50 protein-coding genes, 2 tRNA genes and 2 rRNA genes (1 of these 54 running past the window's edge) are annotated in these 57,671 nt (G+C 49.4%); 42 read left to right on the forward strand and 12 right to left on the reverse strand.

The features are described from left to right. From AC6R0L_RS11125 to AC6R0L_RS11140, 4 genes are all read left to right on the forward strand, one after another. Nucleotides 1-1,142, forward strand: a 23S ribosomal RNA gene (locus tag AC6R0L_RS11125); the annotation flags it as partial. 164 nt (nt 1,143-1,306) lie between these two features. Beyond that, nucleotides 1,307-1,422: ribosomal RNA gene (rrf, locus tag AC6R0L_RS11130) — 5S ribosomal RNA — on the forward strand. A 41-nt stretch (nt 1,423-1,463) separates the two neighbouring features. Next, nucleotides 1,464-1,540: transfer RNA gene (locus tag AC6R0L_RS11135), tRNA-Asp, on the forward strand. Between the two features lie 139 nt (nt 1,541-1,679). Then, nucleotides 1,680-1,756, forward strand: a tRNA-Trp gene (locus tag AC6R0L_RS11140). 494 nt (nt 1,757-2,250) lie between these two features. Here the strand turns inward: AC6R0L_RS11140 and suhB are convergent. Further along, nucleotides 2,251-3,054: an inositol-1-monophosphatase gene (gene suhB / locus AC6R0L_RS11145; protein ID WP_500629191.1), complete on the reverse strand. Its 804-nt coding sequence runs from the start codon at nt 3,052-3,054 to the stop codon at nt 2,251-2,253. Between the two features lie 175 nt (nt 3,055-3,229). On the opposite strand from suhB, the gene trmJ reads away from it, so the two are divergent. From trmJ to AC6R0L_RS11210, 13 genes are all read left to right on the forward strand, one after another. Then, nucleotides 3,230-3,955, forward strand: a complete 726-nt coding sequence (gene trmJ / locus AC6R0L_RS11150) for a tRNA (cytosine(32)/uridine(32)-2'-O)-methyltransferase TrmJ (RefSeq protein ID WP_487901746.1) — start codon at nt 3,230-3,232, stop codon at nt 3,953-3,955. Nucleotides 3,956-4,069: 114 nt separating this feature from the next. After that, nucleotides 4,070-4,576 carry a Fe-S cluster assembly transcriptional regulator IscR gene (iscR, locus tag AC6R0L_RS11155; RefSeq protein WP_334551450.1) on the forward strand — a complete coding sequence of 169 codons (507 nt, stop codon included), beginning with the start codon at nt 4,070-4,072 and terminating at the stop codon, nt 4,574-4,576. 29 nt (nt 4,577-4,605) lie between these two features. Then, a complete protein-coding gene (locus AC6R0L_RS11160) occupies nt 4,606-5,820 on the forward strand; it encodes an IscS subfamily cysteine desulfurase (protein WP_487901745.1) in 1,215 nt (404 codons plus the stop codon). A gap of 48 nt (nt 5,821-5,868) precedes the next feature. After that, on the forward strand, nt 5,869-6,252 hold the full coding sequence (gene iscU, locus AC6R0L_RS11165; protein ID WP_138970401.1) for a Fe-S cluster assembly scaffold IscU: 384 nt from the start codon (nt 5,869-5,871) through the stop codon (nt 6,250-6,252). 60 nt (nt 6,253-6,312) lie between these two features. Further along, complete coding sequence (gene iscA / locus AC6R0L_RS11170; RefSeq protein ID WP_334551446.1) at nt 6,313-6,636, forward strand: iron-sulfur cluster assembly protein IscA; 324 nt, start codon at nt 6,313-6,315, stop codon at nt 6,634-6,636. Between the two features lie 57 nt (nt 6,637-6,693). Continuing rightward, complete coding sequence (gene hscB, locus AC6R0L_RS11175; RefSeq protein WP_334551445.1) at nt 6,694-7,209, forward strand: co-chaperone HscB; 516 nt, start codon at nt 6,694-6,696, stop codon at nt 7,207-7,209. Between the two features lie 19 nt (nt 7,210-7,228). Then, nucleotides 7,229-9,082: a Fe-S protein assembly chaperone HscA gene (hscA, locus tag AC6R0L_RS11180; RefSeq protein WP_487901744.1), complete on the forward strand. Its 1,854-nt coding sequence runs from the start codon at nt 7,229-7,231 to the stop codon at nt 9,080-9,082. 12 nt (nt 9,083-9,094) lie between these two features. Further along, nucleotides 9,095-9,433, forward strand: a complete 339-nt coding sequence (gene fdx / locus AC6R0L_RS11185) for an ISC system 2Fe-2S type ferredoxin (RefSeq protein ID WP_334551442.1) — start codon at nt 9,095-9,097, stop codon at nt 9,431-9,433. A gap of 39 nt (nt 9,434-9,472) precedes the next feature. Continuing rightward, on the forward strand, nt 9,473-9,667 hold the full coding sequence (iscX, locus tag AC6R0L_RS11190) for a Fe-S cluster assembly protein IscX (protein WP_334551440.1): 195 nt from the start codon (nt 9,473-9,475) through the stop codon (nt 9,665-9,667). A 166-nt stretch (nt 9,668-9,833) separates the two neighbouring features. Continuing rightward, nucleotides 9,834-11,132: an aminopeptidase PepB gene (gene pepB, locus AC6R0L_RS11195; RefSeq protein WP_500629192.1), complete on the forward strand. Its 1,299-nt coding sequence runs from the start codon at nt 9,834-9,836 to the stop codon at nt 11,130-11,132. A gap of 86 nt (nt 11,133-11,218) precedes the next feature. Beyond that, a complete protein-coding gene (gene ndk, locus AC6R0L_RS11200; RefSeq protein WP_334551437.1) occupies nt 11,219-11,644 on the forward strand; it encodes a nucleoside-diphosphate kinase in 426 nt (141 codons plus the stop codon). Nucleotides 11,645-11,869: 225 nt separating this feature from the next. Then, a complete protein-coding gene (gene fusA, locus AC6R0L_RS11205; protein WP_487901741.1) occupies nt 11,870-13,957 on the forward strand; it encodes an elongation factor G in 2,088 nt (695 codons plus the stop codon). A gap of 237 nt (nt 13,958-14,194) precedes the next feature. After that, entirely contained in the window at nt 14,195-15,229 is a 1,035-nt protein-coding gene (locus tag AC6R0L_RS11210; RefSeq protein ID WP_500629193.1) for an ABC transporter substrate-binding protein, read from the forward strand. A gap of 60 nt (nt 15,230-15,289) precedes the next feature. Here AC6R0L_RS11210 and AC6R0L_RS11215 read toward each other — a convergent pair whose 3' ends face one another. The 4 genes from AC6R0L_RS11215 to AC6R0L_RS11230 all read right to left on the reverse strand — a co-directional run bounded on the left by AC6R0L_RS11215 (nt 15,290) and on the right by AC6R0L_RS11230 (nt 20,684). After that, nucleotides 15,290-16,195: a LysR substrate-binding domain-containing protein gene (locus AC6R0L_RS11215; protein WP_487901739.1), complete on the reverse strand. Its 906-nt coding sequence runs from the start codon at nt 16,193-16,195 to the stop codon at nt 15,290-15,292. A gap of 100 nt (nt 16,196-16,295) precedes the next feature. Then, nucleotides 16,296-17,981, reverse strand: coding sequence for an AMP-binding protein (locus tag AC6R0L_RS11220; RefSeq protein ID WP_487901738.1), 1,686 nt, complete (start codon nt 17,979-17,981; stop codon nt 16,296-16,298). 239 nt (nt 17,982-18,220) lie between these two features. Continuing rightward, entirely contained in the window at nt 18,221-19,369 is a 1,149-nt protein-coding gene (gene chrA, locus AC6R0L_RS11225) for a chromate efflux transporter (protein ID WP_500629194.1), read from the reverse strand. Between the two features lie 232 nt (nt 19,370-19,601). Beyond that, nucleotides 19,602-20,684 (reverse strand): ABC transporter ATP-binding protein, encoded by a 1,083-nt coding sequence (locus AC6R0L_RS11230; RefSeq protein WP_487901736.1) that lies wholly within the window; start codon nt 20,682-20,684, stop codon nt 19,602-19,604. A gap of 344 nt (nt 20,685-21,028) precedes the next feature. Between AC6R0L_RS11230 and AC6R0L_RS11235 the strand changes: the two genes are divergently transcribed. The 4 genes from AC6R0L_RS11235 (at nt 21,029) to AC6R0L_RS11250 (ending at nt 27,430) form a co-directional block, all read left to right on the forward strand. Next, entirely contained in the window at nt 21,029-21,949 is a 921-nt protein-coding gene (locus tag AC6R0L_RS11235; protein WP_487901735.1) for a carbohydrate ABC transporter permease, read from the forward strand. After that, nucleotides 21,949-22,800, forward strand: a complete 852-nt coding sequence (locus AC6R0L_RS11240; RefSeq protein WP_500629195.1) for a carbohydrate ABC transporter permease — start codon at nt 21,949-21,951, stop codon at nt 22,798-22,800. Before AC6R0L_RS11235 ends, AC6R0L_RS11240 begins: the two co-directional genes overlap by 1 nt. A gap of 133 nt (nt 22,801-22,933) precedes the next feature. Next, nucleotides 22,934-24,160, forward strand: coding sequence for an ABC transporter substrate-binding protein (locus AC6R0L_RS11245; protein WP_487901734.1), 1,227 nt, complete (start codon nt 22,934-22,936; stop codon nt 24,158-24,160). 135 nt (nt 24,161-24,295) lie between these two features. Further along, entirely contained in the window at nt 24,296-27,430 is a 3,135-nt protein-coding gene (locus AC6R0L_RS11250) for a beta-galactosidase (RefSeq protein ID WP_500629196.1), read from the forward strand. A gap of 78 nt (nt 27,431-27,508) precedes the next feature. Here AC6R0L_RS11250 and AC6R0L_RS11255 read toward each other — a convergent pair whose 3' ends face one another. Further along, the gene (locus tag AC6R0L_RS11255; RefSeq protein ID WP_500629197.1) at nt 27,509-28,843 is read right to left on the reverse strand and encodes an MATE family efflux transporter; all 1,335 of its coding nucleotides are present in this window, start codon (nt 28,841-28,843) and stop codon (nt 27,509-27,511) included. Nucleotides 28,844-29,264: 421 nt separating this feature from the next. Between AC6R0L_RS11255 and galE the strand changes: the two genes are divergently transcribed. From galE to galM, 4 genes are all read left to right on the forward strand, one after another. Beyond that, nucleotides 29,265-30,284: a UDP-glucose 4-epimerase GalE gene (gene galE / locus AC6R0L_RS11260; RefSeq protein WP_487901731.1), complete on the forward strand. Its 1,020-nt coding sequence runs from the start codon at nt 29,265-29,267 to the stop codon at nt 30,282-30,284. A gap of 85 nt (nt 30,285-30,369) precedes the next feature. Further along, nucleotides 30,370-31,422, forward strand: coding sequence for a UDP-glucose--hexose-1-phosphate uridylyltransferase (locus AC6R0L_RS11265; RefSeq protein ID WP_487901730.1), 1,053 nt, complete (start codon nt 30,370-30,372; stop codon nt 31,420-31,422). Nucleotides 31,423-31,495: 73 nt separating this feature from the next. Continuing rightward, nucleotides 31,496-32,656, forward strand: coding sequence for a galactokinase (galK, locus tag AC6R0L_RS11270; protein WP_487901729.1), 1,161 nt, complete (start codon nt 31,496-31,498; stop codon nt 32,654-32,656). 9 nt (nt 32,657-32,665) lie between these two features. Next, entirely contained in the window at nt 32,666-33,727 is a 1,062-nt protein-coding gene (gene galM, locus AC6R0L_RS11275; protein WP_500629198.1) for a galactose-1-epimerase, read from the forward strand. Between the two features lie 58 nt (nt 33,728-33,785). On the opposite strand, the gene AC6R0L_RS11280 is transcribed toward galM, so the two are convergent. Together AC6R0L_RS11280 and AC6R0L_RS11285 are read right to left on the reverse strand one after the other, a co-directional pair. Then, complete coding sequence (locus tag AC6R0L_RS11280; protein ID WP_334551418.1) at nt 33,786-34,787, reverse strand: substrate-binding domain-containing protein; 1,002 nt, start codon at nt 34,785-34,787, stop codon at nt 33,786-33,788. Nucleotides 34,788-34,937: 150 nt separating this feature from the next. Next, entirely contained in the window at nt 34,938-35,495 is a 558-nt protein-coding gene (locus AC6R0L_RS11285; RefSeq protein ID WP_500629199.1) for a gamma-glutamylcyclotransferase family protein, read from the reverse strand. 236 nt (nt 35,496-35,731) lie between these two features. Here AC6R0L_RS11285 and AC6R0L_RS11290 point away from each other — a divergent pair, with 236 nt between their 5' ends. Continuing rightward, on the forward strand, nt 35,732-36,916 hold the full coding sequence (locus AC6R0L_RS11290; protein ID WP_500629200.1) for an NnrS family protein: 1,185 nt from the start codon (nt 35,732-35,734) through the stop codon (nt 36,914-36,916). 101 nt (nt 36,917-37,017) lie between these two features. Here the strand turns inward: AC6R0L_RS11290 and dapD are convergent, their stop codons facing one another. Next, nucleotides 37,018-38,049, reverse strand: a complete 1,032-nt coding sequence (gene dapD, locus AC6R0L_RS11295; protein WP_334551414.1) for a 2,3,4,5-tetrahydropyridine-2,6-dicarboxylate N-succinyltransferase — start codon at nt 38,047-38,049, stop codon at nt 37,018-37,020. Between the two features lie 333 nt (nt 38,050-38,382). Continuing rightward, nucleotides 38,383-38,994, reverse strand: coding sequence for a peroxiredoxin C (locus tag AC6R0L_RS11300; RefSeq protein WP_487901725.1), 612 nt, complete (start codon nt 38,992-38,994; stop codon nt 38,383-38,385). Nucleotides 38,995-39,194: 200 nt separating this feature from the next. Between AC6R0L_RS11300 and AC6R0L_RS11305 the strand changes: the two genes are divergently transcribed. The 4 genes from AC6R0L_RS11305 to AC6R0L_RS11320 all read left to right on the forward strand — a co-directional run bounded on the left by AC6R0L_RS11305 (nt 39,195) and on the right by AC6R0L_RS11320 (nt 44,866). Further along, nucleotides 39,195-40,100 carry a hydrogen peroxide-inducible genes activator gene (locus AC6R0L_RS11305; protein WP_334551412.1) on the forward strand — a complete coding sequence of 302 codons (906 nt, stop codon included), beginning with the start codon at nt 39,195-39,197 and terminating at the stop codon, nt 40,098-40,100. Nucleotides 40,101-40,739: 639 nt separating this feature from the next. Continuing rightward, on the forward strand, nt 40,740-42,404 hold the full coding sequence (aceB, locus tag AC6R0L_RS11310; protein ID WP_500629201.1) for a malate synthase A: 1,665 nt from the start codon (nt 40,740-40,742) through the stop codon (nt 42,402-42,404). A 186-nt stretch (nt 42,405-42,590) separates the two neighbouring features. After that, nucleotides 42,591-43,904 (forward strand): isocitrate lyase, encoded by a 1,314-nt coding sequence (aceA, locus tag AC6R0L_RS11315; protein WP_487901723.1) that lies wholly within the window; start codon nt 42,591-42,593, stop codon nt 43,902-43,904. A 182-nt stretch (nt 43,905-44,086) separates the two neighbouring features. Then, nucleotides 44,087-44,866 carry a TSUP family transporter gene (locus AC6R0L_RS11320; protein WP_500629202.1) on the forward strand — a complete coding sequence of 260 codons (780 nt, stop codon included), beginning with the start codon at nt 44,087-44,089 and terminating at the stop codon, nt 44,864-44,866. Between the two features lie 104 nt (nt 44,867-44,970). On the opposite strand, the gene grcA is transcribed toward AC6R0L_RS11320, so the two are convergent. Continuing rightward, nucleotides 44,971-45,348 carry an autonomous glycyl radical cofactor GrcA gene (gene grcA / locus AC6R0L_RS11325; RefSeq protein WP_334551405.1) on the reverse strand — a complete coding sequence of 126 codons (378 nt, stop codon included), beginning with the start codon at nt 45,346-45,348 and terminating at the stop codon, nt 44,971-44,973. A 324-nt stretch (nt 45,349-45,672) separates the two neighbouring features. On the opposite strand from grcA, the gene nfo reads away from it, so the two are divergent. The 3 genes from nfo (at nt 45,673) to AC6R0L_RS11340 (ending at nt 48,168) form a co-directional block, all read left to right on the forward strand. Then, nucleotides 45,673-46,566 carry a deoxyribonuclease IV gene (gene nfo / locus AC6R0L_RS11330; RefSeq protein WP_500629203.1) on the forward strand — a complete coding sequence of 298 codons (894 nt, stop codon included), beginning with the start codon at nt 45,673-45,675 and terminating at the stop codon, nt 46,564-46,566. Between the two features lie 256 nt (nt 46,567-46,822). After that, on the forward strand, nt 46,823-47,509 hold the full coding sequence (gene ung, locus AC6R0L_RS11335) for a uracil-DNA glycosylase (RefSeq protein ID WP_500629204.1): 687 nt from the start codon (nt 46,823-46,825) through the stop codon (nt 47,507-47,509). 107 nt (nt 47,510-47,616) lie between these two features. Further along, the gene (locus AC6R0L_RS11340) at nt 47,617-48,168 is read left to right on the forward strand and encodes a hemerythrin domain-containing protein (RefSeq protein WP_334551402.1); all 552 of its coding nucleotides are present in this window, start codon (nt 47,617-47,619) and stop codon (nt 48,166-48,168) included. A gap of 64 nt (nt 48,169-48,232) precedes the next feature. On the opposite strand, the gene AC6R0L_RS11345 is transcribed toward AC6R0L_RS11340, so the two are convergent. Further along, on the reverse strand, nt 48,233-48,415 hold the full coding sequence (locus AC6R0L_RS11345) for a DUF3545 family protein (RefSeq protein ID WP_334551401.1): 183 nt from the start codon (nt 48,413-48,415) through the stop codon (nt 48,233-48,235). Nucleotides 48,416-49,122: 707 nt separating this feature from the next. Between AC6R0L_RS11345 and AC6R0L_RS11350 the strand changes: the two genes are divergently transcribed. The 9 genes from AC6R0L_RS11350 to AC6R0L_RS11390 form a co-directional block, all read left to right on the forward strand. Beyond that, nucleotides 49,123-50,556 carry an alanine/glycine:cation symporter family protein gene (locus tag AC6R0L_RS11350; RefSeq protein WP_487901719.1) on the forward strand — a complete coding sequence of 478 codons (1,434 nt, stop codon included), beginning with the start codon at nt 49,123-49,125 and terminating at the stop codon, nt 50,554-50,556. A gap of 93 nt (nt 50,557-50,649) precedes the next feature. Continuing rightward, complete coding sequence (gene yaaA / locus AC6R0L_RS11355; protein ID WP_500629205.1) at nt 50,650-51,423, forward strand: peroxide stress protein YaaA; 774 nt, start codon at nt 50,650-50,652, stop codon at nt 51,421-51,423. A 49-nt stretch (nt 51,424-51,472) separates the two neighbouring features. Then, nucleotides 51,473-51,640, forward strand: coding sequence for a DUF5363 family protein (locus tag AC6R0L_RS11360; RefSeq protein WP_334568323.1), 168 nt, complete (start codon nt 51,473-51,475; stop codon nt 51,638-51,640). Then, nucleotides 51,640-52,413 carry a TatD family hydrolase gene (locus tag AC6R0L_RS11365; protein ID WP_500629206.1) on the forward strand — a complete coding sequence of 258 codons (774 nt, stop codon included), beginning with the start codon at nt 51,640-51,642 and terminating at the stop codon, nt 52,411-52,413. Before AC6R0L_RS11360 ends, AC6R0L_RS11365 begins: the two co-directional genes overlap by 1 nt. Nucleotides 52,414-52,618: 205 nt before the next feature. Then, the gene (locus AC6R0L_RS11370) at nt 52,619-53,881 is read left to right on the forward strand and encodes a NupC/NupG family nucleoside CNT transporter (protein ID WP_334551393.1); all 1,263 of its coding nucleotides are present in this window, start codon (nt 52,619-52,621) and stop codon (nt 53,879-53,881) included. Between the two features lie 265 nt (nt 53,882-54,146). Next, nucleotides 54,147-54,317 carry a XapX domain-containing protein gene (locus AC6R0L_RS11375; protein ID WP_334551391.1) on the forward strand — a complete coding sequence of 57 codons (171 nt, stop codon included), beginning with the start codon at nt 54,147-54,149 and terminating at the stop codon, nt 54,315-54,317. 262 nt (nt 54,318-54,579) lie between these two features. Beyond that, nucleotides 54,580-55,356 (forward strand): deoxyribose-phosphate aldolase, encoded by a 777-nt coding sequence (gene deoC, locus AC6R0L_RS11380; RefSeq protein ID WP_500626996.1) that lies wholly within the window; start codon nt 54,580-54,582, stop codon nt 55,354-55,356. 87 nt (nt 55,357-55,443) lie between these two features. Continuing rightward, on the forward strand, nt 55,444-56,772 hold the full coding sequence (gene deoA, locus AC6R0L_RS11385; RefSeq protein ID WP_500629207.1) for a thymidine phosphorylase: 1,329 nt from the start codon (nt 55,444-55,446) through the stop codon (nt 56,770-56,772). A gap of 66 nt (nt 56,773-56,838) precedes the next feature. Then, on the forward strand, nt 56,839-57,671 hold the 5' portion of the coding sequence (locus AC6R0L_RS11390; RefSeq protein ID WP_500629208.1) for a phosphopentomutase. It continues 388 nt past the right edge of the window; only the first 833 of its 1,221 coding nucleotides appear in the window; the start codon lies at nt 56,839-56,841; its stop codon lies beyond the right edge, outside the window.

Raw genomic sequence — 57,671 nt, forward strand, 5'->3', positions numbered from 1 at the left:
TGGCTGCAACTGTTTATTAAAAACACAGCACTGTGCAAAATCGTAAGATGACGTATACGGTGTGACGCCTGCCCGGTGCCGGAAGGTTAATTGATGGGGTTAGACTTCGGTCGAAGCTCTTGATCGAAGCCCCGGTAAACGGCGGCCGTAACTATAACGGTCCTAAGGTAGCGAAATTCCTTGTCGGGTAAGTTCCGACCTGCACGAATGGCGTAATGATGGCCACGCTGTCTCCACCCGAGACTCAGTGAAATTGAAATCGCTGTGAAGATGCAGTGTACCCGCGGCTAGACGGAAAGACCCCGTGAACCTTTACTACAGCTTGGCACTGAACATTGAGCCTACATGTGTAGGATAGGTGGGAGGCTTTGAAGCAGGTACGCCAGTATCTGTGGAGCCGACCTTGAAATACCACCCTTGTATGTTTGATGTTCTAACTTAGCCCCGTTATCCGGGGTGAGGACAGTGCCTGGTGGGTAGTTTGACTGGGGCGGTCTCCTCCCAAAGAGTAACGGAGGAGCACGAAGGTGGGCTAATCACGGTTGGACATCGTGAGGTTAGTGCAATGGCATAAGCCCGCTTGACTGCGAGAATGACAATTCGAGCAGGTGCGAAAGCAGGTCATAGTGATCCGGTGGTTCTGAATGGAAGGGCCATCGCTCAACGGATAAAAGGTACTCCGGGGATAACAGGCTGATACCGCCCAAGAGTTCATATCGACGGCGGTGTTTGGCACCTCGATGTCGGCTCATCACATCCTGGGGCTGAAGTCGGTCCCAAGGGTATGGCTGTTCGCCATTTAAAGTGGTACGCGAGCTGGGTTTAGAACGTCGTGAGACAGTTCGGTCCCTATCTGCCGTGGGCGTTGGAAGATTGAAGGGGGCTGCTCCTAGTACGAGAGGACCGGAGTGGACGAACCTCTGGTGTTCGGGTTGTGATGCCAATCGCATTGCCCGGTAGCTAAGTTCGGAATCGATAACCGCTGAAAGCATCTAAGCGGGAAGCGAGCCCTGAGATGAGTCTTCCCTGATACTTTAAGTATCCTTAAGGGTTGTTCGAGACTAGAACGTTGATAGGCAGGGTGTGTAAGCGCTGTGAGGCGTTGAGCTAACCTGTACTAATTGCCCGTGAGGCTTAACCATACAACACCCAAAGGGTTTTGATGGACTCAATGAAAGAACATTGAATGTGTATAAAAAGAGACGAGTTTCTAGTTCCTAGTAGCTAGAAACGATAAACGACAGCTTTCCGAATTATTAAGTTCTAGGAACTAGGCACTAGCTTCTAGAAACTTAAACAGAATTTGCTTGGCGACCATAGCGATTTGGACCCACCTGATTCCATGCCGAACTCAGAAGTGAAACGAATTAGCGCCGATGGTAGTGTGGGGCTTCCCCATGTGAGAGTAGGACATCGCCAGGCTTCAAATTATGGACACTTGCTTAGGCGAGTGATACCACTGCGGAGTGGTAGTTCAGTTGGTTAGAATACCGGCCTGTCACGCCGGGGGTCGCGGGTTCGAGTCCCGTCCACTCCGCCACTTATATGAGAGTCGTCTCGATAAACACGAAGATAGGGGTACAGCTCCAATTGGCAGAGCAGCGGATTCCCCAAAGTCCTCGAGAAGGCGCGTGTTGGGAGTTCGAATCTCTCTTCCACGAACAATTTGAACCTATTTTAGGGGTGTAGCTCCAATTGGCAGAGCAGCGGATTCCAAATCCGCGTGTTGGGAGTTCGAATCTCTCCACCCCTGCCATATCTAAGGCTCTAGTCGAAAGACTAGAGCCTTTTTACTTTTTGATATTGAAGTGTTCAATTGATAGAGCAGCGGACTCCCCTAGTTACCAAAAACAGCGCGTGTTGGGAGCTGGAATGCCTGCCCACTCTTATCTCTCCATCCCTGCCATATTCAAGGCTAGAGCCTTTTGGTATCTATAAAACCCCGTGGTTGTGGCTGTCAACCAATGCTCAGAGCAGCGGATTACCCCTATTCCAAATCGTCGCGTATCGGGTGCTCGAGCCTATAGAGCACCAGCCCCGTCTCTCTAGTATCTCTATTAGGGGCTCTCGTTTTCGAACTTTTCATTAGCCAACACGTCACGAAATATCGATAACTAGCGACCGGAAAGCAAAGCTTGCTAAAAGCGATATTAGCGATATTGCCTTTAACCAGCATGCCGAAGGGGATATCTATCGTTAGATACAAAAAAGCCCACTCGGGAGTGGGCTAGAAATAGGGTGAAGCTTCGGTTACTTCAGGATAGCTTCGTTACCATTTTCACGGATGTGCTTAAGCATACCTTTCACGCCACGTGCGCTTGATGCCACAACGTTGCCTGACTTCATGTACTCCGTGCCGCCTGCAAAGTCTGTCACGATTGCGCCAGCTTCACGAGCAATCAGTTCACCTGCAGCGATGTCCCAAGGTTTCAGTCCTAGCTCGAAGTAACCGTCTACGCGGCCGGCAGCCATGTAGCATAGGTCCAACGCAGCTGAGCCAGTGCGACGGAAGTCTGAACAGTCAACAAAGAGCGCTGAAAGAATTTTTAGGTAAGATTCAGAGTGCTGTTTCTGCTTGAATGGGAAACCCGTTGCAAGCACAGTGCCTTGTAGATCTTTTAGCTGTTTCACTCGGATGCGCGCATTGTTGAGCTGTGCACCTGCGCCACGTTGCGCTGTAAACAGTTCATTAAGCATAGGATCGTAAACACACGCTACTTCCGCTTTACCTTTAAAACGAACAGCGATAGAAACGCAGAAATGAGGCAAACCTTTCACAAAGTTTGTGGTGCCATCCAGTGGGTCGATGATCCATTGTACGTCTTTATCTTTACCTTCAATAACCCCATTTTCTTCTGCAACAATGCAGTGCTCTGGGTATGAAGCCTTGATGGTATCGATAATGATAGCTTCTGCTTCTTTGTCGACGTTAGTGACAAAGTCGTTCGTGCCTTTCTGAGTTGATTCGATCTTCTCAGCATTTTCTAAAGATTTAGCAATATGGTTGCCAGCTTTTCGTGCAGCACGAATAGCGATATTAAGCATTGGATGCATACTAATTTCCCAACGGATGTTAAAGAACAGAAAAACGGGCGGGAGTATATCAGATTGCTCGACAAATGGAAGTGGTTATTTTTTGAACTGTTAATTTTTATGCTCTTAAGGGTCTGACCATTTTACTCAGGTATATGTTAATATCTCGCAGCGGTTTTTATCTTGGTACGGTTTGATGTTAAATAACGTTAAGGTTGTCTTAGTTGGCACCTCACATTCGGGCAATATTGGTTCTGCAGCGCGTGCGATGAAAGTCATGGGCTTATCCAACATGGTGTTGGTCGATCCTCAATGTGAAGTTGATGAACAAGCGATTGCGTTGGCGTCGGGGGCATCGGACATTGCGTTGAACGCCGAAGTGGTCAGCACCTTAGAAGAGGCAGTAAAAGAGTGTGTGCTAGTGGTAGGTTCGAGTGCCCGCTCCAGAACCCTTGAATGGCCGATGTTGACACCTAGAGAGTGCGGCAAAAAATTTGTCGTTGAAGGGCAGCAGGCTCCTGTAGCGCTCGTCTTTGGGCGAGAACGAACTGGGCTAACTAACGAGGAGTTGCAAACGTGTCACTATCACGTGTGCATACCTGCGAACCCGGAGTACAGCTCTCTCAATCTCGCTATGGCAGTGCAAACCCTCAGCTACGAAGTCCGAGTGGCTTATCTCGATGCCGAGCAAGCGCAATATGCCCCATCTGAGGTGGAATACCCCAAGCATAAAGAGTTGGAAATGTTCTTTGAGCACCTTGAAAAAGTCGCAACCGAGACCCAGTTTATAAATCAGCAGCAGCCCGGTAAAGTGATGAACAAGGTGCGCCGTTTGTTCAATCGAGCGAGGCCTGAGGCCCAAGAGCTCAATATTTTGCGTGGTATGTTGAGCGCTATCGAGAAGCAGCTTTTCAAAGGGTAAACCACAAAAATCTTAGGGATGAATACCTGAGTAAATTAGTCAATTAAATACTTGACCATTTTGGTCAAGTATGAAAAACTTCCTACCACATAAACGATGTGGATATGGTGTTATATGAGACTTACATCTAAAGGAAGATACGCAGTGACAGCCATGTTAGATGTGGCTCTGCACTCACAACAAAATCCAGTGCCGCTTGCGGACATTTCTGAGCGTCAAGGCATCTCCTTGTCTTACTTAGAGCAACTGTTTTCTAAGCTACGTAAAGCTGGCCTAGTGGCGAGTGTACGTGGCCCTGGTGGTGGTTACCGTCTTGGTGCAGAAGCGAATACTATTGCTATTGGTACTGTTATCGCAGCGGTCGATGAGTCGGTCGATGCGACGAAATGCAATGGTAAAGGTGACTGCCAAGGTGGTACTCGCTGCCTAACTCATACGCTATGGCGTGACCTGAGTTCTCGAATTAGTGATTTCCTCAACAACATCACACTCGGTGAGTTGATGAATGACAATGAAGTATTAGAAATTTCAGACCGTCAAGATATCGATCTTGCTGTCAATCATGGGTTTACCAACAAAAATACAAGCACCGCACCCATCGGTGTCAACGTCCGCTCTTAAGCGGTCTGCCTGTTACATTGGAGTAGAGAATGAAACTGCCGATTTATTTAGATTATTCAGCGACTTGCCCAGTTGATCCACGTGTTGCTGAAAAAATGGTTCAGTACATGACAATGGACGGTACGTTTGGCAACCCTGCATCACGTTCACACCGTTACGGTTGGCAGGCTGAAGAGGCGGTAGACACAGCCCGTGAAAACATTGCAGATTTGCTCAATGCCGATCCTCGTGAAATCGTCTTTACGTCAGGCGCGACTGAATCTGACAACCTCGCTATCAAAGGTGCTGCACACTTCTATGAGAAGAAAGGTAAACATATCATTACCTGCAAAACCGAGCACAAAGCAGTTCTTGATCCTTGCCGTCAATTAGAGCGTGAAGGCTTTGAGGTGACATACCTAGAGCCAGAATCAAACGGCATCATCGATATGAAGAAGCTTGAAGCGGCGATGCGTGACGACACGGTTCTTGTATCTATCATGCATGTGAACAACGAAATCGGTGTGATTCAAGATATCGCCTCTATTGGTGAGTTGTGTCGTGAGCGCAAGATTGTTTTCCACGTCGACGCAGCGCAGTCTGCGGGCAAAGTGCCTATCGATGTTCAAGAGATGAAAGTTGATCTGATTTCTCTTTCAGCGCACAAAGCGTACGGTCCTAAAGGCATTGGCGCCTTGTACGTCCGTCGTAAGCCCCGTATTCGTCTAGAAGCGCAAATGCACGGTGGTGGTCATGAACGCGGATTCCGTTCTGGCACACTGGCAACACATCAGATTGTCGGTATGGGCGAAGCCTTCCGTATCGCAAAGGAAGAGATGCAGAAAGATCACGACCATGCTTTGGCATTGCGTGAGCGTCTACTCAATGGTGTGAAAGACTTAGAAGCCGTGACCATTAATGGTGACTTAGAGCAACGTGTACCACAAAATCTAAACATCAGTTTCGCGTTTGTAGAAGGTGAATCTTTGCTTATGTCGCTGAAAGATCTTGCGGTGTCTTCAGGCAGTGCGTGTACCTCTGCCAGCCTTGAGCCATCTTATGTACTGCGCGCTCTCGGTTTAGATGATGAACTGGCACACAGCTCAATTCGCTTCTCATTTGGTCGTTTCACCACTGAAGAAGAAATTGATTACGCAATTGAACAAATTCGCGTAGCGGTAAACAAGCTACGTGACATGTCTCCTCTATGGGATATGTACAAGGAAGGGGTCGACCTAAGCACTGTTGAGTGGGCGCACCACTAATAGATAGGTTTCCCCAGGGAATGAGATAGAGGATTCGAGGTAAATATCATGGCATACAGCGAAAAAGTAATTGATCACTACGAAAACCCACGTAACGTTGGTTCGTTTGATAAAGAAGATCCATCGGTTGGTAGCGGCATGGTTGGCGCACCAGCGTGTGGTGACGTAATGAAACTGCAAATCAAAGTGACCCCAGAGGGCATTATTGAAGACGCGAAATTTAAGACTTACGGTTGTGGTAGCGCGATTGCGTCTAGCTCTCTCGTCACCGAGTGGGTAAAAGGTAAGAGCATCGATGAAGCCGCGGCGATTAAGAACGCGGAAATTGCTGAGGAGCTCGAGCTTCCACCGGTAAAAGTACACTGCTCTATTTTGGCGGAAGACGCCATTAAAGCAGCCGTTGCTGACTATAAGAAAAAACACCAACAATAAGTTACAATGGGAGGCTCGCTCTCCCATTATCATCGTCAAATAAAAAAACTAAGGTGCAGTATGGCCATCACAATGACAGAGACAGCGGCAAGCCGCGTAAGAACCTTCTTAGAAAACCGAGGTAAAGGCATCGGCTTGCGCTTAGGTGTGAAAACGACAGGTTGCTCTGGTATGGCGTATGTGCTCGAGTTTGTCGATGATCTCAATGAAGAAGATGAAGTATTTGAGCATTCTGGTGTCAAAGTGATCATTGACAAGAAAAGCCTCGTTTACCTAGATGGCACCGAACTTGATTATGTTAAGGAAGGGCTCAACGAAGGTTTTGAGTTCAACAACCCGAACGCAAAAGGCGAGTGTGGTTGTGGTGAGAGCTTTAACGTTTAATTGATGATATGGGTAGGGCATGTCCCTACCGATTGACGACCAAGGACAGAATTCTTAATGAATTACTTTGAATTATTTGGGCTACCAAGTCAGTTTAATCTGGATGGTAGCCTTCTTTCTTCACAGTTCCGTGAACTCCAGAAGCGTTTTCATCCAGACAACTTTGCCAGTGGTTCTGAGCGTGATCGTTTAATGGCGGTACAGAAAGCTTCTGAGATCAATGACGCTTACCACGTGCTAAAAAATCCCATCAGCCGGGCGGAGTATATTCTGCAACAGCAAGGGGTGGACATTCGCTCGGAGCAGCAGACGATGCAGGATCCGATGTTTCTCATGGAGCAAATGGAGCTGCGTGAAGAGCTAGAAGAAATGAGCCAGAGTGGCGATGTGGAGACGGCGCTGTTTGACTTCGATGCGAAAGTCAGCCGCATGCATCAGCAGCAGTTGGAGAGTATGCAGCAGCAACTGGATGAACAACGCTGGATAGAAGCAGCGGACAGCGTCAGAAAACTCAAATTCATTGCGAAATTAAAACACGAAATTGAGCGAGTCGAAGATAACCTCCTCGGCTAGTGAGTAACAAGGATCCATCATGGCATTACTTCAAATTGCAGAGCCTGGCCAGAGTTCTGCTCCCCATGAGCACAAACTCGCGGCGGGTATTGATTTAGGTACAACCAACTCTCTGGTGGCTTCGGTACAAAGCGGCCAAGCCAAGACATTAAAAGATGAGCAAGGTCGAAGCCTATTGCCTTCGATTGTGAACTACTCGGGTGACAAAATCGAAGTAGGCTATGACGCTGCTGCTCAAGCTGAGGCGGATCCGGAAAACACCATTATTTCCGTTAAACGCTTGATTGGACGCTCTTTATCCGACATCCAAACCCGTTACCCCAACTTACCTTATGAGATGCAAGCCAGTGACAATGGATTGCCAGTACTGCGCACTGCAATGGGGAACAAGAACCCAATTGAAGTTTCGGCAGATATTTTGCGCTCACTGGGTCAACGCGCAGAACAAAGCCTAGGTGGCGAATTGGCTGGCGTTGTCATTACTGTGCCAGCCTACTTTGATGATGCGCAGCGCGCGGGCACAAAAGATGCGGCAAAACTGGCTGGTCTGCATGTGCTACGTTTGCTCAATGAGCCAACCGCCGCCGCGATTGCGTATGGTTTGGACTCCGGGCAAGAAGGCGTGATCGCGGTTTACGATCTTGGTGGCGGCACTTTTGATATCTCAATTCTCCGCCTCTCTAAAGGCGTTTTTGAGGTATTGGCGACAGGCGGTGATTCTGCGTTGGGCGGCGATGATTTCGATCACTTGCTCGCTGATTATCTGATCGACAAAGCCGGGATAACCACGCGCCTTTCCAGTCATGATTACCGCGTAGCCCTTAATGTGGCCACTCGAACCAAAATTGCTTTTTCAGATCAAGAGGCCGTTGATGTCTCGCTGCTCAATTGGCAAGGTACGGTGACGCGCGCAGAATTCGAAACATTGATTCAACCGCTGGTGAAAAAAACACTGCTGTCTTGTCGCCGTGCACTGAAAGATGCTCAGGTTGAAGCCAATGAAGTGCAAGAAGTCGTGATGGTTGGCGGTTCCACACGAACGTTGCTAGTGCGTGAAATGGTCGGTGAGTTCTTTAACCGCACTCCGCTGACCAGCATCAACCCAGATGAAGTGGTGGCGATTGGCGCAGGTATCCAAGCGGATGTGCTGGCAGGCAACAAACCGGACTCTGAAATGTTGCTGCTGGATGTGATTCCATTGTCGCTCGGCATCGAGACGATGGGAGGATTGGTTGAAAAAATCATTCCACGCAATACGACGATTCCTGTTGCTCGTGCGCAAGAATTTACGACTTTCAAAGATGGTCAAACAGCGATGAGTGTGCACATTGTGCAAGGTGAACGTGAAATGGTGGACGATTGTCGCTCATTAGCTCGTTTCTCCCTAAAAGGCATTCCGCCGATGGCCGCTGGTGCAGCGCACGTCCGTGTGACCTACCAAGTCGATGCGGATGGTTTGCTCTCAGTGACTGCGATGGAAAAGAGCACGGGCGTTCAGTCTGAGATTCAAGTGAAACCGTCATACGGTCTCAGTGACGATGAAGTCGCGAACATGCTACGTGACTCCATGACGCACGCCAAAGAAGACATGATGGCTCGCGCATTGGCAGAGCAGCGTGTAGAGGCTGACCGTGTGATTGAAGGTCTACTCGCCGCCATGCAAGCGGATGGCGACGAGCTACTTTCAGAACAAGAGCGCCAACAACTGTTGCACGTTATCGAGCAATTGATAGCGCTACGTAATGGTGATGATGCCGATGCGATTGAGCAAGGTATCAAAGAAACAGACAAAGCGAGCCAAGACTTCGCCTCTCGTCGTATGGACAAATCGATTCGCGCGGCACTGTCTGGTCAGTCCGTGGACGAACTATAAGAGAAACACGTTATGCCTAAGATTATTGTATTGCCTCACGAAGATTTGTGCCCTGAAGGGGCGGTGCTAGACGCTCAATCGGGCGAAACAGTACTGGATGTGGCATTAAAAAACGGAATTGGAATTGAACATGCTTGCGAAAAATCGTGTGCATGCACGACGTGCCACGTTGTGATCCGTGAAGGCTTTGATTCGCTCGAAGAGAGCGATGAGCTGGAAGATGACATGCTAGATAAAGCGTGGGGTTTGGAGCCAGAATCACGCCTGGGCTGTCAAGCGAGAGTTGCGGATGAAGATTTGGTTGTGGAAATTCCAAAGTACACATTGAACCACGCATCAGAAGATCATTAATCACCGTACCCCATGTGAGTTGAAATAGGAAGGTAAGCAATGAAATGGACAGATTCACGCGATATTGCCATCGAGCTGTGTGACAAATTTCCAGATACGGATCCTAAAACTGTGCGCTTTACGGATCTTCATCAGTGGATTTTAGAGCTCGATGACTTCGATGATGAGCCCAACCGCTCCAATGAAAAAATCCTCGAAGCCGTCATCTTATGCTGGATGGATGAGATGGATTAACGCGGGTTGAGAGAAAACCTTGCAGAGTTAACAAAACTTACTAAAAAAAACGGACCCTATGGTCCGTTTTTTTATCAAGTTGACACTTTAACCCTACAAAATGCTAACATCCGTCAAAGCATAGAATAAGAGCGTAGGCAGCGCTCAGATAAGACAAGGAGAAACCATGTCTACAACGATGTCTGTTTTTTTAAGCCAACAAGCCGCCGCACCACAATGGGGTGAAAAAGCCATCCTTTCATTCGTGGCGAATGGCGCAACGATCCACCTTAGCGACAGTCATGATTTAGGCGCGATTCAGCGTGCTGCGCGCAAGTTAGAAGCGCAAGGTATTCGAGAAGCTTCACTCGAGGGCGAAGGATGGGATCTAGAAAGCATTTGGGCTTTCCATCAAGGCTTCCGTGCCCCGAAGAAAACCAGCCAGCTTTCCTGGGGCGCTCTGTCAGATGCGGATCAAGCTGAGCTCGATGCGCGCATCAAAGCGACGGAGTTCACCCGAGATATCATCAATAAACCCGCTGAAGAGGTGGCGCCACGTCAGCTGGCCACTATGGCGGCAGAGTTCATCAAATCCGTTGCACCAGAAGGGACAGTGACGGCACGTATTGTTAAAGACAAAGACCTTCTCGCTGAAGATTGGCAGGGTATCTATGCCGTCGGTCGTGGCTCAGAGCGCACATCCGCAATGCTACAATTGGATTACAACCCGACTGGTGATGAGAATGCACCCGTCTTTGCTTGCCTTGTAGGTAAAGGCATCACGTTTGACTCAGGCGGCTACAGTCTAAAACCTTCGAACATGATGACGGCAATGAAGTCAGATATGGGTGGCGCTGGCACGATCACTGGTGGTCTCGCCCTCGCGATCATGCGTGGCTTGAACAAACGTGTGAAGCTTATCCTTTGCTGTGCAGAGAACATGATTTCAGGCCGAGCACTTAAACTGGGTGACATCATTACCTACAAAAACGGTAAAACCGTTGAAATCATGAATACGGACGCTGAAGGCCGTCTGGTATTGGCGGATGGTTTGATTTATGCGAGCGAGCAGCAGCCAGAGCTGATTATTGATTGTGCGACCCTCACTGGTGCAGCCAAACATGCGCTTGGTAATGACTACCATGCACTGTTTAGTTTTGACGATGAGCTAGCGCATCAAGCGCTGACCTCTGCGAAAGCAGAGAAAGAGGGATTGTGGCCGCTACCATTGGCGGACTTCCACCGTGGCATGTTGCCGTCTAACTTTGCCGATCTTTCTAACATCAGCAGTGGCGACTATGCACCAGGTGCGAGTACCGCAGCCGCGTTCTTGTCCTACTTCGTTGATGATTACAAAAAAGGTTGGTTGCATTTTGACTGTGCGGCCACTTACCGCAAGGGTCCAACGGACAAGTGGGCCGCAGGCGCTACAGGCGTCGGCGTACGAACCTTAGCGCGTGTATTGCAAGAGCAGGCTGGCGAATAGCGGCATGGCCGAAAGGCCATGTTCTATTGTGATTACACAACACCCTATATTTTCATATAACTATACTAATGACTGAAGGATGACTTATGGCTCTAGAAAGAACCTTTTCCATTATCAAGCCCGATGCGGTAGAGAGAAATCTGATTGGTGAGATTTACCATCGCATTGAAAAAGCGGGGCTTCGTATCATTGCTGCGAAAATGGTCCATTTAACCCAAGAACAGGCCAGTGGTTTTTACGCTGAACACGAAGGGAAGCCTTTTTTTCCTGCATTGAAAGAGTTTATGACTTCAGGCCCGATTATGGTTCAAGTTCTAGAAGGGGAAAATGCGATTGCCCGTTACCGTGAGCTGATGGGAACAACAAACCCTGAAGAAGCCGCTTGCGGCACGATTCGTGCTGACTATGCGCTGAGTATGCGTCACAACTCGGTTCACGGTTCTGACAGTCCTGAGTCGGCAGCGCGCGAGATCGAGTTCTTCTTCCCTCAGTCAGAAATCTGCCCACGTTAATTGTTATTCGGGCAGAAAATGATCAATGCTGTTTGCCTTGGCAAGCAGCATTTTTTATCGCGAGATATTGAATCAATCCGGTTGAGATTAGTAAGAAAGACTGAAAATTCCTGCTAAGATTGATGAGAAAAGTTTTTTTGAACACAAGTGCACACGAGGGTATCAGTCTTGACAGATTGTGATATACTCTGCGCGCAATTTATACCTTATAAACAGAGTAAGACAATGGCAGATTTATCAAAGTACAGAAACATTGGTATTTTCGCGCACGTTGATGCGGGTAAAACTACCACCACTGAGCGTATCCTTAAGCTTACTGGTAAAATCCACAAAACTGGTGAAGTACATGACGGTGAGTCTACGACTGACTTCATGGAGCAGGAAGCTGAGCGCGGTATTACTATCCAGTCTGCTGCGGTAACTTGTGAGTGGAATGGCCACCGCCTAAACGTTATCGATACTCCGGGACACGTTGACTTTACAGTTGAAGTATACCGTTCACTAAAAGTTCTTGATGGTGGTATCGGTGTTTTCTGTGGTTCTGGTGGTGTTGAGCCTCAGTCAGAAACGAACTGGCGCTACGCGAACGAATCAGAAGTATCTCGTCTGATCTTCGTAAACAAACTAGACCGTATGGGCGCAGACTTCTTCAACGTTGTTGACCAAGTTAAGAACGTTCTAGCGGCTAACCCACTAGTGATGGTTCTTCCAATCGGCCGTGAAGATGACTTCGTTGGTGTGGTTGATCTGCTATCTCGTAAAGCGTACGTATGGGATGACTCTGGTCTTCCTGAGAACTACGAAATCCTAGACGTTCCAGCTGACATGGTTGATGACGTTGAACAGTACCGTGAAGAGCTAATCGAAACGGCTGTTGAGCAAGACGACGACCTAATGGAAGCGTACATGGAAGGTGAAGAGCCTTCTATCGAAGACATCAAGCGTTGTATCCGTAAAGGTACACGTGACCTAGCATTCTTCCCAACATTCTGTGGTTCTGCATTTAAGAACAAGGGTGTTCAGCTAGTACTAGACGCAGTGGTAGATTACCTACCATCGCCAACAGAAGTGGAGCCTCAGCCTCTAACTGATCCAGAAACTGGTGAGCCAACTGGTGAAGTTGCAACAGTATCTGCAGACGAGCCTCTACGTGCTCTAGCGTTTAAGATCATGGACGACCGTTTTGGCGCGCTAACCTTCATCCGTATCTACTCAGGTGTGATGAAGAAAGGTGATACGATCCTTAACGCGGCAACAGGTAAAACTGAGCGTATCGGCCGTATGTGTGAAATGCAAGCTGATGACCGTAACGAGATCACTGAAGCGCAAGCGGGTGACATCATCGCTGTTGTTGGTATGAAGAACGTTCAAACAGGTCACACTCTATGTGATCCTAAGCACGAATGTACTCTAGAGCCAATGATCTTCCCTGAGCCAGTAATCTCGATTGCTGTATCACCAAAAGACAAAGGTTCAACTGAGAAAATGGGTATCGCGATCGGTAAAATGGTTGCAGAAGATCCATCTTTCCAAGTAGAGACTGACGAAGATTCAGGCGAAACTATCCTAAAAGGTATGGGTGAACTTCACCTAGACATCAAGGTAGACATCCTTAAGCGTACTTACGGTGTTGAGCTAGAAGTCGGTGCACCGCAGGTAGCTTACCGTGAGACTATCACTCAAGCAGTTGAAGATAGCTACACGCACAAGAAGCAGTCTGGTGGTTCTGGTCAGTTCGGTAAGATTGACTACCGTATCAAACCAGGTGAGCCAAACTCTGGCTTTACGTTCAAGTCAACAGTTGTTGGTGGTAACGTACCTAAAGAATTCTGGCCTGCAGTAGAGAAAGGCTTCGAGAGCATGATGGAAACGGGTGTTCTAGCTGGCTTCCCTACGCTAGACGTAGAAGTTGAGCTATTCGACGGTGGCTTCCACGCAGTTGACTCATCAGCAATCGCTTACGAAATTGCAGCGAAAGGTGCATTCCGTCAGTCTATGCCTAAAGCAGGTGCTCAGCTTCTAGAGCCTATCATGCACGTTGACGTATTCTCTCCAGATGACAACGTAGGTGATGTAATCGGTGACCTCAACCGTCGTCGTGGCATGATCAAAGATCAACAAGCTGGTGCAACAGGTGTTCGTATTAAAGCTGACGTTCCTCTATCTGAGATGTTCGGCTACATCGGTCACCTACGTACTATCACTTCTGGTCGTGGTCAGTTCTCTATGGAGTTCGCTCACTACGCACCATGTCCAGCAAACGTTGCTGAGCAAGTTATCGCTGAAGTGAAAGAGCGCAACGCTAAGAAGTAATTCTTAACCGCGTATCACTTTTGTGATGATTACAAACCTTCGATGCGAAAGCATCGGAGGTTTTTTTATGCCTGTTTTTGACCACGTTTTCTCTTTAGACCAGCAGTTATCTGCGCTCGCTAAGCGATAACAAATATTGTTCATAACGATTAATTAATTTCCCTTTCAATTGATTAACAATTAAATAATTATGCATCCGAATCCCAGCGCGTTGCTGGACAGGTTGGATCGCATACCATGAAAGTGTTTTCTAAAGTAGTGGGTCTGAGCGCATTGTTACTCAGCCTTTCTTCTCACGCAGATAATAAAGTTTTGAACGTTTACGCTTGGGGTGGCTACTTGCCAGAAGCGTCATTAAAAGCGTTCGAGAAACAAGAAGGCGTAACGATTAACTATTCAACATTTGAAAATAATGAATCAATGTACACCAAGTTAAAACTGGTGAAAGGATCAGGTTACGATGTGGTATTCGCTTCGGCGTACTTTATCGAGAAAATGGGACGTGAAGGACTACTGGCTGAGATAGATCATGCGCAAGTCCCAAATATGGGCGACGCGATGGAAGGGTTATTGGGCCAAGCTCATGATCCTGACAATCGTTACTCTTTGCCTTACATTTGGGGCGTGACGGGCATCAGCTACAATGAATCCCTTGTCGACGAGCCTGTCACCAAATGGGCACAGCTTTGGGATGCGAAATACGCACAACAGGTGATGCTGATCGACGATATTCGTGACGTATTTGGTATGGCGCTGAAATTGAATGGTCATAGCATCAACACAAAGAACGAAGACGAGATCAAGCAGGCCTACGAATCGTTAGTAGCCTTGAGAGATAACGTCCTACTTTATAACTCTGATGCACCACAAATGCCTTACGTTTCCGGTGAAGCCTCTGTTGGTATGCAGTGGAATGGTAATGCCTACCAAGGCCAAGTCGAAATGCCAGAGCTGAAGTTTGTGATGCCAGAAGAGGGCGCGGTATTGTGGATGGATAACTTTACTATTCCATCAGGCAGCCAAAACAAAGCATTGGCACACAAGTTCATTAACTTTATGTACCAAGCTGAGCAGCAAGCTGAGATCGTCAATAGCCTAGGCTATGCGTCCGCAACGAATGCAGGCCGCGCATTGCTCGCTGACGAACTTAAGAATAACCCGACGATTTTCCCAGCGGTGGAAGACATCAAGAAAGGGGAGTTCATTAACGACGTTGGCGCTGAGACCTTAGCAGTGTATGAGAAGTACTGGCAACGTCTGAGAACCCAATAGTCGGGTCAGCTCTAAGCTTAATCGTAACACGCCCCTAGCGAGGTATCGCTGGGGGCGATGTTATTCACAAGGGGCAATTTCATTACTCAGCCAGTGGGCGAAAGCTTGAATACGATCGCGCCTTGTCGATTCTCGATCATAGAAGAGATTAAACTGAATACCCGGGGTCATGCCGATATCGAAGGGCTTCATGAGTAGTCCACGTTCGACGTAATCAGCCGCGAGTGAGTCAGACACTAAGCAGGCGCCATGCCCGGCCATGACGGCGTTCATTGCGTGATCGAAGGTACTGACATCCATCCAACGAACCGACTCTTTTTCCATCTTTATACCGGCTTTAGCAAACCAACTTTTCCAAGGGTAACCGCCAGACTCATAGTGAATTAACCAACTGGCCAGCAGCTGTTCGGGCTGAGTCAGGTTAATGGACTTGGCTAAGTGAGGCGAGCAAAAAGGATAAATGATCTCTTCAAACAGGAACTCTTTGTGAAGTTTCGATGGGCACTCTTCACCCAGCGTCTCACCTTGCCAAATGACCACATCCGCTTCACCTTGTTTTAAGTTTGGCGCGTCACAGCTAGTGATGATCCGAATGGGGATGTTGGGATGCTGGCTTGAGAACTTCCATAGACGTGGCAATAACCAACGAGAGGCAAATGAAGGCGTAGAGCTGACACAGAGCAACCCTTCGACCGGCTCAGCTTGAATCTGATTGAGCCCTGAAATGATCTGTTCGAACCCTTGAGAGACATGCTTATACAGCACCTTGCCTTGCTCAGTGAGGCGCATTTCTCGACCATCACGCACGAACAGTTTGCATCCTAAGCCATCTTCAAGTTGACGTATTTTTTGGCTCACCGCCGCCTGACTGACGAACAGCGCTTCAGCCGCTCGACTGTAGCTGTTGTGCCTCGCCGCGACTTCGAAATACCGTAACCCCGGAAGATGATGCAGCCTTGCATCCATAGACGATCCTTTTCAATCACATTTTGCTCGTCACTATACATGACGAAAAAAAGGAGAACCATGTTCTCCTTAACTTCTCGATAAGATAGAGTGATTAGCGTTACTCTTCCCAGACAACGAGTTGACCTTTCGGCCAGTTGTGGCCCACGTCGTGGTACTTCTGTTCCAGTACATGGCGTTTGATCTTGAGTGTGGGCGTTAGAATGCCATTTTCGATGCTCCACGGCTCTTTGATCATCAGTACCCCTTTGATTTGCTCATGCGATTCGAGCTCTTGGTTCATCCGCGCAATCACTTTTTTGGTGGTGCGTTCATAGCGAGCACGGTCAAAGTTAGGAAAGTCATGCGGGACGACGAGCAAAATCGGGGCGGGCAGACCGAGGCCAATTAAACACATCATTTCAACGCGGCTGTATTCGAACAGTTTCTTCTCAATGGGCACTGGCGCGACAAATTTACCTTTGGCGGTTTTGAAAGTGTCTTTTTTGCGTCCTTGAATGGTCAAGTAGCCTTCAGCATCGATAGCGCCGATGTCGCCAGTATGTAGCCAACCTTCGCTGTCGAATGACTCCTGACTGGCAATGTCATTTTTGTAGTAGCCAGAGAACATCCCTTTACTGCGTACCATGATTTCATCATCGTCGGCAATTTTGAGTTCGATTCCGGGGCCAGCATTGCCGACACTGCCAATCTTATCAGCGCGGAACGGGTAGTTGAGTGTGCTGTAGGCAAAGGACTCAGTCATCCCCCAAGCCTCAGTAATATTGAGGCCGACACTGTGATACCAATCGAGCAAAGCGGGTGACACCGGCGCAGAGCCACAGCCGAGCACGCGTGCTTGATCTAAGCCCAGGCCATCGGCGAGCTTTTTCTTGATAAGGGAATTAACGAACGGAATCTTGAGCAGAATATTGAGCTTCTTCTGTGGCAATTTATCTTGGATACGTTGTTGGAACAGAGTCCAGAGTCTGGGAACAGAGATAAACAGAGTCGGGCGCTGCATTTTGACATCTTCGATAAAGGTATCAAGTGACTCTGGGAAGGCCGTTTGGACGCCACCCATGATGGAGGACCCAAAGATGTACACACGCTCGGTAATGTGCGCCAAAGGGAGGTAGGAGAATAGGCGATCGTTCTCTTCAATGCCGATATGATTGATCAACTGCTGCGCAGACCAACTGAATGCGCCATAAGTCAACATTGCCCCTTTCGGTAGACCCGATGTCCCTGATGTATACACCAGCGACATTAACTTATCATCGCAGTGCTCGGCACGAAAATCCGTTGGAGCATGCTGCGCCATTAAGTCGTTGAACTGATGTTGGCACTTTGGCGCAGTGTCATAGGGCAGCGCGATAGTAATCAAGTCTGCTTGTCCATCAATCACTTCCTGAGTGGCGCCAGCATCATCGAGTTTGCCGCCAATCAGAGCTTTACTTTCACTATGGGTCACACAGTATTCAATCGTGTCAGCACCGGCGGTCGGGAAGATGGGCACGCTGACAAAATCGCCCAACATCATCGCCAAGTCACAAATGAACCACTCGGCGCAGTTTTTCGATACCAGTGCGACTTTGTCACGTGGTTTAAGACCTAGCGCTTGCAGTGCTGAGACTAATCTGAGCGCTTTGTCTGCAACCTCGGCGTAAGTGTATTCGACAAACTGGCGGTTGATGATCTGTTTTAGATAGACCTGATTAGGGCGTTCCTCTGCCCATTTCAAAATCATCTCGTTCGGTGGGGGGAGAGCACAGGACGGTTTGCGTAACTCGTTAGGCTGAATCATTCTCTAACTCCGTGTTATTGGCAAATGGGTACATTATTTTTATTGTTAACAGCTTGTTAACTTTAGCATGTAAATGAAAAGTGAGTGAAGCGAATCCTAGGGGGCAAACTGGTAAGATGTGATGAAACAGAGGATTTCAAGGTGAAGCGAACGGTGTAGATGTGAGCCGTCTGGCATTGTGTTGTATGTAGCGATACATTTGCGAGCGCTTTGCACGCTCGCAAACCCTGTGAGAACGACTAGAGGGTCAGGTGGCCGACCACCGCGCCTAAAAGCATAAAGAGCACCACCATCCATACAATCGGTAGTTTGTATTGTTTCATCAAGTAAATACCGAGCACGACGAGCGCCAGATCCACCGAAGATAAAACCGCGCTACTAAACACAGGTTGATACAAGGCCGCCAACAATAATCCCACCACGGCGGCATTCACGCCTTGCAACGCGCCTGACACGGCGGGCCTTTGCGCCAACGATTGCCAGTTTTTCAGTACGCCTAAGAGCAGCAGAAACCCGGGTAAGAAGACCGCGAGGGTGGCCAGTAGAGCCCCAAAAATCGGCGCGTTCGGCAGTAAGGCGTAGCCGATGTAAGTGGCAAACGTGAACATCGGACCCGGGACGGCTTGTGCGGCGGCGTACCCGGTAAGGAAGAGATCTTGTGACAGCCTATCACCGACCAACTCTTGCAGCAGTGGCAGAACCACATGACCGCCACCAAAAACCAAACTACCCGCTTGGAAAAAGTTATTAAATAGCTGCAATGCATCAGAACGTGCTGCGACTAAGGGTAAACCCATGAACAGCACAGCAAAAAGTGCGAGAGGCCATAGGCTTGGAGTAAAGGCACTCGGCGGTGTTGACGTTTCGCGGCCTAAGAACTTTACGCCAATCGCAGCGGCCAGCAACAAAACCATCACTTGGGTGACAATGCTCGGCATAACGAGCAGTGCGATCGCAGTCGCCACGCAGAGGCTGACGCTTAGGCGAGTTTGGCAGAAGTTCTTGTACATCCCTAAGGTGGCATCGGCGACCACAACCACTGCCAGTAACTTCAGTCCGTGGACGATATGTTGAAACAACGTGGCATCGGTGACTTGGCTGCTGACCAATGCGAGCGCCAACATGATCACGATAGAGGGGGTGGTAAAGCCGATAAAGGCGGCAAGGGCACCAAGCAATCCGCCTTTTTTGTAGCCTAACGCGAAGCCGACTTGGCTTGAACCTGGGCCGGGTAGAAACTGACTGAGCGCGACGATTTGCGCGTATTCCTCATCACTGAGCCATCGGCGTTTTTCTACAAAGGTATGACGAAAATAACCGATATGGGCGGCAGGGCCACCAAAGCTAATCCAGCCTAGCCAAAAGAAGGTTTTGAAAATCGCTAGCATTGCTCAACGCATCCTTAGTGTGATTGAAAAACAAGGCATTATAGAGAGAGGAAGGTTGGCCTTGTCAGTAAGGGCGTCATGGTCTCAATGGAATATGTCACTTTTATGACAAAGATTGGCATTGAAAAGCTCAGTAACAAATTGGGTGAGTGAATACGAGTGACAAAGAGAGGGGATAACAAACAAGGCCAGCCAAAGGGCTGACCTGTTCAACGTGAGGAGTTAAAACGCCTTACTCTATGCGAATGCCTTGGTCATCGAATAGGTGACAATCGCTCTGTTTGCAGCTTAGCGCCATAGTTTGGAATTTAGTGACCTCTTGATCGCCAGGTAGGTGTACTTTGAACCCATCAACGCCACAAGATTGACCAAACATGTAGGTGCTGTTGCCCAACCGTTCGACTACTTCACTTTGGAACTCAATCTGCACTGGGTTGTCATTGTTGATCTCTAAATGTTCAGGACGAATACCGAGAGTGACTTTATCGCCAGCGTGCAGTGCGCGCTGCACCGCGGGCAGATGGAATACCTTGCCGTCTTGACTTACCAAGGTCAGGCCAGAGCTATTGGCTTGCTCGACTTGGGTTGGAATGAAGTTCATTTTCGGTGAGCCGATGAAGCCAGCAACAAATTCGTTTTGCGGTTTGTGGTAGAGCTCTAGCGGCGAGCCCACCTGCTCAACACGACCATCGCGCAGGACGACGATTTTATCGGCGAGCGTCATGGCTTCGACTTGATCGTGCGTTACGTAGATCATGGTGTTTTGCAGATCTTGATGCAGCTTGGCGATTTGCAGACGCATGTCGACGCGCAGTTCTGCATCGAGGTTGGAGAGGGGCTCATCAAAAAGGAACACTTTGGGGTTACGTACAATGGCGCGGCCAATAGCGACACGCTGACGCTGACCGCCAGAGAGCTCTTTTGGTTTACGCTGCAACAAGTGATCAAGCTGTAGCGTTTTCGCCGCGCCGTTCACTTGCTTGTCGATGTACTCTTTAGGGTGACCGTTCATTTTCAGGCCAAAGCCCATATTCTCTTCAACAGTCATATGAGGGTAGAGGGCGTAAGATTGGAATACCATCGCCACGCCTCGCTCGGCAGGATCAACGTCATTGACGATGTGGTTGTCGATACTGATTTCGCCTTCGGTGATCTCTTCTAAACCGGCCACAAGACGAAGCAGGGTCGATTTACCACAACCGGATGGTCCAACAAAAACCACAAACTCTCCATTGTCGATCTCAAGATCCACACCATGGATGGTTTGAACGTCACCGAAACGCTTGATGACTTTCTTTAAGCTGATGTCAGCCATAAATACTCCTTGCCCATATGGCTAATAAGTTTCGTTTTGTGAGCGAATACGCTCGTTTAACGTGAGTTGTTTTTTGTTTCTGTCTAAAACATACGCTTTTCCGCGATTTTTGTTAGTTGCTCAATGGCAATAGTTGATCCTTGTCATGGTTTTTGGAGGAAAATAGGTCAATTTTGTGGAAACGTTTACAAAATTAATTTCTCTCCCTATATAAAATAAAGTGGATGGCTAATATGTATTCGTAGATGCGATAAAACTTCATCTTTTGGTTTCTTTTTGTCTACTTTATATAAGTGAAACTTTAACGAACAGAAACGACGAGATGTGACAAGGAGTCACACAAAATGGAGCAATCTGTGAAAACGATATACCCAGAAAATCGTCTCCCCTCAGCCAGACGTAAATCTCGGGTGAGTGCCAAGCTCTCCCCTTGGCTGTTTTTAGCGCCTGCGATGGCGATTTTTGCCGTTTATGTTATCTATCCGATTCTAGACAGTATTTGGCTCAGTTTCTTTGAATGGGATGGGCTAGGTGAAAAAACATGGGTCGGCCTAGACAACTATCGTGAGTTGTTTGATTCCGATGCGTTTTACACCTCATTGAAAAACAACTTCCTTTGGCTAGTGTTCTTTATGCTCGCCCCGCCGATTGGTTTAGCGATCGCGCTCTTTCTTAACCAACAGGTGAGAGGGATTCGTGTTGTTAAATCGCTGTTCTTCTTCCCCTTTGTTATTTCGCAAGTGGTCGTCGGTTTGGTGTTTGCTTGGTTCTATGACCCGTCGTTTGGCTTGTTCAATATTGTGTTGGGTGGTCTCGGTTTCGAGCCGGTTTCTATTTTGGCCAACGAAGATTACGTCACCTACGGCATCATTGCCGCCGGTCTGTGGCCACAGATCTCTTACTGCATGATTTTGTACCTCACGGGTTTGAACAACTTGGATCCAGAGCAGCTTGAAGCGGCGCGTCTTGATGGTGCGAAAAAGTGGCGCATGTTGTGGTACGTGGTGTTACCGCAGCTTCGCCCAGCGACCTTCATTGCGATTGTGGTGACCGTGATTGGTGCGCTGCGCTCATTTGACTTGGTTGCCACCATGACAGCCGGTGGCCCGTGGGGCAGCTCGACGGTATTGGCTTACCAGATGTATGAAGAGTCCATTTTTAACTACCGAATGGGTTATGGCGCGGCAGTTTCCGTTGTGTTGTTCCTCATCATGGATGTGTATATCGCGTACTTCTTATGGCGTATGTTGAGGAGTGAAAAATAATGTACCCACAACCGATTCAAAAATCTGGCCGTTTTGTCAATATCAGCTATCGCGTCGCGTTGCCACTGTCGATCGTGATGTGGTTACTGCCATTGATTGCGGTGATGATGACCTCAATTCGCTCGATAGAAGACATCAACACTGGTAATTACTGGGGCTGGCCAAGCGAAATCCAGTTTCTCGAAAACTACACTCAAGTCTTTACCTCAACCGCAATGGGCCAATACCTGCTCAACAGTTTGATGATCACTTTGCCTGCGGTTGCTGGGGCGGTGGCGCTGTCGACATTAGCGGGCTTTGCCTTAGCGAAGTACAACTTCAAGGCAAACATCTGGATCTTCGCGATGTTCATCGCGGGTAACTTTGTACCCTTCCAGATCCTGATGATCCCAGTGCGCGATTTGACCATCAGCTTTGGTCTCTACGACACCCATTGGGCGCTTATTTTCTTCCATATCGCGTTTCAAGCCGGATTTTGTACCTTGTTTATGCGCAATTTCATCGTCGGTATTCCGGATGCCTTGATTGAAGCGGCGCGCGTTGAAGGGGTCACCGAATGGAAGATCTTCTGGCACGTGGTATTGCCCTTAGTTCGTCCAGCATTAGCGGCGTTGGCGGTGCTGGTTTTTACCTTCATCTGGAACGACTTTTTCTGGGCATTGGTCTTAGTGCAAAGTGATGAAGTCCGTCCGGTTACTGCGGGGCTTAGCTCACTGCAAGGTCAGTGGCTGGCGTCTTGGCAGCTGATGTCGGCAGGCGCGATCGTTGCGGCGATTCCACCTGTGGTGCTGTTTTTTACCATGCAGCGTCACTTCATCGCCGGCTTAACCCTAGGTGCGACCAAAGGATAACAGGATTAACAAATTGCTGGTGGGCGAAACCCCCATTTGGCTCACCAGCAGGTCTATGCAGTAACAGACTCTACACAGCAACAAAACAATAAATTGGACCAAGAGCCTTAGGCTCAATAACAAGGACCTGAATATGAAATACGTGAAACACCTTGCTGCTACCGCAATACTCGGTGCAACTCTTTCTACATCCGCATGGGCAGGCACTTTGGTGATCAACTCTGACGCCTCAGACCCTGCACCTAAAGAGGCGTGGGCTGAAATCATCAAGCGATTTGAGCAAGAGTACCCGGATGTCACCGTCAAATATAACCTCTACGATCATGAAGCGTACAAAACGACCATCCGCAACTGGTTGGTCACTTCGCCGCCGGATGTGGTGTTCTGGTATGCGGGTAACCGTATGAAAACCTTCGTTGATCGTGGCCTGTTTGAAGATGTGAGTGACATCTGGACAGACAACAACATGAAGCAAGACTTCACCGCTTCGGCGCCCGCGATGACGGTCAACGGCAAGCAATACGGTGTGCCTTACACTTATTACCAATGGGGTATCTACTACCGCCAAGACATCTTTGAGCAGTACGGTATTGCTGAGCCCAAAACGTGGGACGATCTACTTAAAGCCTCGGCGACATTGAAAGAGAATGGCGTGGCACCGTTTACCATCGGTACTAAATATCTTTGGACGGCGGCGGGTTGGTTTGATTACATCAACTTACGTACCAACGGCCTCGATTTCCATATCCAGTTGATGGACGGCAAAGTGCCTTACACCGATGAGCGAGTGAAGAAAACCTTCGCGAACTGGGCACAGTTGGTGGAGCCTGGTTATTTCCTAGAAAACCATGCGTCTTACTCTTGGCAAGAGGCGCAGCCGTTCCTCTACAACGGTCAGGCGGCGATGTATCTGATGGGTAACTTCATTACCCCTAACTTCCCGAAAGAGTTGGATGGCAAAATGGGCTTCTTCCAATTCCCGGTGATCGACCCTTCCGTTCCGATGGCGGAAGACGCGCCGATGGATACGATTCACATCCCATCAAAAGCGAAAAACAAAGAAGACGCACGTAAGTTCCTTCAGTTTGTCGCTCGTGCGGAAAACCAGCAATTGATCAACGAGATGTTGTTGCAGATCCCAACCAACAATAAAGCGAAAGCGAAAGCGGATCCGTTCCTAGACAAAGGGGTGGAAATGCTGGCGAACGCGGAAGGTACGGCGCAGTTCTATGACCGAGATACCGATCCTGCAATGGCGAAAGAAGGGATGAAGGGCTTCCAAGAGTTCATGGTTCACCCTGATCGCATCGACGACATTTTGCAAAAACTGGATAAGGTCAGTAAACGCACCTTCAAATAAGGTTTTGATACGCTGACGGCGAGTCTATTCCCCTGTACATAGACCTGCCAGAGTCAGCCGACTGAGCGCACTGCTCCACTCGTGGCCTCTCGAGTCAGTGCGCTCTTTTTTATCACTGAGATTAAGAGTGTTGTTATGAGAACTTTTGCCGATATTCTGGCAGCGCGAGAGTGGGAAAATCATCACGTCACCCACCATCATGTTCTGCCCGCTCATGCCCCTTTCAATGCTTATCAAAACGAAGACGATGCCTTGCAGGGGAGAGAGTCTGCCCAGCAAACGTGCTTGAATGGTCAATGGCAGTTTATGCTGTTCTCGTCGCCGAGTGAGGTGCCAGAAGCGTGTACTGAGAAAAGTTTTGATGACAGCGCTTGGTCGCCAATCACGGTGCCGTCCAATTGGCAGTTACAGCCGCAGGTTGACGATCGGCCAATTTACACCAATGTGAAATATCCGTTTGCGGACACGCCGCCAATCGTACCTAAGCACAATCCGACCGGTGTTTATCGCACCACGTTTGAGGTGTCGCCACAGCCGAATGAGTTAACGTGGATCACCTTTGATGGCGTCAACAGTGCCTTTCACCTGTGGTGCAATGGCGTGTGGGTCGGTTACTCGCAAGATGCGCGTCTGCCCGCCGAATTTGATTTAACGCCTTATCTTCAGGAGGGGGGCAACCAGTTGACGGTCATGGTGATGCGTTGGTGCGACGGTTCCTACTTGGAAGATCAAGATATGTGGTGGCTAAGCGGCATTTTCCGTGATGTCACCTTAACCCGAAAACCGCGACTGCACATTCAAGATGTGGAGATTCGCACTGAGTTGGCGCTAGGGTTTCACCAGGCCACGCTTGGTGTGACGACCACTTTATCGCAAAAAGAGGTCGACAATCGCGTACGTGTGCGTCTGTTTGATGCCGAACAGCAGCTGGTCGCAGAGCAAGTCAGCACGGTGGGATTACAGTTTGTCGATGAAAAAGGGCCGTGGAGCGATAAAGCGCAGCATGCCCTTGACGTTCAAGCGCCGATACTATGGAGCGCAGAGCGCCCTTACTTGTATCGTGCCGTTGTCAGCTTGCTTGATGAGCATGACACGGTGATAGATTGTGAGGCGTATTCGGTCGGTTTTCGTGAGGTACGTATTGAGCACGGTCAGCTGAAAGTGAATGGCGAAGCGCTGCTGATCCGCGGCGTCAATCGCCATGAGCATCATCCAGAGCTTGGTCATGTGATGACAAGAGAAGATATGCTCCGCGACATCCAGCTGCTCAAGCAGAACAATTTCAATGCGGTACGTACCGCGCACTATCCAAACCACCCTCAGTGGTATCAACTGTGCGATGAGTATGGTCTCTATGTGGTGGATGAAGCCAACATTGAAACCCACGGCCAGTTTCCGATGTGCCGCTTGTCCGACGACAGTGAATGGCTACCGGCCTACCTGCGCCGTATTACTCGGTTGGTGGAGCGCGATAAGAACCATGCGTGTGTCATCATTTGGTCGCTTGGCAACGAGTCGGGGATCGGGAATAACCATCATGCGATGTATCAATGGGTCAAACAGCGTGACCCTTCTCGACCTGTCCAATATGAAGGCGGCGGCGCGATGACCGCCGCGACCGACATCCTATGTCCGATGTACGCACGGGTCGATTGGGATCTGCCAGTCGTGAAGCATCAGCCACAGGTCACGCCGCGTGTCGGGATTCGTAAATCCATTGCACTGCCTGATGAGACGCGTCCCCTGATTTTATGTGAATACGCTCATGCGATGGGCAACAGCCTCGGCAGCTTTACGCACTATTGGCAAGCGTTTCGAGATAACCCGCGCTTGCAAGGGGGCTTCATCTGGGATTGGGTCGATCAAGGTTTAACCAAGATAGCGCCGGATGGCCAAACCTATTGGGCCTATGGTGGGGATTTTGGTGATGAAATCAATGATCGTCAGTTTTGTATCAATGGTCTGCTATTCCCAGATAGAAGCGCGCATCCCACCCTGCAGGAAGTCAAAAAAGCGCAGCAGTTTTACCAGTTCCACCTGCTATCGACTCAGCCATTGGTGATTGAGGTAGAGAGTGAGTACTTGTTTAGCGCCAGTGACAACGAGATACTTGATTGGAGTGTCACTTGTGAAGGAGAGGTGCTGCACCGTGGTCAGCTTGATCTCGATTTGGCGGCAAAATCGACGCAAAGCGTAACCTTGAGCGAGCAGCCTATCAGCAGTGGTCGCTGCGCTCCGTATTACCTCAACCTAGAGGTGAGCCTTCGTCAAGAGACGGCTTGGGCAAGCGCCGGCCATGTGACGGCCATCGAGCAACTGGAACTTTCAGTTGAGACGGCGCTACCGAGCCCGAGCATCAAGCCTATTGGCGCTATCAACACCTCGGACAGCGCAAAAGCCTTGCTGGTCTATAGTGATGATTTTGCGCTCGAGTTTGACAAATCAATAGGCGCGATCGGCAGTTGGAAAGTCAACGACAGCGAAAAGCTGACCGCACCGATCATCGATAACTTCTACCGGGCTCCGCTTGATAATGATATTGGCACCAGTGAGGCCAACAAGCTCGACCCCAACTCTTGGTTTGCGCGTTGGCAGTCGATAGGGCTCGATTCCTTGACCCGAGAGCTTGAGCAGTTTGAATGGTATCAAGCTGAGCAAGGAATTGTGGTGGTGAGTCAGCAGCGTTATTCCCATCAAGGTAAGGCGCTGATCCGCTCGACGTGGCGCTATACGGTGGCCAGTGATGGCAGTGTGAGTTTGGATGTCGATGTGACGGTTGCTCAGCATCTACCTCCACTGCCGCGTATCGGATTAGAGGTGGCGTTGTACGATGGCGAGCATCACGAGTCTATAGAACAGGTCTCTTGGCTGGGCCGTGGCCCACATGAGAACTATCCGGACCGATTAGCGTCTGCGCACATCGGACGCTATCAACAATCGCTGGATGCGATGCACACGCCGTACATATTCCCAAGTGACAACGGCTTGCGCTGTGATGTCACGCAGGCCAAAGTGGGTGAGTTGCTCATCGAGGGGCAATTTCATTTTGCCGTCAGTCGCTACAGTTTGCACAACTTAGCCAGTACCAAACATACGCACGAGTTAACCAAAGGTGAGTCCTGTTACGTGCGAATTGATGGTGCGCATATGGGCGTGGGCGGTGACGATTCGTGGACGCCTAGCGTGCATCAGGCTTATCTTCTGAGTGATAAACGCTATCGCTATCAGGTGACACTGTCGTTGAGCCACGCTCAAGCTGACGAGGTGTAGGGGATAAAAACGAATAGGGATAGCGAGCGCTATCCCTGTTGTTTTACGACGGTCTGGTTACTGATGACAAATGGTCGATCACTGAAGGGTGTAACGCGTCCACACTTTTGAGCGCCAACGCCTTGCCATGATGATGCCGCGAAACCACTCGTCGAGTGCAATCGCCATCCAGGCACCGAGCACGCCATAGCCCCAGTAGACGCCAAACACATAGCTCATACCGACCCCGAACCCCCACATACTGATGATGCCCATTTTGACTGGGAATTTGATATCGCCAGCCGCTTTGAGCGCCGAGATAAAGATGAGGTTAAAGACGCGCCCCGCTTCGAGCACGATCGAACCGGCAATCAAGGTCGCGGTCAGGGCGGCGATCTCCGGCTCTGTAGTAAAGAGGGCGATGATGGGATCGCTCAGTAAGTAGACGATGACCGTCAACAGCGTGGAGACGCAAAAGCCAACCACAAAATACTTTTGCACTAGAGACAAAATCGAGTCAATCCAACCGCGGCCTATGTAGTAGCCCGCTTGAATCTGGCTACCTTGCCCGAGGGCAAGCGCAAAGGCAAAGGAGAGGCGAGCGATGTTCTGTGCGTAGGTGAAGGCGGCCAATGAGGCGGTACCCATCTGGACGATAAAAAAGGTGATGCAGATTTGCGCCATGTTGTAAGAGAGCACTTCTCCGGCATTCATGGCGCCAATTTTGACGATGCGTGAGTAGATAACGCGAGGTATTGCTCGATACTCGGCAAATGGTATCTCGATGCCAGAGCGTTTAACCGCCGCCCAGAGGATCACGGTGCTGAGCACCTGACTGACGACAGTGGCAATCGCCACCCCTTGTACCCCATAGACCGGCAAGCCAAAAGGCTGATAAAGGGCGATGTAGTTACCGATGATATTGAGCACGCCGCACACCAAGTTGACCACCATCGGAGAGCGGGAAAAGCCGTTACTGCGCAAAATAGTGGTCAGCACGATGCCGAGGGTGACGTTAAAAGTCATCGCGCCGCTGATCAGCAGGTACTCTTGGGCGTACTGTTCGACCTGAGCTTCTAATCCATAGAGCGGCAGAAACGCGTAAGCGCCCCAGATAGACAGTCCACTCAGGCAGATACCGACCAGGGCAGAGAGAAAAATACTGGCGACGCTAACATGGGCGGAATCTTGTACTCGGCCTGAACCATTGTATTGCGCAATTAAAATACCCGTGCCGCTGCTGACCATCGACGAGACGATAATCAAAAAGAACGACAGTTGAGAGATGACGCCCACCGCCGAAACAGCTTTATCAGAGAAACCACTGAGCATGAAGACATCGCTGGTGTTGAGCGCTGTTCGCAGCAAGATCTCGATAAATAGCGGCCAAGTGAGCGCGACGATCTTCATGCGTTTATCTATCGTATTTGGCATGGGTGGTCCTAACTGTGGTGCCCCGGTGGCGAGTTTGCAGGGTGCGGTAGGGCTGGCAAAGGCAAAGTCGCAAATTGTCCGGTGCTGGGCTGGATATGCAAATCAGTTTCTTCGTTATGATTCTTACTTGATGAGAAAATGTCCATAATTTTTCGCTTCTGTGAAAACGTTTCACAAAGTTTAGTCAGGGATTGTGACCTTGATAGAGATATTGATGGCTTTGGCTTCCTTAGCCTGTTGCCCTCTTTCTGATGGGCAGAGGAAAAGGGGCGGGTAGCAGTCAAATCCAGTATTGGTGAGTAATTTGTGGAAACGTTTACACAATGAGAAATTGATCACGGAAACTAGGCGCAAATGATTGCTAGACTTTTGAGCAAGCAGAGTCATTTCTGAGCGATTGCGAACCAGAGCGAGGCAAACAGTGAAAGTATTAGTAACGGGTGGAATGGGTTACATCGGTAGCCATACATGTGTACAGATGATCGAAGCAGGCATGGAGCCTGTGATTATCGACAACCTCTGCAATGCCAATCAAGAAGTGTTGAACCGTATTGAAGCGCTCACCAAGGTGAAGCCGATTTTTCATCAAGGTGATGTGCGCGATGAGGCGTTTCTCGATGGTGTTTTTGCTCAGCATGACATTGCCGCCGTGATTCATTTTGCCGGATTGAAAGCGGTCGGGGAGTCGGTAGCCAAGCCACTCGAATACTATGACAACAACGTGAATGGCTCCTTGGTGTTGGCGCGCTGCATGCGTAAAGCGGGCGTGAAAAGCTTAGTGTTTAGCTCTTCCGCGACAGTGTATGGCGACCCGGCTAGCGTTCCGATCACCGAAGAGTCACCGACAGGCGCGACGACCAACCCATACGGTCGCAGTAAGTACATGGTCGAGCAGTGCTTATCGGATCTCTTTGCGGCGGAAAACGATTGGAGCATTACCTTGCTGCGCTATTTCAATCCGGTCGGCGCCCATCCATCAGGCTCAATGGGAGAGGACCCACAAGGCATTCCAAATAATTTGATGCCTTTCATCGCTCAAGTTGCGGTGGGGCGGCGAGAGAAATTGTCGGTCTTTGGCAATGACTACCCAACACCCGATGGCACCGGAGTGCGTGACTACATTCATGTGATGGATTTAGCGGATGGGCACATCGCAGCGTTGAAATCGGTAGGCGCGCGCGCTGGGTTGCACATTTTTAATTTGGGGACCGGCCAAGGCTCCAGTGTGCTTGAGATGGTCAATGCCTTTAGCCAAGCCTGCGGTCAGCCGATTGCGTATGAGCTGTGCCCAAGACGCCCAGGAGATATTGCCCAGTGCTTTGCCAGCACCGAGAAAGCAGAGCGAGAGCTGGGTTGGAAAGCGAGCCGCAGCGTCGCGGATATGACGGCCGATACATGGAAATGGCAGTCCACAAACCCTCAAGGTTACGGCGCGTCATAACACACAGCGAGCCGAGCTGGGCATGAGTTAGGCAAAGGTTAAGCAAACAGTTAAGAGTTTTTGTGTTTAAGGTTGAGTAAGTAAGATGTCGAATATTGAATTTAATCCTGTGGATCACCCACACCGCCGCTATAACCCATTGACTGGGCAGTGGATATTAGTCTCGCCTCATCGAGCAAAACGCCCTTGGAGTGGCGCAGATGAAAAGCCCGCGCAGGATGCGTTGCCTCGTTACGATGCGCACTGTTTTCTTTGTCCTACCAACACTCGTATCTCTGGCGATGTGAATCCTGATTACCGCGGCACCTATGTGTTCAATAACGACTTTGCCGCTCTGATGGTCGATTCTCCTGACGCGCCAGAATCTGACAATCCGCTATTTAAAACCCAAGGTGTGCGAGGCTTGAGCCGCGTGATCTGTTTCTCTCCCGATCACAGCAAAACCTTGCCGGAATTACCCGTGGCTCAAATTCGTGGGGTGATTGACACTTGGAATGAACAGATTGAAGAGTTAGGCCAAGAGTACCTCTGGGTTCAGGCGTTTGAAAACAAAGGCGAGACCATGGGCTGCTCTCAGCCACACCCACACGGTCAAATCTGGGCCAACAGCTTTCTGCCGAATGAAATCGAACGCAAAGAGCGCCACCTTAAAGCCTACTTCGAAGAGCACGGGCGCAATTTGTTGGTTGATTATGTCCAAGCAGAGTTGAAAGACGGATCGCGCATTGTGGTCGATACTGAGCATTGGATCGCCGTTGTGCCTTACTGGGCCGCTTGGCCGTTTGAGACCATGCTGTTACCCAAAGCGCACATCCGCCGCATGAGTGAACTCAGTGATGCTCAGCGTGATGATCTCGCGCTGGCGATCAAAAAGTTAACCAGTCGCTATGACAACTTGTTCCAGTGCTCTTTCCCTTATTCGATGGGCTGGCATTACGCGCCATTTTTTGAACAAGGGACGGACATTGAGCACTGGCAACTGCACGCACTCTTCTACCCACCGTTGCTGCGCAGCGCCACGGTAAGAAAATTTATGGTCGGCTATGAGATGCTGGCAGAAAGCCAGCGTGACTTAACTGCAGAGCAAGCCGCGCAGCGTCTAAGAGACGTCAGTGACGTGCATTACAAAGAGGCCTAAGCCGAGTCTGTTACGCGTGAACGCCGCACGTGGCGTTGACCCACCGAATGCTATTTTTTAAGAGAAGAACCTTATGTCTGAACTGATCCAAAATGTGAAGAGCTCGTTCGAGAAGGTGCTAGGCTATGCGCCATCGCACATTATTCAAGCGCCGGGGCGCGTCAACTTGATTGGTGAGCACACCGACTACAACGACGGCTTTGTTCTCCCTTGTGCGATTAACTATCAAACGGTGGTGGCGGCGTCAAAGCGTGACGATAACCTCGTGCGCGTGGTGTCGGTTGATTACGGCAACGCCGTGGATGAGTTCGATATCACCCAAGCCATCACCTTTGCGCAAGACAAAATGTGGGCCAACTACATTCGCGGTGTGGTCAAGTGTTTGTTGGCACGGGGATATACCTTCAACGGCGCGGACATTTCGGTCAGTGGTAATGTACCTCAAGGTGCGGGTCTCAGCTCGTCAGCCGCGTTGGAAGTGGTCATTGGTCAGACGTTTAAAGAGTTGTACAAGCTTGATATTTCTCAAGCCGAAATCGCACTCAACGGTCAGCAAGCGGAGAATGAGTTTGTGGGGTGTAACTGCGGCATCATGGATCAAATGATCTCCGCTGAAGGGCAAGAAAATCATGCGATGTTGCTAGATTGCCGTACGCTAGAGACTCAATCAGTATCGATGCCTGCAGAGATGTCAGTGGTGATCATCAACTCGAATAAAAAACGTGGGCTGGTCGATAGTGAATACAACACTCGCCGCGAGCAGTGTGAAGAGGCCGCACGTATTTTCGGTGTGCCTGCGCTGCGCGATGTCACTATTGAGGAGTTCAATGCCAAAGCATCCGAGCTCGATGCCATGGTGGCCAAACGTGCACGTCATGTCATTACCGAAAACGATCGCACTTTAGAAGCGGCACAAGCGCTGAGAAACAATGACATCAAACGCATGGGTGAGCTGATGGCCAAATCGCACGCCTCGATGCGTGACGATTTTGAAATCACGGTCAAAGAGATCGATGTGTTAGTCGAGATGGTCAAAAAGGTCATCGGTGACCAAGGCGGCGTACGGATGACCGGCGGTGGTTTTGGTGGCTGTATTGTAGCGCTTGTTCCGCCCGCGCTGGTGGGAGATGTTCGCGCCGTCGTTGAGGCGCAATACGAAGCGCAAACGGGGCTCAAAGCGTCGATCTATGTTTGCCAAGCCAAGCAAGGCGCTGGCCTGGTTACAGCGGAATAAGGAAACCCCATGACTCATGCTCTATTTGAGACCATGACGGCGCAGCCAGCCTATGATGGTGAGGCAGCGCAGTTGGTCGAGTTGAACAACGCAGTGGGGACTCGCGTTGTGCTGATGGACATCGGAGCCACTTGGCTCAGTTGTCGTTTGCCTTTGGCGAGCGGGGAGCAACGTGAAGTGTTACTTGGTGTAGGGGCCATGGAAGACTTCCAGCGCCAACAAGGTTACTTGGGGGTAACCGTTGGACGTTATGCGAACCGTATCGCCAATGGTCTTTTTCAGATAGAGGGTGAGTCCTATCAAGTGTCGACCAATCAAGCGGGTAATTGTCTGCATGGCGGCGCCGAAGGGTTTGATAAGCGACGCTGGCAGATCGTTGAGCGCAGCGAACAGCACGTTCTGTTTGCGTTGCACTCGAAAGATGGCGATCAAGGCTTTCCCGGCAATGTCACTGTTTCGGTGCGTTACCTGCTCAGTGACGACAATGCGCTGCACATTGACTATTTGGCGACCAGTGATAAAACCACGCCAATCAATCTCACCAACCACGGTTACTTCAATCTCAATGGCACCACTAGCGGGCTGGATGCGCGCGCGCATACCCTCTCTATTGAGGCCGACTACTACCTACCTACCACCGAGGTCGGGATTCCTTTGGGGGATCTGGTGAGCGTCGAAGGCACCAGTTTCGATTTTCGCCAACCTAAATCGGTTGCGGCAGACCTATTGGCTGACACGCAGCAGCAACAAGCCAAAGGTTACGATCACAGCTTCTTTCTCGCGCCAGAACGAGAGGTGAAGGCGCCGATCGCAACCTTAACAAGCCAAGATGAGCGCGTCAGCGTCAGTGTCATCACCACGCAGCCTGCGATTCAACTTTATACTGGCAACTGGTTGGGCGGCGCGCCAAGACGAGAAGGGGGCGAATATCAAGATTATGCGGGCATTGCGCTGGAAACCCAGTTTTTGCCTGACTCGCCCAACCACCCTGAGTGGCCGCAACCAAGTTGCTTGTTAAAGCCGAAAGAGCAGTATCGTCAGCAGACCATTTATCAGTTTATGTGTCATTAATACAACCGCCCTCAATGGAGGGCGGTCTCATAAGGTTATCTCGCGGACAAGGTGTTGTTTATGACAGTCGCTCGACTGAGTTTCTGCGCACCACGGTGGGCGAAAAAATGATGGTGTCGCTCTCTTCCGGTTCCCCTTTGGCGAGTGCAAGGGCGAGTCTCGCGGCCTTCTCGGCCATCATCTGAATGGGGTAACGCACCGTCGTCAGCCTTGGATGAACATAGCGAGCAATCAAGCCATCATCGAACCCCATCATCGAAACCTGCTGCGGCACAGCAATGCCATTTTCATCGAGTACCGACAATGCGCCCGCCGCCATGTAATCGTTGTAAGCGACGACGCCAGTGATGGCCAACGACTTGGTGAGTAAGTTGGTCATTGCGATTTCACCGCCATCACTATTGGGCTCGCCGTATTCAATATACGCCTTGGAGAGATCGATCTTATGGTCTTTGAGCGCCGCTAAATACCCTTCAATACGTTGGCCCGAGTCTTCAATTTGATGCGAGGAGGCGATGCAGGCGATGTGTTTGTGGCCGTTACGAATCAGGTATTCCGTTGCGAGGTAGGCGCCTTTGTGGTTATCCAAAGAGATGCAACGTTCTGCGAGCGCAGGGATATGACGGTTGATGATCACCATGCCTTTCACTTCTTTGGCATAGCCCTGAAGCTCTTCATCAGATAAGGCTTTTGAGTGGATAACTAACGCATCGCAGCGGTTATTGATCAAAAGTTCAATGGCTCGGCGCTCATCCTCTAAGCTGTGGTAGCCGTTGCCGACCAAGATATGCTTGCCATGCTCATGAGCAACGTTGTCGACCGCTTTGACTAAGGTACCAAAAAACGGATCAGAGACATCCCCCACCAAGACGCCGACCGTATTGGTGCTTTGGCTCACTAAGGCTCTGGCTGCCGCGTTTGGGCGATAGCCCAGTTTGCTCATTGCTTGCGTGACAGCCGCGATGGAGGACTTGCTTGCTTTGGGGGATTTATTAATGACGCGTGATACCGTGGCGACCGACACACCGGCTTCTTTTGCGACGTCTTTTATTGTTGCCATCTTGAACCTCGTTTTCTGATGCGTTCATTAAACACCCATTGTGAAAATGACGCAATCATTGCGCGGTTTTAAAGATGCAAATACGAGCCCTAGCGCTTGTTTTTACTGCTTTTAGGCTCGGTGTAAACGTTTCAAATTATCACGCCTATTTCACCTGACGATAGCCACCAACGCATCGATATGCGGATGGTGCGCTTGGGTGACGCCCGCGAGGTTGCCATACTTCGGCTGGTGGCGATCATTTTCCAGTGGATGATGCCAGCCAAACGTTGAGTGGATAAACTGCTCGGCAAAGTTCTCGGAGATCTCCAAACAACCGGCCAACACGGTATCGACGTAGGTTTGCATGATGGGCATCAGTGAGCAAGGCGGCTCGGGCGCGTCTTTTATGTAGACCCAAACGCTGTCTTCGTGAGTAAGCGGTTGTATCGTTTCAATATTGGCGTGGGGGATCGCCACGCGATGATAGCCGCGCTCACGGCGATCAAATTCGCTTATTTCGCCCGGTGAGATGGCGAGCAAAACGCCATTTACTAAGCCTTCCCCTCGATCAACCACCAAGGGGGAGAGGGTGTAACTGTCGTCCACTTTTCCCCAATAGCGTTTAAACCCGTGCACGACACTGGGAATCGCTGGAGCGGTTTTGCCTGTGAGTTGGCGTGAGGCGGAATTCATCAAACTGCCGTAACCGAAAATGTAGTGCGCCATGACTTTCTCCTCTATTTTTTCTTTTAAGCTACCTTGCTCGCATATAAATGAAAAGCATCAATGTTGCGCATGTTCAGTTCGAGTTGATGTAACTAAGACATCGTTATATGTGTCATTTAGACATCAATGATTGAGCTAATTACGTTTATCTTATTGATTCTATTAGATTGATTAAATGGTCTAATTATTGCTGTTAGTGGAGTCTTACTGATAGGGCCGCGTGTGGAGATTTAGGCTTGATTACGATTACAGATAAACAGCAGGAAGAGCGCATTACGCCAATTTGGCGCTTAGGGTTTCGTCCATTTTTTCTACTCGGCAGCGTCTACGCCATCGTGGCAATCGTTGGTTGGGTGTGGATGTTTCAGACTGGCCAGCCAGAAGCTCTGCAAGTGCCAGCTTTGTGGTGGCATGTGCATGAAATGGTGTTTGGTTTTGCAATGGCGATTGTGGCCGGTTTTCTGCTCACCGCGGTGCAAAACTGGACGGGAATCCAGGGTACAAAAGGTCCCTGCTTGATGCTACTGAGCCTACTTTGGCTTGTGCCGCGTGGCCTGTTTTGGGCGCCTGTGCCTCTGTGGATCACTGCCACTATTGAAGCCCTATTTCTGCTGCTACTGGCCTATGAGGTCGGAAGGCGAGTGGTCAAAGTGAAAGGGTGGCGAAACCTGTTCTTTGTGCCGCTTATCGTGTTGGCGCTGGTGGCGAACTTTGCAAGTTATGCCACAGTCAAAGGCGTCGCGCCATTTGCGTCAAGTAGCGTCTGGCAGGCGATGCTGTGGTGGTTCACCTTGCTGTTATCGGTCATGGGCGGCAGAGTGATCCCTTTCTTTACGGCGCGGCGTTTTGAGTTTACGCAAAGTGAACGTCTAGTGTGGCTAGAGTGGTGTGCCAATGGGCCACTCATAGCCCTGTTCATATTGAGCTTCTTCCCTTTAACTATGGCGCAAGTTGGTGCGCCGCTGATGGGGTTGGCCGGAGCTGCGCAGTCGATTCGGTTATACCGCTGGCGACCTTGGCGCACGTTTAGTGAGCCCTTGGTGTGGTCGCTGCATGCTGGCTACGCGTGCATACCGCTGAGCTTGTTACTGCGCGCCGCAATGGACGACCCTTTTGCAACCCATACGCTGCTGCATTTGTTTGCCATTGGCGCGCTTGGCGGCGTCATTCTGGCAATGATTGCACGCGTTACCATGGGGCATACCGGTCGCTCGATTTATCAAGGGCCCAATATGTGCTGGGCTTTTGCTGCGCTGTTGTGCGCGGCGTTAGTGCGTGCGGTGCTGGTCGTGATATGGCCGGAGCATATGATCGGTTGGGTTAACCTCAGCGCCGGGTTATGGGTATTCGCCTTTGGGCTTTATGTGGTGAAGTTTGTGCCGATGTTACTCAAACCAAGAGTCGATGGTCACGCCGGTTGAGCGCATTCATACAAAGAGTGTGAGAATAAACAGAAGAGACGAATAGAAAAAGGGTTGGCATGGTGCCAACCCTTCATTGTCGTTGATGACCTAGTGCATCATTAGTTGTTGCTGTGCAGTTCTGAGTTAAGCTCTACCGCCGTTTTGTTGGCAAGGCACTCGATTTGACCGGTCACCGAGTTGCGGCGGAACAGCAGATCCGAAACGCCTGCGAGGTCACGAGCTTTCACCACTTCGACTTCGTTACCTTGTGAATCAAGCATGCGCACTTTAGAACCCGCCGTCACGTAAAGACCAGACTCAACCGTACAACGATCGCCCAGTGGGAAACCAAGACCCGCGTTCGCGCCAAGTAGCGAGTTCTCACCAATCGAGACCACGACGGTACCGCCGCCTGATAGGGTACCCATGATAGACGCACCGCCACCGATGTCTGAACCGTCACCCACAACCACACCCGCAGAGATACGGCCTTCTACCATGCTCACACCTGTGGTGCCGGCGTTGAAGTTAATAAAGCCTTCGTGCATCACGGTGGTGCCTTCACCGACGTGTGCGCCAAGGCGAACGCGAGAGGTGTCTGCAATACGAACGCCTGCAGGCACAACGTAATCCACCATTTTCGGGAACTTGTCGACACAATCGACCGTCAGAGTGCGACCTGCTAGGCGCGCATCCATTTGACGCTCAGCCAATTCTGGTAGATCGATTGGGCCTTCGTTGGTCCATGCGATGTTGTGCAGTAGGCCAAAGATGCCATCCAGCACCGTGCCATGCGGCTTAACTAGGCGGTGAGAAATCAGCTGTAGCTTGAGGAAACCTTCTGCCACGGATGCTGGTTTGTCATCTGTCGCAAGTACCACAAGGACTAATGGTTGAGCAGACTGCGCCGCTTTTTCTGCAAACGAGGCGTTCGCCACATCACCGTGAGCAGCAAAGGCAATGGCAAGCTCTGCACTTTGCGCCGCAGAGATTTCGATGGCCTGGTTACCTTGCTCGTAACCTGCCACGGTCGCTACTGCGTCAACCAGCGCATCCGCTGGGTTGAGCACTGGGTTTGGAAAAAACGCTTCGATGATTTTTCCGTCACGGTTTTTAGTCGCGCTACCAAACGCAAGTGAGAAGTAAGCCATGTTGAATCTCCATTGTCTAAATTAGGCATTAGCGGGGGTGCCGCTATCAATTGAATTCATCATAAAGAGAGCGACCCAGAACTTAAAGACCGAGGATCGATAAAGTCCGTAAGTCGATATTTTTTGTCTCTTTAGCGATATGTAGTCTCTTTAGAGATATATGGCTTCTTTAGCCATATAAGCTAACCTTGAATGAAAAAAGCCCACACCGAAGTGTGGGCTTGCTTTGAGACTTTACTAAACTGATTGGCGTTGCGCTTATTGCGCATTATGCGTTGTCGCTTTATATCGTCCAACCATAGCGTCCAGTGAGCTTGGACGCCGGAGGCAAAATTACTTTTTGCCTAGGTCTGAAGAGTGCTCAGATAGGAATGCTGCCACACCTTTTGGTGATGCATCCATACCTGCTTTACCTTCTTCCCATTGTGCTGGGCATACTTCACCGTGTGTTTGGTGGAAGTTTAGTGCGTCTACCATACGTAGCATTTCGTCGATGTTACGACCTAGAGGAAGATCGTTCACAACTTGGTGACGAACAAGACCGTCTTCATCGATTAGGAACGAACCACGGAAAGCCACACCTGCTTCTGGGTGCTCTACGTCGTACGCTTTACAGATTTCGTGTTTCACGTCTGCAATCAGTGGGTATTTCACCTGACCGATACCGCCATCTTCGATAGCGGTGTTACGCCATGCGTTGTGAGAGAATTGAGAATCGATAGAAACACCGATCACTTCAACGCCTTTCGCTTTGAAATCTTCGTAGCGGTTATCAAAAGCGATCAGCTCAGATGGGCAAACGAATGTGAAGTCTAGCGGGTAGAAGAAAACAACCGCTTTCTTACCTTTTGTAAACTCTGCAAAGTTGAAGTTTTCAACGATTTCACCGTTACCTAGAACAGCTGCTGCAGTAAAATCAGGGGCTTGACGACCTACTAGTACCATTTTTATTGCTCCTAAAAGTATGGTTTGTTCCAAGCATTGGAGTGGCCTCCTTTGCTTAGTCCGTGTTTTTGCGAGACAAAGTGTAGTACAAATTGTAGTATTGAAATAAATGAATTAATTAGATTAAGTTAATCGAAAAAAGCGATAATGCCAAAAGGGTTAACTGGATCAATGCCTAGCTAGAAGTTATCAATAAATCTATGAATAAGTGGCCTAGCCTAAAGCAGTTACATTATTTGGTGACTCTGCATGAAACCCGTCATTTTAGCGATGCCGCTGAAAAATGCTTCGTCAGTCAATCGACCTTAAGTAAAGGCATTCAAAACTTAGAAGATCTGATTGGCTGCCCCCTCTACGAAAAGAAAGACAAAAAAAGCCCGTTAGTATTCACCCATGTTGGCGAGCAAGTGGTCAAGCATGCACGTGAATTGCTTGCTCGTGGCCAAGATCTCGCCGAGCTTGGCCGTCTTTGCCAAGAAGATGAGATGCATGGGCAGTTAAAAGTGGGCTGCATACCGACGATTGCGCCGTTTCTGCTCTGTGACTTGGTGCAAGAGGTCAACACACGCTTTCCCAATTTGCATCTTCTATTACGTGAAGATACTACGACCAATTTGCTTGCCGCGCTGCGTCAGGGAGAGTTGGATGTGCTGATTCTCGCCATGCCAGTGGACATTGGTGAGATGGAAAGCAAAATTGTGGGCAGCGATCCATTTCGTATGATCATCAGCCGCCACCAAGCGGACGCGATCCGCACTCCGATTAAGTACGCTGATCTGCCCGACGAATCGGTCTTCTTACTAGAACGAGAGCACTGCCTGACCGAACATGCTGTCTCTGCCTGTCAATTAACCGACAAAGAGAAGATCAATCCGTTCTCTGCCACCAGTCTACATACGTTAGTGCAGATGGTGGCGAATGGACTCGGTACTACTTTTATTCCACAAATGGCCATCGACCACGGTCTTATCGATAACCAAAACTTGGTGGTGGTGGATGCCCCTGGGCAGCAAGCTCATCGTCATATCGGGCTGGTTTGGCGTCCAAGTTCGTCACGTGTGGCGACTTTTCATCGTCTAGCTGATGTGGTTTCACAACTGCTCTAGCAAATAGTCGTAAGGCTATTGCGTTCTGTTGTTGCGATTTCTCGCTAAAATGCACACTGCTTTTTCGGGTAAAGTTAGCATTTTATTCTGTTCGTAAACTTTGACGTGTAAAATTTCACAACAAAACTTTGATGAAGCTTTCATTAAATTGTGAAATTTCACACTGTCAATTTTACAGCCCAAACAAAAGGGGCTGTTTAATCTTTGTCCTTCTAGGCCGCTCAAAGCCATCAAAGACAGGCGTTACCCCTTTCTATAAAAAATCAAACGTTCGTTTGAAACGCGTTCACATGCCTAATTTTACTGTAATTAAATTACGTAACTTGTTACGACTTTGACACAGAAATAGGGCCTTTATCTCGATCGGGATAAAACTTTGAATTTAACGTTTTGTTTACTTTAGGTCTTTTACTCTACCCAGGTTTGGTATAGCTTAAATGCAGGCCTAATAAGACTTATGTCTAGATTGCAAACCCAGAGAAGGTTAGTGAAAGTAGAGCCAGATAAGAAAAAACAAGCGGATGAAAACAGCAGCGACACTGAGCAAGTTGGAATGTAAAAGTGTTGTTTGATAGTTACAAATGAACATTCGCTAAGAAACGTGAATCATACTAGAGAGCAAAAATAAGGGACATCACTATGCTTGCAAACACACCAGACAGAGACACCCTATCACAGGACCCAAATGGTCAAGCTCGTCGCAATAAAATGAGCGCCCAAGAAGGCATGCTTGAGGTTACTGGCTCCCTTTCGCCACAACATCAGGCAATTTTCCCTGTTGAAGCCCAAACCCTATTATCTCTGTTGTGTGAGCAGTTTGCGCCGCGTGTGGATGAGCTGCTGGCGGCACGTGAAGTGCGCCAAGCGGCCATCGATGGTGGGCAACTCCCAGACTTTTTGCCTGAGACGCAAGACATCCGTGAAGGCAGTTGGAAGATCTTAGGGATTCCTGACGATCTGCAAGATCGCCGAGTAGAAATCACCGGCCCGACAGACAGAAAAATGGTCATTAACGCTTTGAATGCCAACGTTAAAGTGTTCATGGCCGACTTCGAAGACTCTATGTCACCGGCTTGGGATAAAGTGTTAGACGGACAAATTAACTTGCGCGACGCGGTAAGAGGGGAGATCAGCTACACCAACCCTGACAATGGCAAGCACTACCAATTGAATGACGATCCAGCGGTGTTGATTTGTCGTGTACGTGGTCTCCATTTAAAAGAGAAACACGTGACGTTTAACGGCCAAATTATCCCCGGCGCTCTGTTTGATTTCGCGCTCTACTTCTACAACAACTACCAAGCGCTTCTTAAAAAAGGCAGCGGCCCTTACTTCTACATTCCCAAGTTGCAATCCCACAAAGAAGCGCAGTGGTGGAGTGAGGTGTTCCACTTGACCGAAGATTACTTTGGTCTGGGTACGGGCACCATTAAGGCAACCGTTTTGATTGAAACCTTGCCTGCGGTATTCGAAATGGACGAGATCCTCTTTGCGCTCAAAGAGCACATTGTTGGCCTCAACTGTGGCCGTTGGGACTACATCTTCAGTTACATCAAAACATTGAAAAAGCACCCAGATCGCGTGTTGCCAGACCGCCAAGTAGTCACGATGGACAAGCCGTTTTTGAACGCCTACTCACGCTTGTTAGTGCGCACTTGTCACAAACGCGGTGCCTTTGCGATGGGGGGAATGGCGGCCTTTATTCCAGCCAAAGATCCAGTACAAAACCAGCGCGTGCTAGACAAAATTCAAAACGACAAATCGCTAGAGGCGAATAATGGTCACGATGGCACTTGGGTCGCTCACCCAGGTCTTGCGGATACCGCAATGGCGGTGTTTAGCCAAGTGCTTGGCGAGCGCCGAAATCAATTGGATGTCACACGAGAAGACGATGCGCCTATCACGGCAGAGCAGCTACTTGCCCCGTGTGAAGGCGAGCGCACCGAAGAAGGGATGCGACACAATATTCGCGTCGCGCTGCAATACATCGAGGCGTGGATCTCGGGCAACGGCTGCGTTCCCATCTACGGCTTAATGGAAGATGCCGCGACCGCTGAGATCTCTCGCGCCTCTATTTGGCAATGGATAGCGCACGGCAAAACTCTTGATAACGGTCAAGTGGTCACCAAAGCCTTGTTTGAACAATATCTCGCTCAAGAGATCGAGGTGGTGAAACAGGAAGTGGGCGAAGCGCGTTATCAAGCGGGGCGCTTTAGCGAGGCGGCTGACTTGATGGCCAAGATGACCACCAGTGATGAGTTGGGGAATTTCCTCACCATCCCAGGCTATGACTACTTAGATTAACCACGGATTTACCCATAACAATCGTTTACCTATAAGCATCGTTTACCGGTAACTATCGTTTTATTAATAACAATAACGTGAATGCAGATGGCGGGTAAGGTTGTACCGCCACACCATCTAACAAAAGAAACAAAAGGATCGTGCGCCGCCCCTACCGGCAGCACTCAAAACAAGAGGGATAGACCAATGACAAACTTAACTCGTCGCCAACAAATCGAAGCTCTAGAAAAAGACTGGGCAACCAATCCACGCTGGAAGCATGTGAAACGTCCATACACGGCAGAAGAAGTGGTCGAACTACGCGGCTCTATGGTGCCGGCTAACACCATCGCTCAGCGCGGTGCAGATAAATTGTGGTCATTGGTCAATGGCAGCGCCAAAAAAGGCTACGTGAACTGTTTGGGTGCACTGACCGGTGGTCAAGCAGTACAACAAGCCAAAGCTGGGATTGAAGCGATTTATCTCTCAGGTTGGCAGGTGGCAGCGGACAACAACACCGCGTCTACCATGTACCCAGACCAATCGCTCTACCCGGTAGATTCGGTCCCTTCAGTGGTGAAACGCATCAATAACTCGTTCCGCCGCGCTGACCAGATCCAGTGGTCAAACGGTAAATCACCAGAAGATGAAGGCGGCATTGATTACTTCTTGCCTATCGTTGCTGATGCAGAAGCCGGCTTTGGTGGTGTACTCAACGCGTATGAGTTGATGAAGTCGATGATCGATGCGGGCGCCGCGGGTGTGCACTTTGAAGACCAGCTAGCGTCAGTGAAAAAATGTGGCCATATGGGCGGTAAAGTATTAGTACCGACTCAAGAAGCGGTGCAGAAATTAGTGGCAGCGCGCCTGGCCGCCGACGTTTCGGGCACGACTACCCTAGTAATTGCTCGCACCGATGCGAACGCCGCCGATTTGTTGACCTCTGACTGTGACCCATACGATGCGGACTTCATTGTTGGAGAACGTACACAAGAAGGCTTCTACCGAGTACGCGCTGGCATCGACCAAGCGATTGCGCGTGGTCTTGCTTACGCTCCGTATGCGGATCTCATCTGGTGTGAAACCGCTACGCCGTGTCTTGAAGAAGCGCGTAAGTTTGCTGAAGCGATTCATGCCGAGTACCCAGATCAACTGTTGGCGTACAACTGCTCGCCATCATTCAACTGGGAGAAAAACTTGGATGCAGAGACCATCGCCAAGTTCCAACAAGAACTGTCGGATATGGGCTACAAGTACCAGTTCATCACTCTAGCGGGTATCCACAACATGTGGTTCAACATGTTCGAACTGGCGCACGACTATGCGAAAGGCGAAGGCATGCGCCACTACGTGGAGAAAGTGCAGCGTCCCGAGTTCCAAGCGGCAGAAAAAGGCTATACCTTCGTTGCGCACCAACAAGAAGTGGGCACCGGGTACTTTGATAAGATGACCAACACCATCCAAGGTGGTCAATCATCAGTGACTGCATTAACCGGCTCAACCGAAGAAGACCAATTCTAGTAGTCCCCACCCTTATGAGTCTTATGTGGGATAACAAAATGCAGGCTGTTATCCCTATGACTCAACTGTTTAGGCATTTGTATTGACATGCTTTTGAGCGGCCATCGGTCGCTCTTTTTTGTTTTCCATCATCAAGTCACCAGTGGTACTCTGCGCATCTTACCCCTTATCAACTGATCGTCATGGAACTCACCTTAGATATTTTCACCCTGCTGTTTTTTGTCGCGGCATTCGCTGGCTTTATTGATGCGATGGCAGGGGGAGGCGGGCTTATTACGCTTCCGGCTTTGTTGGCCGTAGGCATCACGCCAGCACAGGCGTTGGCGACCAATAAGCTACAAAGCTCATTTGGGAGCTTCTCCGCAACTTGGTATTTTGTTCGGCGCGGCATTGTTAATTTGAAAGCGATGCGCCTTGCGATTCTCTGCACCTTTGTCGGCGCTGCACTTGGCGCCCAAGTCGTGCAATACATTGATGCTGGCGTCTTAACCAGTTTGATTCCGCTGCTGCTGGTGGCGATCTCGCTCTATTTTCTTTTGATGCCAAAGACCAAGGCGCAATCGGGCGAGCCTCGACTCTCTGAAGCGATGTTTGCACTCTCGGTCGGTGGGGGCGTGGGGTTCTACGACGGTTTTTTTGGGCCGGGGACAGGTTCGATTTTTACGGTTTGCTTTGTCGCGTTAGGCCACTACTCCTTAGTGGATGCGACGGCAAGAACCAAAGTACTGAACTTTACGTCAAACATCGCCGCGCTGTTACTATTCGTTCTGGCAGGTTTACCGATTTGGGAGCTAGGGCTAGTGATGGCGGTCGGCGGTTTTCTCGGTGCTAGATTGGGGGCGAAAGTGGTGATCGCGCAAGGTCAGAAGTGGATTCGTCCGCTGGTCATTATTATGTCGATGTTGATGGCGCTGAAGTTACTCTGGGAACAGCATCAGAGTACCATTTTGGTTTGGTTTTAGAGCGCAGTATTCAATCAAAGCACTGTGAATAGATTAGAAAAAACAGTCGATTAGAGAATAAAAAACGGCGCGAGATGCGCCGTTTTTTTATGATGGTGTCGAGCTTACAAAGACTCGGTAAATGTACGAGCAATAACGTCGCGCTGCTGTTCAGGCGTCAGTGAGTTGAAACGTACTGCGTAACCAGAAACACGAATCGTTAGCTGAGGGTATTTCTCAGGGTGAGCAACGGCGTCTTCAAGGGTTTCACGCTTAAGAACGTTGACGTTTAGGTGCTGACCACCTTCGATCTTTGGTGCCGTTTCAATGGCTACTTCACGGCTTTCGTACTCACCCAATTCGTTAATCGCTACGACTTGGTCTGCTTCGTAGCCAGTGTTTGCCGCTACGCAGCGTGCTTCATTTTTCTCGCTGTCTAGTAGCCAGATTGAGTTAAGTAGTGCGTCGTTTGCTGCTTTAGTAATCTGAATGCCTTGAATCATTACTGTCTCCTAGTCCACTCTTGGGTGGTGAGTTGGTGTTAACTTTCGAATTTTGTTGAGCTACGTATTATATAGCGAATGTCCCTTATGATAGTATTGATTTAGGTCAAATAACAACTAAAAACATTAATTATTTTGAGGTTAATTCTTTGCGGTAAATCAATAAAACCTTTAAAAATAGTGTTTTAAAAAATATTTTATTATATTAACTATTTTTGAATGTTATAAATGTTGTAAATTTACTACATTTTGCATGTGTTGATTGAGACGCAGACGATAAGTTGTTGTAATTCCATCCCCGAACTGAAAGTGTAAAGTGATTAAATGACAATCCCATCATCGAACAGTGATAGAAAATGGGTCGGCGCGCATGTTTCCGCCGCGGGTGGTGTCGATATGGCACCGATTCGCGCTCATGATATTGGCGCCAACGCCTTTGCTTTGTTCACCAAAAATCAACGCCAGTGGGCGGCGAAGCCGCTCGACGCAGAGACCATCGCGCGTTTTAAAGCCAACTGCAAAAAGTACGGTTTTACGCATGAGCAAATCTTACCGCATGACTCCTACCTGATTAATCTAGGTGCGCCTGAAGCGGAAAAGCTCGAAAAATCTAGAGCGGCATTTATTGATGAAATGTGGAGATGTCAGCAGTTAGGACTGAGCTTGTTGAATTTTCATCCTGGGAGTCATTTAAAGAAGCTTTCTGAGCAAGCGTGTTTAGCGAGGATCGCCGAGTCGATCAACCTCGCCCATCAAGCGGTGCCAGATGTTGTCGCAGTGATCGAAAATACAGCAGGCCAAGGCACGAACCTTGGTTGGCGCTTTGAGCATTTGGCGCAGATCATTGAACAGGTGGACGATAAAACTCGGGTGGGCGTTTGCCTCGATACTTGCCACACCTTTGCCGCTGGCTATGATCTTCGCAGTGTTGAGGCATGTGACGCGACGTTTTCCGAGTTTGAGCAAGTGGTGGGCATGCACTATTTACGGGCGATGCACATCAATGATTCAAAGTCGGCCTTGGGCAGTAAAGTGGATCGCCACCATGCGCTGGGCGAGGGGGAGATTGGCTGGCCATGTTTTGACTATATCGCCAATGATGCACGGTTTGATGCTATCCCTTTGATATTAGAAACAATTAAGCCTAATCTTTGGCCTGATGAAATTGCTCGTTTGCGCCGCATCGATCAAAAATCACCGGTAAATGTCTCAGCGTAACTAAAATTGGCACCAATCTTTCATAGTAAATAGTGATGTTACTCACAAGAGGGTGCCTATTATGCCTCATTCAGTTGTTACACCTGCGATCCGTTTTGCACGTTTACCCATGCCCAACCGTCATGTGAATGGTCAAGGACATCATCGTTCGCCGCAACCTAAGCGTTAAGTGAGTTTAGCTCGCCTAACAGAGGGCTTTGCTCTTATTGTAACTTTTGCGACAATCCGCTGACTGATTGGACAAAAGGAACAGACAATGACCCCTTCACTCACGTGGCAAGATGTGATTGGTGAGCAAAAGCAGCAGACCTATTTTCAAGACACTCTCGCGTTTGTTGACGCAGAGCGTGCGGCGGGCAAAGCGATTTTCCCGCCAGCGAAAGATGTCTTTAACGCTTTTCGAGCGACCGAGTTTGGCGATGTGAAAGTCGTGATCTTGGGCCAAGATCCCTATCATGGTCCTAATCAGGCGCACGGGCTGTGTTTTTCTGTCCTGCCGGGTATCAAGACGCCGCCATCGCTCGCCAATATGTACAAAGAGTTGGCGCAAGACATCGATGGCTTTCAGATTCCTCAACACGGTTATTTGCAACGCTGGGCAGAGCAAGGGGTACTGCTTCTCAACACGGTTCTGACCGTGGAGCAAGGTAAAGCGCATTCGCACGCCAAAACGGGGTGGGAGACCTTTACGGATGCCGTGATTGATGCCATCAACCGCCATCAACAAGGCGTTGTTTTCTTGTTGTGGGGCGCGCATGCGCAAAAGAAAGGCCGTTTTATTGACCGTAACCAACATCATGTATTGACGGCGCCGCACCCTTCACCGTTATCGGCGCATCGTGGCTTTTTGGGCTGTGGGCACTTTTCGGCGACCAACGAACGGCTTGTCGCGCAAGGAAAAACACCGATTGATTGGCAGCTGCCTCAAACTGTTGAGGTCTAAAGACATACAAAAATAAGGGTAAAGATGTTGTTTTTTCGAACAGCATCAAAACACGCTTTGCGTTTCTCTAATACACTGTTTACGTGTCGGTGTTAAGGAGAAACGCTATGATGATTGAACGGATAAGGCGAGAGCATGGATACATGGTGCGTTTGCTCGCCATACTTCGCCATAAATTGAACCAGTTAAAAGACGAGCGTCCCGTTAATTACGCGGTTCTTCGTGAAATCGTCGATTATCTGGCGACCCACTCTGAACGGGTCCATCACCCGAAAGAAGACATTCTCTATCACTACTACCAATCGCATTATGGTCAACACCATAAGATTGATGATCTTGAACACGATCATCAGGCGCTATCAGAAAAGACCCATGATTTTTTGCAAACGGTGGATATGGTCTTGCAAGATGCAGTGATCCCGCAGCAGGTCTTCATTGACCAGTTAGAGTCGTTCCTCAACATGCAAAAACAGCACCTCGAAATGGAAGAAAAGCAGGTCTTCCCGTACTTAATGGATGTCTTTACGGTAGAGGATTGGCAGGCAGTCGAAGCTCAGTGGAGTGTGTGCGAAGACGACCCAGTGTTTGGTGAGACGATAGCAGAGCAATACCAACAGTTGGCAGAGCGCATTCATCAAACTGAGCACGAGTGTACGTGATCTTTTGCTGTTCCTAGCGCGTGAAAAGTAGAAAGAGAGGCTCAAGGCCTCTCTTTCTTAATTCTTAGTATTCGATGCTCTCCACATCGTCAAAACCGATATCCATATCCATCAGCTCTTTCTTTAGCCGTTGACGATCTTTGATTGCTTCGATTTCTCGCCACTTACGTTTAACGGGTTTAGAGCGCGCTGCTCGTGCGCGCGGCACCTCATAGTCCATAAAGTCATCAAAATTTAAGCCTTCCATAAGCTACCTCATTTTATCGTTATGACCGTCCTAAACGGGGTAAATTCTTAATACCACTCAACGTGGAGACTAACCATGATTCGTTTCTCATTTGTTACGTTTCGATGAAGTTTTTTCTGACTTTTCGTCACTGAATCACAAAAAATCGTGCTTGAGGTGGTTGGAATTTGTTCAAGTGAGTTCACGCAAACGATTAAATTCGAAAAAAGTGGATGTTAAAGGCTTGTGGAGGTGATTAGGGTTGTGCGTGTCTCTTGTCATACAAGACCGGTATTAAACCGTACTTCATTTTTTATCTTGATGCTCAGTGCATCGATAGCGTCGCAAGCTATGCGGAGTAAGGGGTTGTCTGTTGCTTTGGCGGCGTTGATAGGTCGTCATTGGCAAGACTTTGTGCGTTGTTAATTTTTTATTGAGTTGTTTTGTTATTGTGTGGTTCTTGTGCTTGTTTGTGTTAATTATTGGTGATTTTACAGTGAAAAATAACAAGCTTAGTCTCACTGTTGCGTATTGATTTTTGTTTGCTCAGGTTGCATTATCGCGCCGTCAAAATTTCCGCTGAGATGTAAAGGACGTGCCTTTGGGACGTGACACGCTGAGGTTGCAGACAATGATAATATTTAGTTTGAGCTACACTTTGACACTCAACAGCGCAACCCAACGTAGGCTCGGATGCCTAGCCAGCGAACACTCACTATGAGGATCCTATGACAGACTTAATTAATTTGATGAATGACCTGCTGTGGGGGTCTATTCTCGTTTATCTACTGGTTGGTGTCGGCGTTTACTTCACCGTAAGACTGGGCTTTATCCAGTTCCGCCACTTTGGCCACATGTTCTCAGTGCTGAAAAACAGCCGTAAAGCCGACCAAGCGGGTATCTCCTCTTTCCAAGCCCTTTGTACCAGTTTGGCGGCGCGTGTCGGCACGGGTAACATGGCGGGTGTGGCTGTTGCACTGACCGTTGGCGGCCCTGGCGCTATTTTTTGGATGTGGTTGATTGCCATGCTAGGTATGGCAACGTCATTTGCAGAGAGCACGTTGGCACAGCTATACAAAACGAGAGACGATGACGGTAACTACCGTGGTGGTCCTGCTTATTACATGGAAAAAGGCTTGGGCATGCGCTGGATGGGCGTGATGTTCTCCATCTTCCTTATTATTGCCTTTGGTTTGGTCTTCAATGCCGTGCAAGCAAACTCGATTGCTAGCGCGATGAATACCGCGTTTGGTTGGGATACCAAAGTCGTTGGCATTGCAGTGGTATTGCTGTCTGCTGTGGTTATCTTTGGCGGTATTAAGCGTATTGCAAAAGTGGCTGAGCTTATCGTACCGGTTATGGCGCTGGCTTACTTGCTATTGGCGATGTTTATCATGCTGACCAACCTTGAGAAGTTACCAGGCGTGCTTTCACTGATTATTAAGAGCGCATTTGGTCTGCAAGAAGCGGCGGCTGGTGGCCTAGGTTATGCGATTGCTCAAGCGATGATCAACGGCATCAAGCGTGGCCTGTTCTCAAACGAAGCGGGTATGGGTTCTGCGCCCAATGCGGCAGCTTCTGCAACGCCTTACCCACCACACCCAGCGTCACAAGGTTACGTGCAAATGTTGGGCGTATTCATGGACACCATTGTGATCTGTTCAGCAACGGTAGCGATCATCTTGATGTCGGGTGAGTACCTAGGGACTGAAACGGCGGTGACAGGTATCGAGCTGACTCAGCGCGCGCTAAGCTCACAAGTGGGTGATTGGGGTGGCATCTTTGTAGCGGTAGCGATCTTCTTCTTCGCGTTTACCTCGATCATTGCAAACTACTCATACGCAGAAACTAACCTTATCTTCCTAGAGCACAATCACAAGGCGGGCCTTGGCCTGTTCCGTATCGTGGTTCTGGGTATGGTGATGTTTGGTTCTGTGGCAGCGCTGCCAGTGGTTTGGGATATGGCCGATGCATCAATGGGCTTGATGGCACTGGTGAACCTAGTCGCGATTATCTTGCTCTCTGGCACTGTGGTTAAGCTAGCAAAAGACTACAACCGTCAGCTTGATGAAGGCAAAGTTCCGACCTTTGATGCCAATGACTTCCCAGAGCTGAAATCTCAGCTTGAAGATGGCATTTGGGATCAAAAAGAAAAGAATTGATAGCTGAATACTATTGAAATGATTCATAAAGCCGTGCAGACATTGCACGGCTTTTTTTGTACCCTAAGGTAAACAATCAATAAGAGTAAAGTCATGTTAATCGTCGTTTCTCCAGCGAAAACCTTAGATTACGAATCACCCTTGGTGACCGAGACCTACACACAGCCTGAGTTAATTGACTACTCCAAGCAGTTGATTGAGGTGTGCCGTAAATTGACGCCAGCCGATGTGGCGAGTTTGATGAAGGTCAGTGACAAAATCGCCGATCTGAACGTTGGCCGCTTCCAAGAGTGGAGCGAGACATTCACACTCGACAATGCTCGCCAAGCGATTTTGGCGTTCAAAGGCGATGTCTATACAGGTCTGGATGCCCAGACACTCACAGAGGTGGATTTCGAGTACGCCCAGAGCCATTTACGTATGTTGTCTGGCCTTTATGGTCTGCTCAAGCCGCTTGACCTGATGCAACCATACCGTCTTGAAATGGGTACTAAGCTTGCTAACGAGAAAGGCAGCAACTTGTATCAGTTCTGGGGGAATGTGATTACCGACAAGCTCAATCAAGCGATCACCGAACAAGGGGATAACGTCTTGATCAATCTGGCCTCCAATGAGTATTTTAAGGCGGTTAAGCAAAAGAACTTGGATGCGCAGGTGATTACGCCGGTGTTTAAAGACTGCAAAAACGGCCAATATAAAGTGATCAGCTTTTATGCCAAAAAAGCGCGCGGCATGATGGCGCGTTTTATTATCGAAAACCGCATCGAGAGTGTCGCAGATTTGACCCAGTTCAACACGGCGGGGTACACCTTTGCTGAGGATGAGTCGAGCGCGACTGAGTTAGTCTTCAAACGTGAAGAGCAGTAGTGCAGGCGAGTGGTCATCGTTGCTAGCATCGGGCAGGGGAGTCATGCACATGTGGAAGAGATTAAAGCATTGGCTTGAGCGCTACGACGCTTGGTGCCACTCTATGGGCCTTACTCCTGGGCAAAAGCGCAGTTGCGTGCCGTACCGCTCTGATGATGCAAGGCAGAGCGACGCTGCCACTTCGTCCTCATCACCCACTTCAAAGGCGCAGCAGTAATGCGCCTTTTTGATACTCACTGTCATCTCGATTTTGCCCCCTTTAAGGCTCAATTAGGGGCAACATTGCAAGAAGCTAGTGAGCAAGGAGTCGAGCGTTTTCTGGTTCCTGCGATTGGCGAAAGCAATTGGAGCGATCTTATTGCGCTATCCCAACAGCACAAGAACTTGCACATCAGTTTGGGGTGCCATCCCTATTTTGTTCACACCGACTCATTGATTGAGGTCAGTCGCCTAGAAGCTCAATGTGAGTCGGCAGGCTCAGTGTGTGTCGCGGTCGGAGAGTGCGGCTTAGACGCCATGATCGATGTCGACGCTCTGCGACAAGAAGCGGTGTTTGAGGCGCAGATCAGCGTGGCCAAGAACCTGCGGCGGCCCTTGATTCTTCACGGGCGAAAAACCTATCACCGCTTGTTGCAACTGCTTAAGCAGCACCGTTTTCACTACGGTGGGATTTTGCATGGGTTTTCCGGCAGCTATCAACAAGCGATGCAATTTGTTGAGCTCGGTTTCTACATCGGTGTGGGCGGAGTGATTACCTACCCAAGAGCGAATAAGACGCGTCAAGCGGTGACGCAGGTGCCCATCGACCATCTTGTTTTGGAAACCGACGCGCCCGACATGCCGTTGTCAGGGTATCAAGGCCAAGCCAATCATCCTAAGCGTTTACCCCAAGTGTTAACGACATTGGCGCAACTGAAGCAGAGTTGTGAGCAAACGGTTGCGGAAAACGTTTGGAAAAACAGCTTTTTGGCACTGTCTATTTGTGAATGAATTCTAAATAAAATGTGCTTTTTATGATTCCTATGAACTTTAGTTGTGATTTTTGTCACACTTACGAGTGAACGAGTGGTGAATCTTATCAGAAACTGTGAACGCGGCATTACTTTATCGGTGGACGGATGAGTATAATTGCCCGTGCTTTTGAGCTCCATTTTGTAACACGCCAACAAATAACTTAATAAGGAAGTCATAAACTATGAGCCTGTTTATGAGCCTAGTCGGTATGGCAGTTTTGATCGCTATCGCGCTTCTACTGTCTGATAACCGCAAAGCTATCAATCTAAGAACTGTGGGTGGCGCTTTTGCTATCCAATTCATCATCGGTGGTTTCGTTCTGTACGTACCATGGGGTCGTGATCTTCTAGCTGGTTTCTCAGCTGGTGTACAAAACGTGATCGACTACGGTAAAGACGGTACTGGTTTCCTATTCGGCAGCCTAGTTAACTTCTCAGTTGACGGTATCGGTTTCATCTTTGCTTTCCAAGTACTACCAACGCTAATCTTCTTCTCTGCGCTAATTTCTGTACTTTACTACATCGGTGTGATGCAGTGGGTTATCAAGATTCTTGGTGGCGGTCTACAAAAGGCACTAGGTACATCACGTGCCGAGTCTATGTCTGCAGCAGCGAACATTTTCGTAGGTCAAACTGAGGCACCACTTGTGGTTCGTCCGTTTGTACCTAAAATGACTCAGTCTGAGCTATTTGCAGTAATGTGTGGTGGTCTAGCGTCTGTAGCAGGTGGTGTACTTGCTGGTTACGCTTCAATGGGTGTACCTCTAGAGTACCTTGTTGCCGCATCATTCATGGCAGCACCTGGTGGTCTACTGTTCGCTAAAATCATCAAACCTGAAACTGACACGCCAAATGACGATCTAGGCGCGGACATCGACGGTGGTGACGACAAGCCTGCTAACGTTATCGATGCAGCAGCTGGCGGTGCGTCTGTCGGTCTACAGCTTGCGCTCAACGTTGGCGCAATGCTACTTGCGTTCATCGGCCTTATTGCTCTTATCAACGGCATCCTAGGTGGCGTTGGCGGTTGGTTCGGTATGCCTGAACTGACACTAGAAATTCTTCTAGGTTACATCTTCTCACCACTTGCATTCCTAATTGGTGTGCCTTGGGAAGAAGCGACGCTAGCGGGTTCATTCATCGGTCAGAAACTGGTGGTGAACGAATTCGTTGCTTACCTAAACTTCGTTCCTTACGTTGGTGATGCAGCTCAAGTTGTACCAGCAACCGGTGAAGTGATGTCGACTAAGACAGCCGCTATCATCTCGTTCGCGCTATGTGGTTTCGCAAACCTTTCTTCAATTGCGATTCTACTAGGTGGTCTAGGTGGTCTAGCGCCAAACCGTCGTCACGACATCGCTCGTATGGGTGTGAAAGCGGTCGCAGCAGGTACTCTGTCTAACTTGATGGCAGCAACCATCGCTGGCTTCTTCCTATCTTTCTAATTTAAGAAGCGATAGATTATATAGACGCCGTTTTATAAGACCCCGTAGTTGCATAGCTTGCTATGTACTACGGGGTTTTTTCGTTGTTTAAAGGTCTGGAGTGTGTCCAGACAACAAGATTCATAACGTTTGTGCAGTGGATAAAACTCAGCAATCGTTAAGCCGGATCTTTTTTGAGATACAAACCGTTTGCGCTCTGTGTGCGACTACAGTTTTGCGATAAATATCTATACTGTATAGGTGTAAAGAAAATAGGCCTAAACTGATGAATGATGTGATTCTCGCGACGTTAGCGGGCTTTGTTGTCGGAATCCTGTTTTCCGCCATCAAGCTTCCCATTCCAGCACCTCCAGTATTACCGGGAGTGATGGGAATTGTGGGCGTTTATCTTGGTGGTGTAACCTTTCAATGGATCATTGAGCGGTTTTTTAGTTAACGCTAATTAATACAAGGAGTATGATTAGCGCGGCAACATCGGTTGCCTGAGGCGTCACAAAGCGCCTATACACGTTAGACACCGCAATCGCAGATTGTTGTGCCATAGACCAAATTGGTACTGTGCGGTGACAAGGATAGCAATTGGTACATGTTCGCTGTATGTAGCAAGTCTTCAAGGAACCAAGTCCGTTCATTAATGATTACACCTTAATCATAGGGATTAAGGCGGTGAAATTTTTGAATATTGATCGGAGATAGAAATGAGCGATTTAAAAGCAGCTGCACTACGTGCACTAAAACTTATGGACCTAACTACGCTGAATGACGATGACACTGACGCGAAAGTTATTTCACTGTGTCATGATGCAAAATCAGCGGTAGGTAACACAGCTGCAATCTGTATTTACCCTCGCTTTATTCCTATTGCTAAGAAGACCCTTCGTGAGCAAGGCACACCTGACGTTCGTATCGCAACGGTAACGAACTTCCCACACGGCAATGACGATATCGAGATTGCGGTAGCGGAAACCAAAGCTGCTGTGGCTTATGGTGCTGATGAGGTCGATGTGGTGTTCCCATACCGCGCACTAATGGCGGGCAATGAGGAAGTGGGCTTCGAATTGGTGAAGCAATGTAAAGCAGCGTGTGGCGATATCTTGCTAAAAGTGATCATCGAAACCGGTGAGCTGAAAGAAGAAGCGCTAATCAAGAAAGCGTCAGAAATCTGCATCAAAGCAGGCGCTGATTTTATTAAAACCTCAACAGGCAAAGTGCCGGTGAACGCAACACCAGAATACGCTCGCATGATGCTCGAAGTTATCCGCGATATGGGTGTGGCTGAGACCGTTGGCTTCAAACCTGCAGGCGGCGTACGTACCGCAGAAGATGCTGCCGCGTACCTAGCGATGGCCGATGAGATCCTAGGCGACAACTGGGTCGATGCGCGTCACTACCGCTTTGGTGCGTCTAGCCTGCTGACAAACCTACTCAATACATTAGAAGTAACAGACGAAACGGCGGATCCAAGCGCTTACTAAGCGACGTCGGTTTGTTCGGTGGCGCGTTGTTGCGCCACCTTACCTCTTTACCTTATTACCACCGCATTCAATGCGTGGGAGGCTCTAATGTACTTACCACAAGAAATCATTCGTAAAAAACGTGACGGTGAAGTGCTCACCGCAGACGAAATTAACTTTTTTATCCAAGGCGTTGCAAACGACAGCGTATCTGAAGGTCAGATAGCGGCGTTCGCGATGGCTGTTTTCTTCAATGAAATGACCATGCCCGAGCGCATTGCACTGACTTGTGCGATGCGTGACTCTGGCATGGTGATCGACTGGAGCCACATGAACTTTGATGGCCCGATTGTCGATAAGCATTCCACCGGTGGTGTGGGTGATGTGACCTCGCTGATGTTAGGGCCAATGGTCGCTGCCTGTGGCGGTTTTGTTCCTATGATCTCGGGGCGTGGCCTCGGTCATACCGGTGGCACACTGGACAAACTGGAATCGATTCCCGGCTACAACATCACGCCAAGCAATGAGGTGTTTGGTCAAGTGACCAAAGAGGCGGGTGTGGCGATCATCGGTCAGACCGGCGATCTAGCGCCTGCCGATAAACGCGTTTACGCGACGCGTGACATCACTGCGACGGTCGATAACATCTCCTTGATCACAGCGTCCATCCTGTCTAAGAAACTCGCAGCGGGTCTTGAGTCTTTGGTGATGGACGTGAAAGTTGGCTCGGGCGCCTTTATGCCAACGTATGAAGCGTCAGAAGAGTTGGCTAAGTCTATTGTCGCGGTGGCCAATGGTGCGGGCACCAAAACCACCGCAATTTTAACGGACATGAACCAGGTCCTCGCCTCGTCTGCTGGCAATGCCGTGGAAGTGCGCGAAGCGGTGCGCTTCCTAACGGGTGAATATCGCAATCCACGCCTTCTTGAAGTGACGCTGGCCTCTTGTGCAGAAATGCTGGTGCTCGGCAAATTAGCCGACGACACACAAGACGCGCGCGCTAAATTGATGAAAGTACTCGATAACGGTAAAGCGGCAGAGTGTTTTGGCAAAATGGTGGCAGGCCTAGGTGGCCCAGCGGATTTTGTTGAGAACTATGAGCAATACCTTGAAAAAGCGGACATCATTAAACCGGTTTACGCGCAAGAGTCCGGTGTCGTTTCGGCGATGGATACACGCGCGATTGGGATGGCGGTGGTTGCTATGGGCGGCGGACGCCGCGTGGCCAGCGACAAGATTGATTACGCCGTGGGCTTTGATCAATTTATTCGCCTAGGTGAGATCGCTAGCAGCGAACAACCTCTTGCCGTGATTCATGCACGCAATGAGGCTCAGTGGGAAGAGGCCGCGCAGGCGCTGCGCAGTGCAATCAAAATTGGTGGTGAATACACCCCAACCCCTGAGGTTTACCGCCAGATTCGCGTAGAAGACATTTAATCGACGACATCATTACATTAGGCCCATTCAGGCACACCGTGACTGAGTGGGCGAAAGGAATACGCAATGAAAAGAGCATTTATTTTAGTCCTAGACTCATTCGGTATCGGCGCGACGGCGGATGCGGATAAGTTTGGCGATGTGGGCTCCGACACACTGGGTCATATTGCGGATCAGTGTGAGCAAGGCCTAGCGGACAACGAGCAACGCCAAGGTGCGTTGCGCTTGCCGAACCTGTCTAAGCTTGGCTTGGCGATGGCGCATAAAGAATCAACCGGGCGCTTTGCACCGGGGCTTGATGCTAACGCAGAGATTATTGGTGCCTACGGTCATGCGGCAGAGCTCTCTTCCGGTAAAGATACCCCATCGGGTCACTGGGAGATCGCAGGTGTGCCCGTTCTGTTTGATTGGGGCTACTTTAGCGACAAATCGAACAGCTTCCCGTCAGCGCTGACGGATCGCATTCTTGAGCGTGCGGGTTTAGATGGATTTCTTGGTAACTGCCATGCATCAGGCACGCAAGTGCTCGATGATCTTGGTGAAGAGCACATGAAAACCGGCAAACCTATCTTCTATACGTCGGCTGATTCGGTATTCCAAATCGCCTGTCATGAAGAGACGTTTGGTCTTGATAGATTGCTTGAGCTGTGCCAAATCGCTCGTGAAGAGCTTGAAGATTACAACATTGGTCGCGTTATTGCGCGTCCATTTATTGGCTCGGGTAAAGGTCAATTTGAGCGTACGGGTAATCGTCGCGATCTCTCTGTTGAGCCGCCATCTGCGACCGTGTTGCAAAAACTGGTTGAAGAGAAGCAAGGTGAAGTGGTCTCGATTGGTAAGATTGCCGACATCTACGCTAACTGTGGCATCACCAAAAAAGTGAAAGCTACCGGCATTCC

Source organism: Vibrio sp. R15-SG3-ISO1A (genome assembly GCF_059833955.1).

Coding starts and splice junctions, on each gene's coding strand:
- AC6R0L_RS11365 (WP_500629206.1), top strand. CDS start 51,640: ATGCGCCTTTTTGATACTCACTGTCATCTCGATTTTGCCCCCTTTAAG.
- AC6R0L_RS11250 (WP_500629196.1), top strand. CDS start 24,296: ATGAGAACTTTTGCCGATATTCTGGCAGCGCGAGAGTGGGAAAATCAT.
- suhB (WP_500629191.1), bottom strand. CDS start 3,054: ATGCATCCAATGCTTAATATCGCTATTCGTGCTGCACGAAAAGCTGGC.
- iscU (WP_138970401.1), top strand. CDS start 5,869: ATGGCATACAGCGAAAAAGTAATTGATCACTACGAAAACCCACGTAAC.
- chrA (WP_500629194.1), bottom strand. CDS start 19,369: ATGCTAGCGATTTTCAAAACCTTCTTTTGGCTAGGCTGGATTAGCTTT.
- fusA (WP_487901741.1), top strand. CDS start 11,870: ATGGCAGATTTATCAAAGTACAGAAACATTGGTATTTTCGCGCACGTT.
- nfo (WP_500629203.1), top strand. CDS start 45,673: ATGACAATCCCATCATCGAACAGTGATAGAAAATGGGTCGGCGCGCAT.
- yaaA (WP_500629205.1), top strand. CDS start 50,650: ATGTTAATCGTCGTTTCTCCAGCGAAAACCTTAGATTACGAATCACCC.
- AC6R0L_RS11285 (WP_500629199.1), bottom strand. CDS start 35,495: ATGGCGCACTACATTTTCGGTTACGGCAGTTTGATGAATTCCGCCTCA.
- iscR (WP_334551450.1), top strand. CDS start 4,070: ATGAGACTTACATCTAAAGGAAGATACGCAGTGACAGCCATGTTAGAT.
- AC6R0L_RS11160 (WP_487901745.1), top strand. CDS start 4,606: ATGAAACTGCCGATTTATTTAGATTATTCAGCGACTTGCCCAGTTGAT.
- AC6R0L_RS11305 (WP_334551412.1), top strand. CDS start 39,195: ATGAATAAGTGGCCTAGCCTAAAGCAGTTACATTATTTGGTGACTCTG.
- AC6R0L_RS11360 (WP_334568323.1), top strand. CDS start 51,473: ATGTGGAAGAGATTAAAGCATTGGCTTGAGCGCTACGACGCTTGGTGC.
- deoA (WP_500629207.1), top strand. CDS start 55,444: ATGTACTTACCACAAGAAATCATTCGTAAAAAACGTGACGGTGAAGTG.
- fdx (WP_334551442.1), top strand. CDS start 9,095: ATGCCTAAGATTATTGTATTGCCTCACGAAGATTTGTGCCCTGAAGGG.
- AC6R0L_RS11265 (WP_487901730.1), top strand. CDS start 30,370: ATGTCGAATATTGAATTTAATCCTGTGGATCACCCACACCGCCGCTAT.
- AC6R0L_RS11300 (WP_487901725.1), bottom strand. CDS start 38,994: ATGGTACTAGTAGGTCGTCAAGCCCCTGATTTTACTGCAGCAGCTGTT.
- AC6R0L_RS11255 (WP_500629197.1), bottom strand. CDS start 28,843: ATGCCAAATACGATAGATAAACGCATGAAGATCGTCGCGCTCACTTGG.
- AC6R0L_RS11320 (WP_500629202.1), top strand. CDS start 44,087: ATGGAACTCACCTTAGATATTTTCACCCTGCTGTTTTTTGTCGCGGCA.
- iscX (WP_334551440.1), top strand. CDS start 9,473: ATGAAATGGACAGATTCACGCGATATTGCCATCGAGCTGTGTGACAAA.
- dapD (WP_334551414.1), bottom strand. CDS start 38,049: ATGGCTTACTTCTCACTTGCGTTTGGTAGCGCGACTAAAAACCGTGAC.
- AC6R0L_RS11345 (WP_334551401.1), bottom strand. CDS start 48,415: ATGGAAGGCTTAAATTTTGATGACTTTATGGACTATGAGGTGCCGCGC.
- AC6R0L_RS11220 (WP_487901738.1), bottom strand. CDS start 17,981: ATGATTCAGCCTAACGAGTTACGCAAACCGTCCTGTGCTCTCCCCCCA.
- AC6R0L_RS11375 (WP_334551391.1), top strand. CDS start 54,147: ATGAATGATGTGATTCTCGCGACGTTAGCGGGCTTTGTTGTCGGAATC.
- ndk (WP_334551437.1), top strand. CDS start 11,219: ATGGCTCTAGAAAGAACCTTTTCCATTATCAAGCCCGATGCGGTAGAG.
- iscA (WP_334551446.1), top strand. CDS start 6,313: ATGGCCATCACAATGACAGAGACAGCGGCAAGCCGCGTAAGAACCTTC.
- AC6R0L_RS11215 (WP_487901739.1), bottom strand. CDS start 16,195: ATGGATGCAAGGCTGCATCATCTTCCGGGGTTACGGTATTTCGAAGTC.
- trmJ (WP_487901746.1), top strand. CDS start 3,230: ATGTTAAATAACGTTAAGGTTGTCTTAGTTGGCACCTCACATTCGGGC.
- AC6R0L_RS11370 (WP_334551393.1), top strand. CDS start 52,619: ATGAGCCTGTTTATGAGCCTAGTCGGTATGGCAGTTTTGATCGCTATC.
- AC6R0L_RS11235 (WP_487901735.1), top strand. CDS start 21,029: ATGGAGCAATCTGTGAAAACGATATACCCAGAAAATCGTCTCCCCTCA.
- AC6R0L_RS11350 (WP_487901719.1), top strand. CDS start 49,123: ATGACAGACTTAATTAATTTGATGAATGACCTGCTGTGGGGGTCTATT.
- AC6R0L_RS11240 (WP_500629195.1), top strand. CDS start 21,949: ATGTACCCACAACCGATTCAAAAATCTGGCCGTTTTGTCAATATCAGC.
- galK (WP_487901729.1), top strand. CDS start 31,496: ATGTCTGAACTGATCCAAAATGTGAAGAGCTCGTTCGAGAAGGTGCTA.
- ung (WP_500629204.1), top strand. CDS start 46,823: ATGACCCCTTCACTCACGTGGCAAGATGTGATTGGTGAGCAAAAGCAG.
- AC6R0L_RS11230 (WP_487901736.1), bottom strand. CDS start 20,684: ATGGCTGACATCAGCTTAAAGAAAGTCATCAAGCGTTTCGGTGACGTT.
- pepB (WP_500629192.1), top strand. CDS start 9,834: ATGTCTACAACGATGTCTGTTTTTTTAAGCCAACAAGCCGCCGCACCA.
- aceA (WP_487901723.1), top strand. CDS start 42,591: ATGACAAACTTAACTCGTCGCCAACAAATCGAAGCTCTAGAAAAAGAC.
- AC6R0L_RS11210 (WP_500629193.1), top strand. CDS start 14,195: ATGAAAGTGTTTTCTAAAGTAGTGGGTCTGAGCGCATTGTTACTCAGC.
- AC6R0L_RS11340 (WP_334551402.1), top strand. CDS start 47,617: ATGATGATTGAACGGATAAGGCGAGAGCATGGATACATGGTGCGTTTG.
- galM (WP_500629198.1), top strand. CDS start 32,666: ATGACTCATGCTCTATTTGAGACCATGACGGCGCAGCCAGCCTATGAT.
- hscA (WP_487901744.1), top strand. CDS start 7,229: ATGGCATTACTTCAAATTGCAGAGCCTGGCCAGAGTTCTGCTCCCCAT.
- AC6R0L_RS11245 (WP_487901734.1), top strand. CDS start 22,934: ATGAAATACGTGAAACACCTTGCTGCTACCGCAATACTCGGTGCAACT.
- hscB (WP_334551445.1), top strand. CDS start 6,694: ATGAATTACTTTGAATTATTTGGGCTACCAAGTCAGTTTAATCTGGAT.
- deoC (WP_500626996.1), top strand. CDS start 54,580: ATGAGCGATTTAAAAGCAGCTGCACTACGTGCACTAAAACTTATGGAC.
- grcA (WP_334551405.1), bottom strand. CDS start 45,348: ATGATTCAAGGCATTCAGATTACTAAAGCAGCAAACGACGCACTACTT.
- AC6R0L_RS11280 (WP_334551418.1), bottom strand. CDS start 34,787: ATGGCAACAATAAAAGACGTCGCAAAAGAAGCCGGTGTGTCGGTCGCC.
- aceB (WP_500629201.1), top strand. CDS start 40,740: ATGCTTGCAAACACACCAGACAGAGACACCCTATCACAGGACCCAAAT.